General features: G+C 65.0%; 53 protein-coding genes, 1 tRNA gene and 1 other RNA gene (1 of these 55 only partly in view). 35 read left to right on the forward strand and 20 right to left on the reverse strand.

Going from position 1 to position 57,671, the window contains the following annotated elements; genetic code table 11:
• Positions 1–60: 60 nt before the first annotated feature.
• Entirely contained in the window at positions 61–246 is a 186-nt protein-coding gene (locus tag J4G32_RS17355; protein WP_246505203.1) for a DUF3606 domain-containing protein, read from the forward strand.
• 28 nt (positions 247–274) lie between these two features.
• On the opposite strand, the gene J4G32_RS17360 is transcribed toward J4G32_RS17355, so the two are convergent.
• From J4G32_RS17360 to tkt, 9 genes are all read right to left on the reverse strand, one after another.
• Positions 275–1,303, reverse strand: a complete 1,029-nt coding sequence (locus J4G32_RS17360) for a peptidoglycan -binding protein (RefSeq protein ID WP_210496772.1) — start codon at positions 1,301–1,303, stop codon at positions 275–277.
• The gene (locus tag J4G32_RS17365) at positions 1,303–2,268 is read right to left on the reverse strand and encodes a flagellar motor protein MotA (protein ID WP_210496773.1); all 966 of its coding nucleotides are present in this window, start codon (positions 2,266–2,268) and stop codon (positions 1,303–1,305) included. Before J4G32_RS17365 ends, J4G32_RS17360 begins: the two co-directional genes overlap by 1 nt.
• Positions 2,269–2,381: 113 nt before the next feature.
• Positions 2,382–3,176: an inositol monophosphatase family protein gene (locus J4G32_RS17370; RefSeq protein WP_210496774.1), complete on the reverse strand. Its 795-nt coding sequence runs from the start codon at positions 3,174–3,176 to the stop codon at positions 2,382–2,384.
• Between the two features lie 108 nt (positions 3,177–3,284).
• Positions 3,285–4,187: a tetratricopeptide repeat protein gene (locus tag J4G32_RS17375; protein WP_210496775.1), complete on the reverse strand. Its 903-nt coding sequence runs from the start codon at positions 4,185–4,187 to the stop codon at positions 3,285–3,287.
• Positions 4,187–4,837 carry a thiamine phosphate synthase gene (locus J4G32_RS17380; protein WP_210496776.1) on the reverse strand — a complete coding sequence of 217 codons (651 nt, stop codon included), beginning with the start codon at positions 4,835–4,837 and terminating at the stop codon, positions 4,187–4,189. Before J4G32_RS17380 ends, J4G32_RS17375 begins: the two co-directional genes overlap by 1 nt.
• Before the next feature lie 117 nt (positions 4,838–4,954).
• Positions 4,955–6,028 carry a class II fructose-bisphosphate aldolase gene (gene fba, locus J4G32_RS17385; protein ID WP_210496777.1) on the reverse strand — a complete coding sequence of 358 codons (1,074 nt, stop codon included), beginning with the start codon at positions 6,026–6,028 and terminating at the stop codon, positions 4,955–4,957.
• A 49-nt stretch (positions 6,029–6,077) separates the two neighbouring features.
• Entirely contained in the window at positions 6,078–7,268 is a 1,191-nt protein-coding gene (locus J4G32_RS17390) for a phosphoglycerate kinase (RefSeq protein WP_210496778.1), read from the reverse strand.
• 11 nt (positions 7,269–7,279) lie between these two features.
• The gene (gene gap / locus J4G32_RS17395) at positions 7,280–8,287 is read right to left on the reverse strand and encodes a type I glyceraldehyde-3-phosphate dehydrogenase (RefSeq protein ID WP_210496779.1); all 1,008 of its coding nucleotides are present in this window, start codon (positions 8,285–8,287) and stop codon (positions 7,280–7,282) included.
• Between the two features lie 45 nt (positions 8,288–8,332).
• Positions 8,333–10,267 carry a transketolase gene (gene tkt, locus J4G32_RS17400; protein WP_246505250.1) on the reverse strand — a complete coding sequence of 645 codons (1,935 nt, stop codon included), beginning with the start codon at positions 10,265–10,267 and terminating at the stop codon, positions 8,333–8,335.
• Between the two features lie 312 nt (positions 10,268–10,579).
• On the opposite strand from tkt, the gene J4G32_RS17405 reads away from it, so the two are divergent.
• The 11 genes from J4G32_RS17405 (at position 10,580) to ybgC (ending at position 17,407) form a co-directional block, all read left to right on the forward strand.
• Positions 10,580–10,873, forward strand: a complete 294-nt coding sequence (locus J4G32_RS17405; protein WP_210496781.1) for a DUF4164 domain-containing protein — start codon at positions 10,580–10,582, stop codon at positions 10,871–10,873.
• A 1-nt stretch (position 10,874) separates the two neighbouring features.
• Positions 10,875–11,243, forward strand: coding sequence for a cell division protein ZapA (locus J4G32_RS17410; protein WP_210496782.1), 369 nt, complete (start codon positions 10,875–10,877; stop codon positions 11,241–11,243).
• 80 nt (positions 11,244–11,323) lie between these two features.
• A non-coding RNA gene (gene ssrS, locus J4G32_RS17415) (6S RNA) lies at positions 11,324–11,479 on the forward strand.
• A 4-nt stretch (positions 11,480–11,483) separates the two neighbouring features.
• Entirely contained in the window at positions 11,484–12,068 is a 585-nt protein-coding gene (locus tag J4G32_RS17420; RefSeq protein ID WP_210496783.1) for a 5-formyltetrahydrofolate cyclo-ligase, read from the forward strand.
• A gap of 23 nt (positions 12,069–12,091) precedes the next feature.
• Entirely contained in the window at positions 12,092–12,919 is an 828-nt protein-coding gene (locus tag J4G32_RS17425) for a TIGR00282 family metallophosphoesterase (protein ID WP_210496784.1), read from the forward strand.
• Between the two features lie 90 nt (positions 12,920–13,009).
• Entirely contained in the window at positions 13,010–13,678 is a 669-nt protein-coding gene (locus tag J4G32_RS17430) for an exopolysaccharide biosynthesis protein (protein WP_210496785.1), read from the forward strand.
• Between the two features lie 112 nt (positions 13,679–13,790).
• Positions 13,791–14,537, forward strand: a complete 747-nt coding sequence (locus J4G32_RS17435) for a YebC/PmpR family DNA-binding transcriptional regulator (protein ID WP_210496786.1) — start codon at positions 13,791–13,793, stop codon at positions 14,535–14,537.
• 16 nt (positions 14,538–14,553) lie between these two features.
• Positions 14,554–15,057: a crossover junction endodeoxyribonuclease RuvC gene (ruvC, locus tag J4G32_RS17440; RefSeq protein ID WP_210496787.1), complete on the forward strand. Its 504-nt coding sequence runs from the start codon at positions 14,554–14,556 to the stop codon at positions 15,055–15,057.
• Positions 15,058–15,212: 155 nt separating this feature from the next.
• Positions 15,213–15,830, forward strand: a complete 618-nt coding sequence (ruvA, locus tag J4G32_RS17445; protein ID WP_210496788.1) for a Holliday junction branch migration protein RuvA — start codon at positions 15,213–15,215, stop codon at positions 15,828–15,830.
• Between the two features lie 43 nt (positions 15,831–15,873).
• On the forward strand, positions 15,874–16,914 hold the full coding sequence (ruvB, locus tag J4G32_RS17450; RefSeq protein WP_210496789.1) for a Holliday junction branch migration DNA helicase RuvB: 1,041 nt from the start codon (positions 15,874–15,876) through the stop codon (positions 16,912–16,914).
• Positions 16,907–17,407: a tol-pal system-associated acyl-CoA thioesterase gene (gene ybgC / locus J4G32_RS17455; RefSeq protein ID WP_210496790.1), complete on the forward strand. Its 501-nt coding sequence runs from the start codon at positions 16,907–16,909 to the stop codon at positions 17,405–17,407. The genes ruvB and ybgC overlap by 8 nt, the downstream gene beginning before the upstream one ends.
• On the opposite strand, the gene J4G32_RS17460 is transcribed toward ybgC, so the two are convergent.
• Complete coding sequence (locus J4G32_RS17460; protein WP_210496791.1) at positions 17,404–17,649, reverse strand: YjiS-like domain-containing protein; 246 nt, start codon at positions 17,647–17,649, stop codon at positions 17,404–17,406. The two genes, ybgC and J4G32_RS17460, sit on opposite strands and share 4 nt — an antisense overlap.
• A gap of 107 nt (positions 17,650–17,756) precedes the next feature.
• On the opposite strand from J4G32_RS17460, the gene gcvA reads away from it, so the two are divergent.
• The 5 genes from gcvA (at position 17,757) to tolB (ending at position 22,597) form a co-directional block, all read left to right on the forward strand.
• A complete protein-coding gene (gene gcvA / locus J4G32_RS17465) occupies positions 17,757–18,677 on the forward strand; it encodes a transcriptional regulator GcvA (protein ID WP_210496792.1) in 921 nt (306 codons plus the stop codon).
• 243 nt (positions 18,678–18,920) lie between these two features.
• Positions 18,921–19,640, forward strand: coding sequence for a protein TolQ (gene tolQ / locus J4G32_RS17470; protein ID WP_210496793.1), 720 nt, complete (start codon positions 18,921–18,923; stop codon positions 19,638–19,640).
• Between the two features lie 12 nt (positions 19,641–19,652).
• Positions 19,653–20,096: an ExbD/TolR family protein gene (locus J4G32_RS17475; protein ID WP_210496794.1), complete on the forward strand. Its 444-nt coding sequence runs from the start codon at positions 19,653–19,655 to the stop codon at positions 20,094–20,096.
• Between the two features lie 23 nt (positions 20,097–20,119).
• Positions 20,120–21,241, forward strand: a complete 1,122-nt coding sequence (gene tolA / locus J4G32_RS17480; RefSeq protein WP_425515529.1) for a cell envelope integrity protein TolA — start codon at positions 20,120–20,122, stop codon at positions 21,239–21,241.
• A gap of 27 nt (positions 21,242–21,268) precedes the next feature.
• Entirely contained in the window at positions 21,269–22,597 is a 1,329-nt protein-coding gene (gene tolB, locus J4G32_RS17485) for a Tol-Pal system beta propeller repeat protein TolB (RefSeq protein WP_210496795.1), read from the forward strand.
• A gap of 112 nt (positions 22,598–22,709) precedes the next feature.
• Here tolB and J4G32_RS17490 read toward each other — a convergent pair whose 3' ends face one another.
• The gene (locus J4G32_RS17490) at positions 22,710–23,273 is read right to left on the reverse strand and encodes an HdeD family acid-resistance protein (RefSeq protein WP_343232672.1); all 564 of its coding nucleotides are present in this window, start codon (positions 23,271–23,273) and stop codon (positions 22,710–22,712) included.
• Between the two features lie 146 nt (positions 23,274–23,419).
• Positions 23,420–24,892: a phospholipase D-like domain-containing protein gene (locus tag J4G32_RS17495; protein ID WP_343232673.1), complete on the reverse strand. Its 1,473-nt coding sequence runs from the start codon at positions 24,890–24,892 to the stop codon at positions 23,420–23,422.
• Between the two features lie 312 nt (positions 24,893–25,204).
• On the opposite strand from J4G32_RS17495, the gene pal reads away from it, so the two are divergent.
• From pal to J4G32_RS17525, 6 genes are all read left to right on the forward strand, one after another.
• On the forward strand, positions 25,205–25,705 hold the full coding sequence (gene pal / locus J4G32_RS17500) for a peptidoglycan-associated lipoprotein Pal (protein ID WP_210496798.1): 501 nt from the start codon (positions 25,205–25,207) through the stop codon (positions 25,703–25,705).
• Between the two features lie 152 nt (positions 25,706–25,857).
• The gene (gene ybgF, locus J4G32_RS17505; protein ID WP_210496799.1) at positions 25,858–26,829 is read left to right on the forward strand and encodes a tol-pal system protein YbgF; all 972 of its coding nucleotides are present in this window, start codon (positions 25,858–25,860) and stop codon (positions 26,827–26,829) included.
• Entirely contained in the window at positions 26,801–27,874 is a 1,074-nt protein-coding gene (gene tilS, locus J4G32_RS17510) for a tRNA lysidine(34) synthetase TilS (protein ID WP_343232674.1), read from the forward strand. Before ybgF ends, tilS begins: the two co-directional genes overlap by 29 nt.
• Positions 27,875–28,034: 160 nt before the next feature.
• Positions 28,035–29,954, forward strand: coding sequence for an ATP-dependent zinc metalloprotease FtsH (gene ftsH, locus J4G32_RS17515; RefSeq protein ID WP_210496800.1), 1,920 nt, complete (start codon positions 28,035–28,037; stop codon positions 29,952–29,954).
• Between the two features lie 271 nt (positions 29,955–30,225).
• Entirely contained in the window at positions 30,226–31,602 is a 1,377-nt protein-coding gene (gene glmM / locus J4G32_RS17520) for a phosphoglucosamine mutase (protein ID WP_210496801.1), read from the forward strand.
• Positions 31,603–31,752: 150 nt separating this feature from the next.
• A complete protein-coding gene (locus J4G32_RS17525; RefSeq protein WP_210496802.1) occupies positions 31,753–32,457 on the forward strand; it encodes an outer membrane protein in 705 nt (234 codons plus the stop codon).
• 12 nt (positions 32,458–32,469) lie between these two features.
• Here the strand turns inward: J4G32_RS17525 and J4G32_RS17530 are convergent, their stop codons facing one another.
• Together J4G32_RS17530 and J4G32_RS17535 are read right to left on the reverse strand one after the other, a co-directional pair.
• Entirely contained in the window at positions 32,470–35,607 is a 3,138-nt protein-coding gene (locus J4G32_RS17530; RefSeq protein WP_210496803.1) for an efflux RND transporter permease subunit, read from the reverse strand.
• Positions 35,608–35,683: 76 nt separating this feature from the next.
• Positions 35,684–36,952 carry an efflux RND transporter periplasmic adaptor subunit gene (locus J4G32_RS17535; protein ID WP_210496804.1) on the reverse strand — a complete coding sequence of 423 codons (1,269 nt, stop codon included), beginning with the start codon at positions 36,950–36,952 and terminating at the stop codon, positions 35,684–35,686.
• A gap of 224 nt (positions 36,953–37,176) precedes the next feature.
• Between J4G32_RS17535 and J4G32_RS17540 the strand changes: the two genes are divergently transcribed.
• From J4G32_RS17540 to J4G32_RS17560, 5 genes are all read left to right on the forward strand, one after another.
• Complete coding sequence (locus J4G32_RS17540; RefSeq protein ID WP_210496805.1) at positions 37,177–38,349, forward strand: phosphoserine transaminase; 1,173 nt, start codon at positions 37,177–37,179, stop codon at positions 38,347–38,349.
• Between the two features lie 172 nt (positions 38,350–38,521).
• Positions 38,522–40,114: a phosphoglycerate dehydrogenase gene (serA, locus tag J4G32_RS17545; RefSeq protein WP_210496806.1), complete on the forward strand. Its 1,593-nt coding sequence runs from the start codon at positions 38,522–38,524 to the stop codon at positions 40,112–40,114.
• A gap of 93 nt (positions 40,115–40,207) precedes the next feature.
• A complete protein-coding gene (locus tag J4G32_RS17550) occupies positions 40,208–41,071 on the forward strand; it encodes a type 1 glutamine amidotransferase (RefSeq protein WP_210496807.1) in 864 nt (287 codons plus the stop codon).
• Between the two features lie 141 nt (positions 41,072–41,212).
• Entirely contained in the window at positions 41,213–42,505 is a 1,293-nt protein-coding gene (locus J4G32_RS17555) for an adenylosuccinate synthase (RefSeq protein ID WP_210496808.1), read from the forward strand.
• A 32-nt stretch (positions 42,506–42,537) separates the two neighbouring features.
• Positions 42,538–43,674 (forward strand): histidine kinase, encoded by a 1,137-nt coding sequence (locus J4G32_RS17560; protein WP_210496809.1) that lies wholly within the window; start codon positions 42,538–42,540, stop codon positions 43,672–43,674.
• Between the two features lie 75 nt (positions 43,675–43,749).
• On the opposite strand, the gene rpoH is transcribed toward J4G32_RS17560, so the two are convergent.
• On the reverse strand, positions 43,750–44,640 hold the full coding sequence (gene rpoH, locus J4G32_RS17565; protein WP_210496810.1) for an RNA polymerase sigma factor RpoH: 891 nt from the start codon (positions 44,638–44,640) through the stop codon (positions 43,750–43,752).
• Between the two features lie 195 nt (positions 44,641–44,835).
• Entirely contained in the window at positions 44,836–45,828 is a 993-nt protein-coding gene (locus tag J4G32_RS17570) for an RluA family pseudouridine synthase (protein ID WP_210496811.1), read from the reverse strand.
• A gap of 114 nt (positions 45,829–45,942) precedes the next feature.
• On the opposite strand from J4G32_RS17570, the gene J4G32_RS17575 reads away from it, so the two are divergent.
• Positions 45,943–46,018: transfer RNA gene (locus J4G32_RS17575), tRNA-Glu, on the forward strand.
• 259 nt (positions 46,019–46,277) lie between these two features.
• Here the strand turns inward: J4G32_RS17575 and J4G32_RS17580 are convergent.
• Positions 46,278–47,231 carry an alpha/beta fold hydrolase gene (locus tag J4G32_RS17580; protein ID WP_210496812.1) on the reverse strand — a complete coding sequence of 318 codons (954 nt, stop codon included), beginning with the start codon at positions 47,229–47,231 and terminating at the stop codon, positions 46,278–46,280.
• A 76-nt stretch (positions 47,232–47,307) separates the two neighbouring features.
• On the opposite strand from J4G32_RS17580, the gene J4G32_RS17585 reads away from it, so the two are divergent.
• The 4 genes from J4G32_RS17585 to J4G32_RS17600 all read left to right on the forward strand — a co-directional run bounded on the left by J4G32_RS17585 (position 47,308) and on the right by J4G32_RS17600 (position 51,806).
• The gene (locus tag J4G32_RS17585; protein ID WP_210496813.1) at positions 47,308–47,925 is read left to right on the forward strand and encodes a TetR/AcrR family transcriptional regulator C-terminal domain-containing protein; all 618 of its coding nucleotides are present in this window, start codon (positions 47,308–47,310) and stop codon (positions 47,923–47,925) included.
• A 628-nt stretch (positions 47,926–48,553) separates the two neighbouring features.
• A complete protein-coding gene (locus tag J4G32_RS17590) occupies positions 48,554–49,063 on the forward strand; it encodes an aminotransferase class I/II-fold pyridoxal phosphate-dependent enzyme (protein WP_246505208.1) in 510 nt (169 codons plus the stop codon).
• A gap of 672 nt (positions 49,064–49,735) precedes the next feature.
• Positions 49,736–51,196 (forward strand): amidohydrolase family protein, encoded by a 1,461-nt coding sequence (locus J4G32_RS17595; protein WP_210496814.1) that lies wholly within the window; start codon positions 49,736–49,738, stop codon positions 51,194–51,196.
• Between the two features lie 58 nt (positions 51,197–51,254).
• Complete coding sequence (locus J4G32_RS17600; RefSeq protein ID WP_210496815.1) at positions 51,255–51,806, forward strand: sugar O-acetyltransferase; 552 nt, start codon at positions 51,255–51,257, stop codon at positions 51,804–51,806.
• A gap of 31 nt (positions 51,807–51,837) precedes the next feature.
• Here the strand turns inward: J4G32_RS17600 and J4G32_RS17605 are convergent, their stop codons facing one another.
• The 3 genes from J4G32_RS17605 to ggt form a co-directional block, all read right to left on the reverse strand.
• Positions 51,838–53,034, reverse strand: coding sequence for an O-succinylhomoserine sulfhydrylase (locus J4G32_RS17605; RefSeq protein ID WP_210496816.1), 1,197 nt, complete (start codon positions 53,032–53,034; stop codon positions 51,838–51,840).
• Between the two features lie 149 nt (positions 53,035–53,183).
• Positions 53,184–54,077, reverse strand: coding sequence for a dTDP-4-dehydrorhamnose reductase (gene rfbD, locus J4G32_RS17610; RefSeq protein WP_210496817.1), 894 nt, complete (start codon positions 54,075–54,077; stop codon positions 53,184–53,186).
• Positions 54,078–54,122: 45 nt separating this feature from the next.
• A complete protein-coding gene (gene ggt / locus J4G32_RS17615) occupies positions 54,123–55,877 on the reverse strand; it encodes a gamma-glutamyltransferase (RefSeq protein WP_210496818.1) in 1,755 nt (584 codons plus the stop codon).
• 174 nt (positions 55,878–56,051) lie between these two features.
• Between ggt and J4G32_RS17620 the strand changes: the two genes are divergently transcribed.
• The gene (locus tag J4G32_RS17620; RefSeq protein ID WP_210496819.1) at positions 56,052–56,297 is read left to right on the forward strand and encodes a hypothetical protein; all 246 of its coding nucleotides are present in this window, start codon (positions 56,052–56,054) and stop codon (positions 56,295–56,297) included.
• Between the two features lie 149 nt (positions 56,298–56,446).
• On the forward strand, positions 56,447–57,671 hold the 5' portion of the coding sequence (locus tag J4G32_RS17625) for an MFS transporter (RefSeq protein ID WP_210496820.1). Its footprint extends 86 nt past the window's final position; the window shows 1,225 of its 1,311 coding nt (coding positions 1–1,225); the start codon lies at positions 56,447–56,449; its stop codon lies beyond the right edge, outside the window.

A 57,671-nucleotide genomic window follows, 5' to 3' on the forward strand; every position in this document is an offset into this window, starting at 1 on the left:
ATTGTCGGTCTGGCAGTTATGTGAGGGCCGGCACAGGTCGGCGCGTCGTTCGGGAGAGTGATGATGATCGGCATCGGCAGCAGGCGGCATCCGCTGGATTCCCCGCGTATCAACCTCCACGAGGATTGGGAACTCCGCTATTGGGCCGGCCGGTTCTCGGTGTCCCACGCCCAGTTGATGGCAACCGTCAAGCGGGTCGGCGTTCAGGTTTCGGATGTCGCCCGCGCGCTCGGACGACCCGCCTGAACGTGCGGCAGCGCACGAAGCCTACCACCTATCGCTCGGTGAGTTTCAGCTCGATGCGGCGGTTGCGGGAGAACGCCTCGTCGGTATTGCCCAGATCGATCGGCTGATATTCGCCGAAGCCTGCAGCCAGCAGATGCTGCGGGGCCACCCCGCGCGCCGCGAAAGCCTGGACCACCGCGATGGCGCGCGCTGCCGATAGCGCCCAGTTCGACGGGAACTGCGCCGTCGCGATGGGGCGCGAATCCGTGTGCCCGTCGACCCGGATCACCCAGGGGATATCGGGCGGGATCTGCTTTTCGAGCTCCACCAGCGCGCTGGCGATGCGGTCCAGCTCTCCCGAGGCCTCGGGCCGCAGGGTTGCCTGGCCGGCCGGGAACAGAACCTCGGATTGGAAGACGAAACGGTCGCCGACGATCCGCACATCCTGCCGGTTGCCGAGGATCTGCCGCAGGCGGCCGAAGAAATCGGAGCGGAAGCGGGCGAGTTCCTGCACCCGCTGGGCGAGCGCGACATTCAACCGGCTGCCGAGATCGGCGATCCGCGCCTGGCTATCCTTGTCGCGGGATTCCGAGGCGTTGAGGGCCTCCTCCAGCGCTGCCAGCTGGCGGCGCATGGCGGCGATCTGCTGGTTGAGGATCTCCACCTGGCTCATAGCCCGGCCGGTCGCCTGGCGCTCGCCTTCCAGAGCGGTGGTGAGCTCGCTCGCGCGGCCCTGCGCCTCGCCGCCGCTCTCCACCAGGTTCTGGAGCCGTGCACGGTCGGCTTGCGCAGATTGCAGGGTGCTTTGCAGGGAATTGAGGTTGTCCTCAAGCGCGCGGCGGCTCGAACGCTCGAGGGACAGAAGGTCGGTGAGCTCCGAGATCTGCCGGTTGAGGCGGTCGAGCACGGTGTCGCGGCTCGAAAGCTCCCGGGACAGGAAGAATTGGCCCACCATGAAAACCGAGATCAGGAAGACGATGGCGAGCAGAAGCGTCGACAGGGCGTCGACAAATGCCGGCCAGTAATTCAGCTCCGCCCGCGGGCCGCGTCGACGCCTGCCCGAACTTCCAACCGGCATCAGGGCAGTCTTTCTTGCGACAGGCGATCGAGCACCTGCTTGAGGTCCTTCTCGCGGGCGGCCTGTGCCTCGACCCAGTCGCGGATCATCTGCTGCTCGGCGCGCATATGCTGGACGAGCCCCTGCACGCCCTCGGCGAGGTTGGCCATCGCCTGGGTCGACGCCCGCCCGCCGGCGCCGTCATTGACCGCAGCCGTCAGCCGGTTCAGCGCGACCGAGAGATCGTTCGACAGGCCCGGACGGCCGGAAGGGTCGGCGCCGGTCGTATCCATGGTGGAGACCGCCAGCCAATCCTCCAGCTCGGTATAGAACCGGTTCTGGGCCTGGCCGGCCTGGAGATCGAGGAAGCTGAGGACCAGGGAGCCCGCAAGGCCGAACAGCGAGGCCGAGAACGACAGGCCCATGCCCTGCAGCGGCCCGGCAAGGGAATTCTTCAACTCGTCGAACAGAACCGCCGAATCCTGTCCCGTGCGCAGGGACGAGATGATCCGACCGACGGAGCCGACGGTGTCGATCAGGCCCCAGAAGGTTCCCAGGAGACCGAGGAATACGAGCAGGCCCGCTAGATACCGGACGATTTCGCGGCTCTCGTCGAGGCGCGCGCCAACGGAATCCAGAAGCGAGCGCGTCGCCGCGACCGAGAGGGTGGACTGCGCCTGGCGACCGCTGATGAAGGACGCCATGGGAGCGAGCAGAACGGGCTGCTCCGGCACCAGCCCGCCCTCCTGCGATTGCCGGAAGGTATTGACCCAGCGGATCTCGGGAAACAGCCGCCAGACCTGGCGGATCGCCAGGACGATGCCGATGAGGGTCACGCCGACGATCAGCCCGTTAAGGCCCGGATTGGCCATGAAGGCGTCGATGATCTGCTTGTAGAGGATGAACGCGACGAACCCGGCCAAAATCAGGAAGACCGCCATGCGGATCAGGTAGATCCGCGGTGGGGTAAGGGGTTGTTCGTCCATCGTTATCCTGCTCTCTGGTGCCGCGACGCCATTTCAATGTGACCGGGCGGCCCGGCCGGATCAAGCGTAGCAGCGGCGCGTGAAGGCTGGACGAACAGAAATCTCGGTTCGGGTCAGCGTTTGGCGGTCTTCAGCAATTTCAGCAATTCCCGGTGCATGACCTCGTTGCCGCACACCACGGAGCCGGTCACGAGCGGGTCGGGTCCCCCATCTGCGTCCGACAGGTAGCCGCCGGCCTCGCGGATCATGAGAAGGCCCGCCGCCACGTCCCAGCTGTTGAGACCTCGCTCCCAATAGGCGTCGAGGCGGCCGCAGGCCACATAGGCGAGATCGAGCGCTGCCGCGCCGAACCGGCGCATGCCCCCCACATTGCCCATGACGGCCGACAATTCCTTGATGAAGACCCCGTGGTCGCCCTTGGCGATATGGGGCAATCCACAGGCCACGACAGCATCCGCCATCTCGATGCGGGCCGCCACCCGGATGCGGCGGTTGTTGAGATAGGCGCCCTTGCCCTTCTCGGCGATGAACAATTCGTCCTTGATCGGGTCGTAAATGACGCCGGCGACAACCTGACCGTCCCGTTCGAGCCCGACGGAAATCGCGAATTGCGGCAGGCCGTGCAGGAAGTTCGTGGTGCCGTCGAGGGGGTCGATATGCCAGCGATGGTTGGGATCGGTGCCCTTCACCTCACCCTCTTCCTCCATCACGAGCCCGTAGCCGGGACGGGCCTTCATGAGGGCGTCGCGCAGGATCTGCTCGGCCTTGCGGTCCGCCGCCGACACGAAATCGCCCGGCCCCTTGCGGGATACCTGAAGGTTCTCGACCTCGCCGAAATCGCGTTTCAGGGAGCGCGAGGCCTTCATCACGGCATCGGTCATGACGGTCATGAGGGGCGAGCGGATCATCGTCTGGCAGTCCTGACAGAAGGGGCGGGGTAGGGGATGGGGCCGGGTGGACCACGGCGGGCAGCGAAGGTCAAGCGATCCGGGCCCGATTGCGGTCCGCCTGCCTCGTTATCGCACGCCAAGTCGTTCGCCCGCGAGCTTGCCGGCCTTGTTTTTCTCCTCGGGCGTCAGATCCTTCAGCGCATCGTCGAGCCACGGATCGTTGAGGCCCTGGGCGACCGACAGAATATGCCAGGCTGCCGCATCGATCTTGTTGACCGGCACGCCGCGTCCCGCCGCCAGCAGCCGCGCGAGCCGGTTCTGGGCAATGGCGTTGCCCTTGGCGGCGGCGCGACGGAAAAACTGCGCCGCCTTGCTCTCGTTCTTGGTGATGCCCTCGCCGTTGAACAGAAGGATGGCGTATTCGACATCGCCGACCGAACTGCCGTTGAGGGCCGCCCGCTCGAAGAGCTTCGCGGCCTCGGCCGGATTGCGCGTCATGCCCCGGCCCTTGAGATAGAGCACGCCCAGCGCGTGCTGGGCATCGGGCAGTTCCGCATTCGCCGCCACCCGCAGCAACGCGATGGTGCGGCGGACATCGTCCTCCGCGTTGCTCGGCAGGAGAATGAGCGCGAGGTTGTAGCTGGCGACCGGATTGCCCTTGGCGGCAGCCTCTTCCAGCCAGGCGCGACCCTGTGCCGGGTTCTTGGGCATGCCACGGCCCTCGAGGGCCATCAGGCCGAGGGAAGCCAGCGCCTGCGGATCGCCGCGCTGGGCCGCCAGCCGATACCAGTCGGCCGCCTTGGCCGGGCTCACCGGAACGCCGAGGCCCTGGTTGTACAATTCCCCCAGGAGGGTCATGGCGGCGAAATCGCCCTTGTCCTTCTCGATCCGGCCCGTCGCCTCGCGAAAGGCCTCATTGTAGAGACCCCGCTGGTAGGCCCCGAAAGCGAGATCGGTGGCGGCCCGGGCTGGCGCGAACGACAGGCCGAAGGCGACAGCCGCGATGGCGATGAGGCGGGTCTTGCGCATCAATCGGCCTCGCGGTCGCCGATGAGGGCGATGGCGGCTGACACCGCCTTTGCGGGCCCTTCCGGGTGGTGCCAGACCGCATCGCCCAGCGCGATGAACTCGGCCCGGGTTGCCACCAGGGCGGGAATCGCCTCAAAGCTCGGCGCGAAGACCACGCAGGGCGTCTCGAAGATCTCGGCCCACCAGGTGGCGCGATCGACAACCCCCTCGAGGGCCGGGATGCTGCCGTCCTGGCGCGGCTCGCCGAACAGCAGATAATCGACACCGGCCTCGCCCGCCGTCATGGCGTCGTCCTTGGACCGGATCGCGCCGACCCCGAGGGTTCGGTCGGCTTTGACCCGGTCGCGTTGGTCTTTCAGGTCAAGGCCGCCTGCCGGCACGTGAATGCCGTCGGCTGCCGCGCGGCTGGCGACCAGCGCAAGATCCGCCGCGCCGTCGGACGCAATGATCAGCGCCGTGCCGTGTTCCTGGACGGCGGCGGATAAAGCCTTGATCTGGTTGACCAGGGTGCGCTCGTCGGCTTTGGGCAGGCGCAGGAGGACGGCCGCGACCTCGCCGCCGGCGCAGGCTTCCGCGAGGGCGGGCGCGAAGGCGGCCGCGTCCTCGACGAGCGGGGTGATGAGATAGAGGCGGGCGGCAGGTTCAACCATGGTCACGGATCACGAGAAATTTGCGGGTCGCTACGCCATAACGAAAACGGGGCCATCTTGCGAGGCCCCGCTTGTGTTTCACGATTGCGGCGAAACGCCGATGACAAGCGCCCGGACCTAGTGGCCCGCGGCGAATTTCGGATTCAATTCGCCCGAGGCATAGCGCTTGGCCATGGCGGCGGTCGTCAGGACCTTGATTTTCGGGGCCTGGCCTGCCGTCCTGAATTCCTCGAAACGCTGCCTGCAGAGCTTCGTCATGGCGTCCATGGCGGGCTTGAGATACTTGCGGGGATCGAACTCGCCCGCGTTCTCGGACAGGATCTTGCGGATCTGGCCGGTCATCGCCATGCGGTTGTCGGTGTCGATGTTGATCTTGCGGACGCCGTGCTTGATGCCGCGCTGGATCTCTTCCACGGGAACGCCCCATGTCTGAGGCATCTTGCCGCCATACTGGTTGATGATGTCCTGCAGGTCCTGCGGGACCGAGGACGAGCCGTGCATCACCAGGTGGGTGTCGGGGATGCGGCGGTGGATTTCCTCGATGACGTTCATGGCGAGGATCGCGCCATCCGGCTTGCGGGTGAACTTGTAGGCGCCGTGCGAGGTGCCCATGGCGATGGCGAGGGCATCGACCTTGGTTTCGGCCACGAATTTCACCGCCTCGTCGGGATCGGTCAGCAACTGGTCATGGCTGAGCTTGCCCTCGGCCCCGTGCCCGTCTTCCTTGTCGCCCATGCCGGTCTCGAGCGAGCCCAGCACCCCCAGTTCGCCCTCCACCGAAATGCCGCCCAGATGGGCCATCTCGGTAACCGTGCGGGTGACGCCCACATTGTAATCCCAGTCGCCCGGGGTCTTGCCGTCGGCCTTGAGGGACCCGTCCATCATCACCGAGGTGAATCCAGCCTGGATCGCCGTCATGCAGGTGGCGGGCTCGTTGCCGTGGTCGAGATGCACGCAGACCGGGATATGCGGATAGATTTCGGTCACGGCGTCCATCATGTGCTTGAGCATGATGTCGTTGGCGTAGGAGCGGGCGCCCCGGCTCGCCTGGATGATCACCGGCGCGTCGCAGGCATCGGCTGCCGCCATGATGGCCAGCGCCTGTTCCATGTTGTTGATGTTGAACGCAGGCACGCCATAGCCCTGCTCGGCAGCGTGGTCGAGAAGCTGTCTTAAGGTAATGCGCGCCATAAGGTCCTCCGAGTTGATTTGATATGGAATGCCGAGTCGGTTGTTTCGCTCAGGCTTTGAGAGCGTCGACGCCGGGCAGGGGCTTGCCCTCGAGCCATTCGAGGAACGCGCCTCCGGCCGTCGACACATAGGTGAACTCGTCGGCGACGCCCGCGTGATTGAGCGCCGAGACCGTATCGCCGCCGCCGGCAACCGAGACCAGCTTGCCGGCCTTCGTGCGCGCCGCCGCATGGCGGGCTGCCGCAACCGTGCCCTGGTCGAAAGGCGCGATCTCGAAAGCGCCCAGCGGGCCGTTCCAGACGAGTGTTGCCGCGTCGTTGATGGCGGCGTTGATGCGCTCGACCGATTGCGGTCCCACATCCAAAATCATCTGGTCATCGGGAATCGCATCCATGCCATAGGCGTGGTTGGCGGCCCCGGCCTTGAATTCGTAGGCGCAAATGCCGTCCACCGGCAGAATGATGGCGCAATTGCTTTCGCGCGCCTGCGCGAGAATCCGCAACGCCGTCGGGGCGAGGTCCTTCTCGGCCAGGGACTTGCCGATGCCCATGCCCATGGCATGCAGGAAGGTGTTGGCCATCCCGCCGCCGATCACCAGCGCATCGACCTTCTTCACCAGGTTTTCCAACAGGTCGATCTTGCTCGACACCTTGGCGCCCCCGACGATGGCGACGAGCGGGCGGGTCGGGGCTTCGAGGCCCTTGGTCAGGGCATCGAGCTCGGCCTCCATCGTGCGCCCGGCAAAAGCCGGCAGGAGGTGCGCGAGGCCCTCGGTCGATGCGTGGGCGCGATGGGCGGTCGAGAACGCGTCGTTGACGTAGAGATCGCCGAGCTTGGCGAGCTCCTTGACGAAGGCCGGGTCGTTCTTTTCCTCGCCGGCATGAAAGCGGGTGTTCTCGAGAACGAGAATATCGCCGTCCTTCAGCGCCGCAACGGCAGCCTCGGCCACGGGCCCGATGGTCTCGTCGGCGAAGGCCACAGGCTTCTTGAGGTGCTGACCCAGCGCTTCGGCGACCGGCCGGAGCGTGTCCTTGAGGTCACGCCCCTTGGGCCGGCCGAAATGGGCCAGGATGACGAGCTTTCCGCCCTTGTCAGACAGCTCCCGCAGGGTTGGCAGGATGCGCTCGATGCGCGTCGCATCGGTGATCCGGCCGTTTTCCATGGGAACGTTGAGGTCGACGCGCACGAGGACGCGTTTGCCCTTCACATCGGCCTGATCGAGGGTGCGGAAAGCTTTCATCGTGGGTCCCGTCAGATCAGCTTCGCCATGGCGACGGCGGTGTCCGCCATGCGGTTGGAGAAGCCCCATTCGTTATCGTACCAGGCGAGCACGCGCACGAGGTTGCCGTCGAGCACTTTCGTCTGGTCGAGGTGAAGGGTGGAGGAGGCCGGATCGTGGTTGAAGTCGATCGACACCTTCGGCTCGTTCGTATAGGCGAGCACGCCCTTCAGCCAGCCGTCGGCTGCCGTGGTCACGGCCGTGTTGACCTCCTCGACGGTGGTCGGGCGCTTTGCAATGAACTTGAAGTCCACCACGGACACGTTGGGGGTGGGCACGCGGATCGAGGTGCCGTCGAGCTTGCCGTTCAGTTCCGGCAGCACGAGGCCGACGGCCTTGGCGGCGCCGGTCGAGGTCGGGATCATCGAGAGGGCCGCCGCGCGAGCGCGGTAGAGGTCCTTGTGCATCTGGTCCAGCGAGGGCTGGTCGTTGGTGTAGGAATGGATCGTCGTCATGAAGCCCTTTTCGATTCCCACCGCATCGTTCAACACCTTCGCGACGGGCGCGAGGCAGTTGGTGGTGCAGGAGGCGTTCGAAATGACCACGTGGTCCTTGGTCAGCTTGTCGTGGTTGACGCCATAGACGACCGTGAGATCGGCGCCGTCAGCCGGTGCCGAGACGATGACGCGCTTGGCGCCCGCGGTCAGGTGGGCCGATGCCTTGTCTTTTGACGTAAAGAAGCCGGTGCATTCCAGCGCGATGTCGACGCCCAGTTCCTTGTGGGGCAGGGCCGCCGGGTCCTTGATGGCCGTGACCTTGATACGCTGGCCGTTGACGACGATGAAGTCGCCGTCAACCTTCACCTCGGCGGGAAACCGGCCATGCACCGAATCGTAGCGCAGAAGGTGAGCGTTGGTCTCGACAGGACCGAGGTCGTTGATGGCGACCACCTGAATGTCCGTGCGACCGCTTTCAACGATAGCCCGGAGGATGTTGCGTCCGATACGACCGAAGCCGTTGATCGCGACCTTCACCGTCATAGTCTTAGCTCCCTTGTGCGACGAGGCTCATCGCTTTTGTAAGCCTCACAGATTATGGGTCCTCAGAACCTTCTCGGCCACCGCCTCGGCGGTGATGCCGAAATGTTGGTAGAGATCCTTGTAGGGCGCGCTCGCCCCGAACCCGGTCATGCCGATAAAAATGCCATCAGGGCCGATCACCGCATCCCAGCCGAAGCGAACCGCCGCCTCGACCGCGACCTTGACCGGCGCATCGCCGATGATCCGCGCCCTGACCTTGTCCGGCTGGGCCAGGAACAGATCGAGGGACGGCACGGAGACAACGCGAACCGCGAAGCTTTGTTCAGCCAGGAGGGCCTGGGCCGCCAGCGCGATCTCGACCTCGCTGCCGGATGCGAAGATGGTGGCGCGCGCCTTGCCGTCGGCGGGCGACAGCTCGTAGGCGCCCTGCGCTGAGACGTTGGTTGTCCCGGCTTCCTTGCGCACCTGCGGCAGGTTCTGGCGGGTCAGCGCCAGGAGGCTCGGCCCGTCCGTGCGTTCGACCGCAAGCTGCCAGCACTCGGCGGTCTCGATGGCGTCTGCCGGGCGGTAGACCCGCATCTTCGGCATCGAGCGGAGCGCCGCCAGGTGCTCGACCGGCTGGTGGGTCGGTCCGTCTTCGCCCAGGCCAATGGAGTCGTGCGTCATCACGTAGACGACGGGGATACCGGCGAGCGCCGCGATCCGCATGGCGGGGCGGGCGTAATCGGCAAAGACCAGGAAGGTCGCGCCAGCAGGCAGGATGCCGCCATGCAGCGACATGCCGTTCATGGCCGCCGCCATGCCGTGCTCACGGATGCCGTAATGGATGTAGCGGCCGGCGAAAAGGCCGGGCGAAATAGCCGACAGGTTCTTGGTCTTGGTGTTGTTGGACGGCGTCAGGTCGGCCGAACCCAGCACCAGTTCGGGCACCGCCTCGGTGATGACCTCGAGGGCAATCTCGCTCGCCTTGCGGGTCGCGACCGTCTGCGGGTCGGCGATCAGGCGGGTCTTCAGGGCGTCGATGGCAGCCGACAGGCCCGCTGGACGGATGCCCATCAGGCGCCGCTCGAATTCCGAGCGTGTCGCGGCGGGCGTCGCCTTCAGGCGATCGGTCCAGGCCTTGCGGCTGCGACGACCCTTGCGGCCCGCCTTTGCCCACGCGTCGCGGATCGGCGCGGGAATGTCGAACGGGGCGGATGTCCAGCCAAACGACGCCTTGGCGCCGGCCAGTTCCTCGGCCCCGAGCGGCTCGCCATGGGCCTTGGAGGTGCCGGCCTTCTTGGGCGCGCCGTACCCGATGGTGGTCTTGCAGGCAATCAGGGTCGGGCGGTCCGATTTCTGGGCACGCGACAGGGCCCGGGTGAGGGCTGCCGGATCATGGCCGTCCGCCCGCACCGCACGCCAGCCGGCGGCCTCGAAGCGCTTCACCTGATCGCCCGATTCGGAGAGCGACAGGGGGCCGTCGATGGAGATGCCGTTGTCGTCGAACAGCACGATCAGGCGGCTGAGCTTGAGATGGCCCGCCAGCGAAATCGCCTCGTGGCTGATGCCTTCCATGAGATCGCCGTCGGAGGCGATCACGTAGGTGCGATGGTCAACGAGCTCGTCGCCGTATTCGGCGTTGAGCATCCGCTCGGCAATCGCCATGCCGACGGCGGTTGCCAGACCCTGACCAAGCGGTCCGGTCGTGGTCTCCACGCCCGGCGTCATGAAGTTTTCCGGGTGGCCCGGCGTCTTCGAATCGAGCTTGCGGAAGTTCTTGAGCTCGTCGATCGTCATGCCCTTCACGCCGGTGAGGTGAAGCAGCGCGTAGAGCAGCATGGAGCCGTGGCCGGCCGAGAGGACGAAGCGATCGCGGTCGGCCCAGGTGGGCTCGGACGCATCGTATTTGAGAAACTTGGTGAAGAGCACGGTCGCCATGTCGGCGGCGCCCATGGGGAGGCCCGGATGGCCGGACTTGGCCTGTTCGACGGCATCCATGGCCAGGACGCGAACGGCGTTCGCCAGATCGGAATGGGTGACGCGATCGGCTTGTTCGGTATCTGGCACGGCTGGTGATCCACACGGCTGGGGCAGGAATTCTCGCCAGCGGAGGCCTCGGCGAGGGAACCTGTCGAAAGGGCGTGGGCTCCTTAACACGGGGTGGGAGCGAGTCAAAGACTTCGAAGGCGCAACCCCGTGTGCACGAAAGCTCTTGTGAGGATCCGCGTGCTTTGCGCGGGGTCGCGGCCAAGCCCCGTTGCCCCTCGGGAACGACGCGCCTAGAGTCAGGCTTCGATTCCCGGAGTTGCAATGACCCCCATCCTCGATGACGCGCTCAAACGGCTCGACGTCGCCCTGGGCCTCCTGGAGGCCTCGGTGTCGCGACGGCTGGAGGCCGAAAAGCGGCGCGGCGATCTCGAAACGGAGCTGCAGCTCATGCAGGACGATCGCGCCAGGCTGGCCGGCGAACTCGACGGCGCGCTGACGCGCCTGCAGCGCTACGAGGCGGCGACCGACGACGTCACCCAGCGTGTGCGCATCGCCATCGGAACGATCCAGAACGTCCTCCACCAAGCCGGTGAACTTCAACCCGAGGAGGGCTGAGATGTCCCAGGTTTCCGTGGTCATTGCCGGCAAGACCTACCGCATCGCGTGCGCAGATGGCGAGGAAGAGCACCTGGAAGGCCTCGCCGCCGCCTTCGATTCCCGCATCGAGGATATGCGCGCGGCCGTGGGCGAGATCGGCGACATGCGCCTCCACGTGATGGCCGCGATCACCATCGCGGACGAGTTGCAGGACACCAAGAAGCGTCTCGCCGCCCTCGATGCGGAGATGGCCGAGCTGCGCAAGTTCGCCTCCACCGGCGACGAGCGCACGCAGATGATCGAAGCGCGGCTCGCCGATGGCATCCAGAAGGCGGCCGACCGGATCGAGCGCCTGGCCCGGGGTTTGAACGCGCCCGCGCAGGGCTAGCAGCATTTGAGTTGCTCTTGCGCAGCGATCGGGCCGACTTTCCCCTTTCCCCCGAGGCCTATCATGCCTACATACGGGGGGCGGGGCTGTGGGGCACGTTTGGAGATCATTTCCCCGGGGCCTTAACGATCCCAAGGGAGCTGTCCCTGACCCGGTCCCTGGACCGGGATACACGGCGCCCACCTACATAAGTAGGTTCCCGGGATCGCTTCTCTGACGACTTTCGCGGCTCCGCACTTCATGACCTCCTCTCCGTCTCTTGCCGACCTCAAGGAAACGCTCCGCCAGCAGGCGCTTGCCCGCCGCGATGGGATTGGCCGGGATGTGCGAGCCAACGCGTCCCATCTCATCTGCGAGCGCACCCTGTCTCTGCCCGAATTGGCCCGTTCCGGGCCGGTCGGCTGCTACTGGCCGATTCGCAGCGAGGTCGATCCGCGCGCCCTGATCGAGGGCCTCGTCGCCCGCGGGCAGGACGTGGCCCTGTCCCGGATTATCCACCCCCATCTCAGTTTCCGTCTCTGGCGGCCCGGCGATCCGCTGGTCAAGAGCGGATTCGGCGTGCGTGAGCCCGGACCCGACGCGCCGGAGGTGTTCCCTAAGGCCCTTCTCGTGCCGTTGGCGGCCTTTGACCGCGCCGGCGGACGGATCGGCTACGGGAAGGGCCATTTCGACCGCGCCATCGCGACGCTGGAAAAACACCATCCCGTCTTGACGATCGGCCTGGCCTATGCGGATCAGGAGATCGAGCGGGTGCCGGTCGAATCCCACGACCGGCGGCTCGATCTCATCGTCACCGAAACCGAACTGATCAGGGCGAACCCCTAAGGGCCGCCGCCAAAGGAATTGCCATGCGTCTTCTCTTCCTCGGCGATGTGGTCGGACGCGCGGGCCGCAATGCGGTGGTCGATCGCCTGCCGGGGCTGCGGGACCGCTGGAACCTCGATTGCGTGGTCATCAACGGCGAAAACGCCGCCGGCGGCTTCGGCATTACCGAGGCGATCTGCGACGACCTTTTGAATGCCGGCGCCGATGCGGTGACGCTGGGCAATCACAGCTGGGACCAGCGCGAGGTCCTCGTCTTCATCGAACGCCAGACCCGGCTGCTGCGTCCGGCGAATTTTCCACCAGGCACACCGGGACGCGGCGGTACGCTCATCGATACCCGCTCGGGCCACCGGGTGCTGGTCGTCAACGTCATGGGCCGGGTCTACATGGACGCCCTCGACGATCCTTTCACGGCTGCCGACCGCGAACTGGATGCCTGTCCGCTGGCCCAAGTGGCCGACGCGGTGATCGTGGACATGCACGCCGAGGCCTCCAGCGAGAAGGAGGCCATGGGCTACCACCTCGATGGCCGCGCCTCCCTGGTGGTGGGCACCCATACCCACGTGCCGACCGCCGATCATCGCATCCTGCCCGGCGGAACCGCCTATCTGTCGGATGCGGGAATGTGCGGCGATTACGATTCGATCCTTGGCATGCAGAAGGAGGAATCGATCCGCCGCTTCCTGCAGAAGACACCGGGCCCGCGCATGGAGCCGGCGCTCGGCGAAGGCACCCTGTCGGGCATCGCGGTCGAAACCGACGACCGCACGGGCCTCGCCCTGCGGGTCGCAGCCCTGCGACTCGGTCCGCACCTGGAAGAAACCTGGCCGCGATTCTGGGACCTGGCCTGACCATCGGCGCGCTAACGAAAACGCGGGCTTTCGCATTGTCTCCCTTGGCTCGCCACAATGGATGCCCATCTGTTGCGGACGGAGGCCCCAGTGGACGCGAAAATCGACGAGACTCTTCCGGTAAGGAAGCAAAACCCCTTTCAGGCGGATGCCGGTGACCATCGGAGCGCATCCGCCGTCCTGCGCTCGGTGATCGACGACGCCGAGGGGGAGTCGATCTCGATCGGGGCCATCATCGACGCCTTCGGCGAGCGCGCCTTCGGTTTCGTGCTGATCCTGTTCAGCCTGCCCAATTGCGTGCCGGCCCCGCCGGGGATCGCCGGCATCGTCGGGACCCCGGTGCTGATCTTCGGGATTCAGATGCTGCTCGGCCACAAGCACCCGTGGCTGCCGGGCTTCATCAAGCGGCGGACGGTGTCCCTGTCCAAATTCAAACGGCTGATCGATCTCGCCGAACCGAAGCTCCAGAAGCTCGAGAGCTGGTGCAAGCCACGGCTTCCTGCCTTGTTCGGGCCATTTGGCGACCGGATGGTCGGTCTCTTTGCCGTCCTGGTGGCCCTGTGCGTGCTGATTCCCTTCCCGGGGACCAATTTCCCGCCCTCGATCGCCCTGGTCATCGCCTCGATCGCGGTCATGGAGGAGGATGGCTACCTGCTGCTCGGGGGCTATCTCATCGGTCTGGCGGGCATTGCCTATACAATCACGGTGCTGGGCGCCTCCTACCACCTGATTCACGCGGCGATCACCAGCTGGTTCTGACAGGGGCTTTGCGTCGGGCGCAACGGCGTTTTATAAGCCCGAGATCGTCAACAGCCACGGCCTGACGGGTTTCCGCACAACGGGAGCCCTCGGCCGTTTCTCCGGAGGCCCCATGGCCGGACATTCCCAGTTCAAGAACATCATGCACCGCAAGGGGCGCGTGGATGCCGTGCGCTCGAAGGTGTTTTCCAAACTCGCTCGCGAGGTCACCGTCGCGGCCAAGATGGGAATGCCCGACCCGGCCATGAACCCGCGCCTGCGCTCCGCGATTCTGGCCGCGCGGGCCGAGAACATGCCCAAGGACAACATCCAGCGCGCCATCAACAAGGCGGTGGGCGGCGAGGGCGATAACTACGACGAGATTCGCTACGAGGGCTATGGCCCCGGGGGCGTGGCGCTGATCATCGAGGCGATGACCGACAACCGCAACCGGACGGCCTCCGACATCCGCTCCTACTTCACCAAGAGCGGCGGCAATCTGGCCGAGACGGGCGCGGTGTCGTTCATGTTCGACCATGTCGGCCTCGTGGAATTCGGCCCGGACGTCGCCGACGCCGATACGATGTTGGAGGCCGCCATCGATGCGGGCGCCGACGATGTGGTGTCGTCCGAGGACGGGCATGAGATCTACTGCGCCAACGACGCGCTGAACGAGGTCAGCAAGGCGCTTGAGGAAAAATTCGGCGACCCGAAGGCCTCCAAGCTGGTCTGGAAGCCCCAGACACCCCTTCTCGTGGACGACGAGGCGGGCGAGAAGCTGATGCGGCTGATGGAGACCCTCGAGGAGCACGACGACGTCCAGAACGTCTACGGCAATTTCGAACTTTCCGACGCGCTGATGAAGAAGATGTCCGAGTGACCAAAGGGCATGCCGCGTGAGCGGCCCCGTCCGGATCCTCGGTCTCGATCCCGGCCTGCGCAACACCGGCTGGGGCATCATCACCATCGAGGGATCGCGGCTGTCCTTCGTGGCCTGCGGGGTCGTCACCTCGGACGCGGAACTCGACCTCGCCCTGCGGCTCAAGCAGCTCTACGACCGGCTCACCACCGTGGTGGCCACCTGGACGCCCGATGAGGTCGCGGTCGAGGAAACCTTCGTCAACAAGGACGCGCAGGCGACCCTCAAACTCGGCCAGGCCCGCGCCATGTCGCTGCTCGTTCCCGCCCTCCACAGCCTGCCGGTCGCCGAATACGGCGCCAATCAGGTGAAAAAGACGGTGGTGGGGGTGGGCCATGCGGACAAGAACCAGGTCCTGGCGATGGTCAAGATCCTGCTCCCCAAGGCCGACCCCAAGAAGGCCGACGCGGCCGATGCGCTGGCCATCGCCATCTGCCACGCCCACCAGCGCAAGGCCCGGGCCTTGGCCGCCAGCTACTAGCGTGTCTTTGAGCCAAGGGGATGCCGGGTGCGCGTGAAGACAGGACGGCCCCACAAGAGAAAGCCGGCGTCTTGATTTCATCGGACCGTGATCGGCTTTAGTGTTACAGGGGCATTTGCGCTGGGGAATCACGGGCGCGGGCGGCGGAGAAGCAGGTGATCGGCAAACTCAAGGGCATCATCGATGCCTATGGCGACGACTTCGTGATCCTCGACGTCCAGGGCGTCGGCTACGTGGTCCATTGCTCATCGCGCACCTTGCAGAACCTGCCTCCGGTGGGAGAGGCCGCCTCGCTCTCCATCGAAACCCATGTGCGCGAGGACATGATCCGGTTGTTCGGCTTCCGCTCCGACGCGGAGCGGGAATGGTTCAAGCTGCTGCAAAGCGTGCAGGGGGTCGGCGCGAAGGTCGCGCTGGGCATCCTGTCCGTTCTCGATATCGGCACGCTCGGCACCGCCATCGCCACCGGCGACAAGGCCTCGGTGGCGCGGGGGCCCGGCGTCGGACCCAAGCTTGCGCAGCGCATCGTGCTGGAGCTGAAGGACAAGGCGCCGGCCTTCTCGAGCGTGGATCCCGCGCTGATCCGCCTGTCGGGCTCCCTCGACGACAAGACCGCGCCGTTGCCGGTCGCCGACGCCATCTCGGCGCTCGTCAATCTCGGCTATCCCCAGGCGCAGGCCTCCGCTGCGATCGCCGCCGCCTTGAAGACCGCAGGCGACGAACCGGAGGCCAAGACGTTGATCCGGCTGGGTCTGCGGGAGTTGGCGCGCTAGCACCGCTTCGTCTATACGAAGCCTTTGAGAGGGCAGAGTTCCGTTGACCGATTCCCGCCTGCTGACCCCCGAGAAGCGCGAGGACGACACCGACCTGTCGCTGCGTCCGCTGACGCTTGTCGACTTCACGGGCCAGAAGGCCGCAAGGGCCAATCTGCAGGTCTTCATCAATGCTGCCAAATCCAGGGGGGAAGCGCTCGACCATGTGCTTTTCGTTGGCCCCCCGGGCCTCGGCAAGACCACCCTGGCGCAGATCGTGGCGCGGGAACTCGGTGTGAATTTCCGCTCGACCTCGGGGCCGGTCATCGCGAAGGCCGGCGATCTGGCGGCGCAGCTGACCAATCTCGAAGAGCGTGACGTGCTCTTCATCGACGAGATCCATCGTCTCAATCCGGCTGTCGAGGAAATCCTCTATCCGGCCATGGAGGATTACCAGCTCGACCTGATCATCGGCGAGGGGCCGGCCGCCCGCTCGGTCAAGATCGAGCTGCCGAAATTCACCCTGGTGGGGGCAACGACCCGCGCCGGCCTGCTCACCACGCCGCTCCGCGACCGCTTCGGCATCCCGATCCGGCTCGAATTCTACACCGTCGACGAGCTGGAGCTGATCGTCCGGCGCGGTGCGCGGGTGATGGGCATGGGCATGAGCGCCGACGGCGCCAACGAGATCGCGCGGCGCGCCCGCGGCACGCCCCGCATTGCTGGGCGGCTGCTGCGCCGAGTCCGGGATTTTGCGATCGTGGACGGGGTCGAGACGATCACGCGCGAACTGGCCGACGGCGCGTTGCGCCTGCTCGACGTGGACCCGATCGGCCTCGACCAGATGGACCGGAAATACCTGACGATGATCGCCCAATCCTTCGGCGGCGGTCCGGTGGGCATCGAGACCATCGCGGCCGCGCTCTCCGAGCCGCGCGACGCCATCGAGGACATCATCGAACCCTATTTGATCCAGAAGGGCTTCGTGCAGCGCACGCCGCGCGGCCGCATGCTGACGCCCCACGCCTTCCGCCATCTCGGCCTTGCCGAGCCGAGCCGCGAGGCGGCGCAGTTCGGGCTGTTTGCCGGAGATGACGATGCGTGAGGGAGGCCCGGAGGCCAGCAAGACGCAGGATCGGTCCGTCCCACAGGAAGAGAGCTTCGCCCATCTGTCCGGCCGTCTCGTCGGCGACACCCACGTCCTGCCGATCCGGGTCTATTATGAGGACACCGATTTTTCGGCCCGGGTCTACCACGCGAGCTACTTACGGTTCCTCGAGCGGGGGCGGACGGAGTTGCTGCGGGCCGTGGAGGTGGCGCAATCCGAGCTGCATGCGGAGATGGGCGGCCTTGCCTTCGTGGTGCGGCGCATGGCGATTGAGTTCATCGGCGCGGCTGTGATGGATGACATCCTCACCATTGTCACCCGGCCGAAGGAGATGCGCGGCGCGTCCATGACCCTGTCGCAGGAGGTGCGCCGCGGCTACGAGGTGCTGCTGACCGCCGACGTCACGGTCGCGGCGGTGAGGGGCGGACGGGCCGTCCGTATTCCGGACCGGCTGAGGGCCGCCCTCTCGTCAGGCTTGCCAAGTCTTTAGCGGCGGCGCGTCTGACCGATCAGGTGATCCTGCCAGCCCTCACGCCGATCGGCGCCGATCACGTCCGCCGAGGTCAGGCCGATATCGTGCAGTCCGCGCTCGTCCATCGTGTAGAGGGCATTGCGCCCGGCGCGTCGGTCGAGCCACGACTCGATGCGCAGGAGGAGCGTCAGGTGCCAAGGCTGTGCCCGGCGGGTAATGGCTGACGTGCGAAGATTTACTGTGGCAGTGGCGGTGACCATGGCGGGCCTCTTCCGATTGCGTCTCTATGGGAGTACAGTGCTGCCGCACAGACCTAGAAGCAAACGCGAAGACCTCCGCTTCCGCCCAAGGAAAACTTGGCCACTCCATGTCCCGCCGCCGCCTTCCGCCGCTCAAATCCATCCGGGCTTTCGAAGCCGCCTCCCGTCATCTCAGCTTCGAGAAGGCGGGCGATGAGCTGGCCGTCACCGCCAGCGCCGTCGGCCAGCAGATCAGGTCGCTGGAGGCGTGGCTGGGGCTGTCGCTGTTCGTGCGGCTTCCCAGCAAGGGCGTGACGCTGACCCCGGTGGGCGAGCGTTACGCTGCGTCCCTGTCGGACGTGCTCGACCAGCTCGACGAGGCGACAGCGCGGGCGCTGAAGCCTGAGACCCCACGGACACTGACGGTGGCCACCGTGCCGAGCTTTGCCTCGGGCTGGCTGATTCCGCGGCTCGGCCGCCTGCGCGAGCGGTGCCCCGACCTCGATGTGCGGGTTTCCGTGGCGCCCGGGCGGACGGATTTCGCCCGCGAGGACGTGGATGTGGCTATCCGGTTCGGGCGCGGGACTTATCCGGGCATGCGCACCGATCTCCTGATGGAGGAGACTTTCTTTGCGGTCTGCAGCGCAGCGCTGCTCAACGATCCGCAGCGGCCCCTGCGGGAGCCCGCGGACCTGCGGCATCACACCCTGCTGCACGAGATCGTAGATGCGGTGCCGGACTACACCACCTGGGAGAAATGGCTGGCGGCCATCGGCGTCGAGGGAATCGACACGTCGCGCGGACCGGCCTTCCCGCATACCTTCCTGAGCCTGCAGGGGGCGGCGGCAGGCCAGGGGGTGGCGCTCGCCACCACGGTGCTCATCGGCGACTACCTGGAGGCGGGCCGGCTGGTGCGCCCGTTCCCCCACGAGGTGAAAGGCGCCTATCAGTATTACGTGGTGTGTCCGGAGGCGACGGCCGAGAGGCCCTCCATTGCAGCGTTCCGGGACTGGGTACTCGACGAGGCGCGGGCGTCCGGGCAGGCCTGAAAGGTGGCCCGCGATGCTCACATCCGGGTGATCACCCCCCCCAGGCGAAGCGCTTAAACCAAGCCTTAACCTTACTCTGTGCTTAACAGGTGACGGAGAGGGTGAGTTTCGTCGTCCGGCCCGCGCGCTCATACTTTTGACAGATTGTAGCGCGAACGAGCGGGATACGCCAAAAAACAAACTCTTCTACGAACGCGGCGGATCCCGGTCCTCGGGACCCCTTGTCAACGCGAGGTCTTGACGATGAATCCGGTTGATGTGGCCCAGGCTGCCCCTGTGGTGCACGACTTGTCCCTGTTCGGCCTGTTCTGGCAGGCCCACTTCACTGTCAAGCTGGTGATCGTGGGATTGCTCGGCGCGTCGGTCTGGTCGTGGGCGGTCATCGTCGACAAGACGCTGCTCTACACCCGCACGAAGCGCGCCATGGACAGGTTCGAGGAAGTGTTCTGGTCGGGACAATCCCTCGAGGAATTGTTCCGCTCCCTGCAGAACCGTCCCGCCACCGGCCTTTCGGCGGTGTTCGTCGCCGCCATGCGCGAGTGGAAGCGCTCGTTCGAGGGATCGAGCCGGACGTTCCAGAGCCTCGGCCAGCGCATCGATAAAGTTCTGGACGTCACCATCCAGCGCGAGGTCGAACGGCTCGATTCGAAGCTGATGATCCTGGCCTCCATCGGTTCGGCCGGTCCCTATATCGGTCTGTTCGGCACCGTGGTGGGCATCATGAACTCGTTCACGTCGATTGCGGCCTCCAGCAATACCAGCCTGGCGGTCGTGGCGCCCGGCATCGCCGAGGCTTTGTTTGCCACGGCCATCGGCCTGTTCGCGGCGATTCCGGCGGTCATCGCCTACAACAAATTGCAATCCGAGGTCGGCAAGCTGCAATCGCGTCTCGAAGGCTTCGCCGACGAGTTCTCGGCCATCCTCTCGCGCCAGATCGACGAGCGCATCGCGCACGCGGCGTAAGGGAGACCGACAATGGCCATGGCAGCAGGTTCAGCCGGAAGCGGACGACGCCGCAGACGTGCGCGGCGCGGCGGCGCGATCAACGAAATCAACATGACGCCGTTCATCGACGTGATGCTGGTGCTGCTCATCATTTTCATGGTGGCGGCTCCCATGATGAGTGTCGGTGTGCCCCTCGATCTGCCGCAGACCAAGGCCGCGCCCCTGAACATGGATTCCAAGCCCGTGACCCTGTCGATCCGCTCGACCGGACAGGTTTTCCTGGCCGAGGCCGAACTCAAGGACGAGGCCATCGTCGGCAAGCTGGCCGAGGCCGCCAAGCAGGGTTTTGACGAGCGCATCTTCGTGCGCGGCGACAAGAAGGTCGATTACGGCCGGGTCGCGCAGATCATGTCGATCGTCACCGCCGCCGGTTACAAGCGCGTCGCGCTCGTGACCGAGCCCGATCAGCGCTGAGCAGACAGGGGCGGGATCAGAGCGTGGCGTTGAAGCTCAAATTCAACACGTCGGAGCCGGGATTCTGGATCTCGGGGGCAGCCCATGTGGCGATCCTCGGCGCAGCTTTGTTTACGATCTCCAGCGTCGCCAAGTTCCCCGACGCGCAGGAAGGCATCGCGGTCGAAGTCCTGACCGACAATCAGTTCTCACAGATCACCAAGGGCGAGAAGACCGCGAAGGAAGTTCTGGCGGCGCCCAAGCCCCGCGCGGAACGCGTCGCCGACAAGACCGAGCTGCGCGATCCCGGCGAAGACAAGCGCGATGCGCCTGCCCCTCCGAAGCGACCGGAGGAGATGAAGGTCGCCGAGAAGGAAGAGCCCATCGCCAGTGCGCCGCCCCCGCCTCCGCCGCCGGCAAAGCCCGCCGAGGCGAAGGTCGACGCGCAGGCCGAAGAGCAGAAGAAGCTGATCGAAAAGGCCGAGGCCGAAGCCGTGGCCCAGAGGATTGCCGAGACGCGGGCGAAAGCGGAGGCTGACGCAAAGGCCAAGGCAGAGGCCGACGCGAAAGCCAAAGCCAGAGCGGAAGCCGACGCGAAGGCCAAGGCCGATGCCGAGGCCAAGAAGATCGCCGAGGCCAAGGCCGAGGCCGATGCGAAGAAGGTCGCAGACGCGAAGGCGAAGGCTGACGCGGAGGCCAAGGCCCGCAAGGAGGCTGAGGTCGCCAAGAAGCTTGATTTCGGTGACATCAAGACGCTGCTGCAGAACAAAGAGAAGAACCAGTCAACCGGCGCCACCGGGGCCGAGGTGCAGAGGACCGCATCCCTCGGCACGCAGACCGGCAACGCGCCAAAGCTCAACCCGAGCCAGCGCGATGCGCTGATGGGAATCCTGCAGGAGCAGTTCAAACGCTGCTTCACGCCGCCGATTAGTGCCTCGGCCGGTAATGTGGTCGCACCGCTGCTTGATATCCGCCTCAATCAGGACGGCACACTCTCGCAGGAGCCGCTTGTCCTGAAGAGCGGTCCCAGTTCAACTGATCGCGCCATCGCGGATGCCGCCCTCCGGGCGGTGCGCCGCTGCGCTCCCTACCGCGTTCCTGCCCAATTTGCACCGCAATACGCCGATTGGAAACTCTTGAAGGTCGAGTTCGACCCGACCATCTGAAGCCCCAATGCTTGAGAACCCAGTCCCATGATCAAACGCCTGTTTCGCCTTGCCCTCGCGCTCACTCTCGTCGCCCCGATGGTTGTCATCGCTCCCGCGGCGAGGGCCGAGCTGAGCTTCAGGGTCAGCCCGGGCGGGCAATTCCAGCCGATGCCGATCGCCATCGCGGATTTCGCCGGCGAGGGCGATCTCGGCCAGCAGGTCTCCGGCATCATCACCAAGAACCTCCAGCGGTCGGGCTATTTCGCGCCGCTCGACAAGGCCCGCTTCCCTGAGCGTCCGGCCTTCGACGCGGCACCCCGCTTCGAGGCCTGGAAACTGGCTGGCGCGCAGGCGCTGGTCACCGGCCGCGTGACCCGTGATCCGTCGGGCCGGTTGAAGGCCGAGTTCCGCCTCTGGGACGTGGAGACCGGCCAGCAGCTGACCGGCCAGCAATATGCGACGGACCCGAATTTCTGGCGTCGCATCGGGCACATCATCTCGGATTCGGTCTACACCAAGATCACCGGGTTCGGCGGCTTCTTCGATAGCCGCATGGTGTTCGTGGACGAGTCGGGCCCCAAGGAAAACCGCCGCAAGCGTCTTGCCATCATGGACCAGGACGGCGCGAATGTGCGTTTCCTGACCCAGGGCGACAACCTCGTGGTGACGCCGCGCTACTCGCCGGCCACCCAGGACATCACCTACATGTCCCAGGCCGATGGTCAGCAGCCGCGCGTCCAGGTCATCAACCTGGACACGGGCGCCCGTCAGGTGGTCGGAAACTTCCCCGACATGACCTCGTCGCCGCGCTTCTCGCCTGACGGCCGCCGGATCGTCATGAGCCTGCAGCAGGGCGGCAACGCCAACATCTTCATGATGGATCTGAATTCCCGCGCCACCACGCGGCTCACCTCCACGGCCGCCATCGACACGTCGCCGTCCTTCTCCCCCGACGGACGGGAGATCGTCTTCGAAAGCGACCGGGGCGGGCAGCAGCAAGTCTACGCCATGGCGGCGGACGGCTCCAATCAGCGCCGCATCTCCTTCGGAGACGGCTCCTATTCCCAGCCGGCCTGGTCGCCGCGGGGCGATTACATCGCCTTCACAAAAAGGCGTGCGGGCGGGTTTTCGATCGGGATCATGAAGCCGGACGGTTCCGGCGAGCGCATTCTGACCGAGGGCTTTCACAATGAGAGCCCGACCTGGGCGCCCAACGGACAATACGTCTTGTTCTTCCGCGATCCGGGCGGGCAGTCAGGCGGCAAGCTCTACATGGTCGACATCACCGGCCGGGTCGAGCAGCCGATCCAGACGCCATCCTTCGCGTCCGATCCCAGCTGGTCGCCGCTGTTGAGCGAAAATCGCGGCGGATAAGGCAAGAATCACGCAAGATTCGCGCAAGCCTCACGGCCGCCGCCTGTCGCCGATGCCCATGAGCGGGTTTGGAGAGCCTCCAAACCCGCTTTACTTTGTCGGAAGGCGGGCCTCAGGCTGCCGAAGCCGCCGGCGCGATCACGTCGTCCTTATGGCTGCGGAGCTTGAAGGCGAGCACGATGAGCGTGACTCCGAAGACCAGCGCATAAGCGCCGAGCCACCACGTCAGCACGACAGCGCCGACCAGCGGGCCCACAAGCAGCGCGATCCCGAAGATCACGGAGACAGCACCGCTGAAGATCAGCCAGCCGCGCCCATAGGTGGGGTGCAGCTTGAACGCTGAGATGATCATCAAAACGCCGGTGATCAGCGACCAGAATGCCACCAGAGAGATGAAGAACAGGACGGTCAGGCCCGGCCATACAAAAGCGATGACGCCGACGGCGATATCGACAAGGCCGCCAAGAACCAGAAGGCCCCAGCGTTGATGGTTGGAGGCGGCCTTCATGGCGGCGATGATGCCGAACACGCCATCGACCAGCATGTAAGCCGAGAAGAAGAGCACCAGCGAGAGCATGGTGGCGCCCGGAAGAAAGAGGGCGATCAACCCGAAGATGATGGCGAAAACGCCCCGTAGTGCAGTAGCCCACCAGTTTTGGGCGAGAAGGACGCTCATCGAGCGCGCCTTGTCGAGTGTTGGAAAAGGATTTGAAGTTCCGGCTGCCATCGTAAAGTCTCCTGTCAGGGCCCCCCGCGAACTGTTCGCACCCGCCCTTGGGAATAAGTATACATCCTCGGCAAGAGCTTGGCAGTCAATTTCCGTTACTCCGCTGCGGAAGACATGCCCGTCTTGTCACCTGACCCTTGGGCCTTGATGCGATTTCGGCGCAGTCGGAGCTTCCGATGCCGTAACTGGACTCTGCGTCTCAGGCGCGCGGACCGGATCAGCAGGGCCAATCCCAGCCAGACCAAACCGATGACGATCGGCGAGACGATGATCACCGGAAACAGGGTGATGAGGGTGGCAAGGCCCAGCAGGACCGCGCCGATGATGGCAATGCTGCTCGCCTCGGTGGCGGTCAGCGATCGCGAATTGATCGCGCCTCCGACCGTGTTGCTGAGCGCGAGAGCGCCGGCCGCGAGCCGACGCACGCCCCCCCGTTTCCGGCGGTTACCCAGACGCCGGGATCGCATGTTCTTGGCCTGCCGACGCCGGGTGCCGGACCCTGGGACGATCTCGGTGGCGTGGGAGAGGTCCTCGAGATACATCGCCTCCATGGCCTCGGCGATGCCCGCATCCTCGACCGCGACATCCAGTTCCCAATTGGTGGCCCAGCTCGCCATGTTGAGGTTCGTGGAGCCGACGCGGGCCCAGCGTCCGTCCGCAACGGCCGTCTTGGCGTGCATCATCGAGCCGTTCCATTCGAAGACGCGGATACCGGCCTCGACCAGCGACCGGTAGCCGGCGCGTACGACCGGCTGGAGGGCAAGGACGTCGCTCGACCCAGGAACCAGCAGGCGCACGTCAACGCCGTCGCGCGCCGCCTCGCCGAGCGCCTGCACATAAGAGGTCGTGGCGACGAAATAGGCGTCTGCGATCCACAGATTGCGCTGCGCCATGGAGGCGATGAACTGGTCGAACCGGTAGGTGCGGAACATGCCGGGCTGGCCGCAGATGACCCGGGCCGCCACATCGCCGGATGCGGGAATCTGGTTGGCCTCCCGCAGATCGCCTGGGGCGATGGTGCCGCCCGCGCGCGCCCAGCTATCGGCGAAGGCGGCATCGAGATCGGCGACGACCGGTCCTTCCAGCGCCAGACCGGTATCTCGCCAGGGCTCGACGATGTCGGTTCCCTCCCAACTGTTGGACACGCACAGGCCCGCAACGAAAGCCCGGTGACCGTCCACTGTGATGAGCTTGCGGTGGTTGCGGCGGATCCAGAACGGGTTGGTGAGGCGGGGCGGGTTGAACACCCGGACCTCGACGCCCGCCTTGCGCAGCCGGTTCCAGAACGGCGGGAGCGCCCGCCACGAACTGCCGAGCCAGTCGTACAGCACACGGACCGTCACGCCGGCCTCGGCCCGTTCGATCAGGGCGGCGCTGAACACGCGACCGGTCTCGTCGTCGGCGATGATGAAATTCTCGAAATGGACGACCTCCCGGGCCGCCGCGATAGCGGACAGCCAGGCGGGGTAGTTTTCCCGGGCGTCCTTGAGGATTCGCACGGCGTTGCCGCGACGCAGGTCGCTGTCGGCGATGCGGGCGAAGGCCCGCTCCAGGCGCGATTCGCCCACCAGAGGACCAACGCGCCTTTCGGCAGGAAATGGTGAAACGGACGTGTTCATCTGCTCACAACGCACGAAGCCGGGATTGGCTTCTCTCATATGGTCGCTTGACGGCGGAAACATCGAAACCCCACCGCCGACGCCTCCTCTTTGCCGCATTCACGCTCGATTAACCTTAAAGCCGAACATTCCTAGCCTCCGGGCGATTCACCTTGTTCGGCAACCTTCCATCAAGGTTGACGGAACCCTCCCTTAACTATCCACCGCTATACACGACACAACGTTCGGCAGACGTATGTGTATGTGTGAAGGAGTATTGCCATGATGACGTTGCGCGCCGTCAAGTTCGCCGCTGCTATCGTCCTCGCCCTCGGGGCGGCGGCGTGTTCGTCCAATAAAGATGGAATGGCCGGCGCAGGCGCCGGAGGCTTTGGAGCCGGGGCCGCCACGCCTGGCAGCGCCCAGGATTTCGTCGTCAATGTCGGCGACCGGGTGTTCTTCGAGACCGACCAGACCGACCTGACCCCGACCGCGGTCGCGACCCTCGACAAGCAGGCGCAGTGGCTGTCTCGCTACCCGACCTACACCTTCCTGATCGAAGGTCATGCCGACGAGCGCGGCACCCGCGAATACAACTTCTCGCTCAGCGCCCGCCGGGCTCAGAACGTGCGGGACTATTTCGTGTCGCGGGGCATCCAGTCGTCTCGCTTCCGCGTCGTGTCCTACGGCAAGGAACGTCCTGTCGCGGTGTGTAACGACATCTCGTGCTGGTCGCAGAATCGCCGCGCCGTCACCGTCCTCGACGCCGGCGCAGGCTCTTAACGACATCAATTGGCAAGGCCGGGCCCGCGGGCGCCGGCCTTGCCACGGCTTTCTCCCTGTCGGATGAAAGCAGAGCGTCCTCCGCCACAATGTCGCCGCGGCGGCGCTTATGTGTTATCGGCACGGTCTCTCGGACCCATACGGTATCCAACATGCTTCGTCGCCTGATTGCCCTTTCTCTTCTTCTGACCGCCTTCGCGGCGCCTGCGCTCGCGCAGGACGCGGCCGACGCCATCGTGCGTCTCAACCGCCTCGAGGGCCAGTTTCGACAGATGTCGGGGCAGGTCGAGCAGCTTCAATACGAAAATCGCCAGCTCAAGGAGCAGGTGCGGAAATTCCAGGAGGACGTGGAGTTCCGGTTCCAGGAATCCCGCGGCGGCGGCAAGGCTGCCCCGTCCACGACCACTCCGTCCCGTCCTGCGCCGGCAGCCACCCCAGCCCAGCCCGGACGCCGCAGCGATCTATTCGATCCGTCCGTCGCGCCGGACGCGCCCGGCGCTCCCCGTCCCCTGGGATCGACCCAGGCCTCTCAGCCGCTTTCCGTCCAGCCTGAAGCCGGTCGTACCGTCGCGGGCAGCGATCCCACGGGCATCGGCGGGCTGATCGAGGAAGACGAGGCCGAACTCGGTGCGCCGCTCGATCTCAATCCGGCAGGCCGCAATGCGGCGTCGGTTGCGTCCGCTCCTCGCCCATCCTCCGTGCCCCGGCCAGGTTCCAGTGTGGCGGCGACCAGCGCCGGCGATCCGCGTGCCGAGTACGAGATAGCCTATTCCTACCTGACGCAGCGCCAGTACGAGCAGGCGGAAATGGGCTTCCGGCGATTTCTGCAATCCAATCCGCGCGATCGTCTCGTGCCCGAGGCCTCCTATTGGCTGGGCGAGACCTATCTTCAGCGCAGCCGCTTCCGCGAGGCGGCCGAGCAGTTTCTGACCATTTCCACCGATCATCCGAGCGCCGCCAAGGCGCCCGACGCGCTTCTCAAGCTCGGCGTCGCCCTCAACGGTCTGGGCGCGCGCGACCGGGCCTGCGCGGTGTTTGCCGAACTCGACCGGAAGTATCCGCAGGCAGCCCCCGGCATCCGACAGGGGTCCGAGCGTGAGCAGAAGCGCGCGCGCTGCGCGTGACGAGACGGCGGGTCTGATGGCCTGCCCCCCTGCAGACAGCGTGATCGATGCCTCTGTTGCCGGACTCGACCGGCTTTTTTCCCCCTTGAAGACCGCGTCCGGTATCGTTGCGGCTGTCTCGGGCGGCCCCGATTCCGTTGCCCTGATGCATCTGCTGGCCCGCTGGAATCAGCGTTTCCCCCCTGTCCCGATCCTCGTGGCGACCGTCGACCATGGCCTGCGCTCGGAATCCGCCCGCGAGGCCGCCTGGGTCGGGCTGCAGGCAGAGGCACTGGGTCTTCCCCATGTCCAACTCGCCTGGGAGGGCGCAAAGCCGAGCACTGGCCTTCAAGACAAGGCCCGCGCTGCCCGTTACGCCCTTCTCGTGGACTGCGCCCGGGCCCGGGGCGCCTCGCATCTCGTGACGGCCCACACGCTCGACGATCAGGCCGAAACCCTTCTCATGCGCATGGCAGCGGGGTCGGGGCTGACCGGACTTGCAGGCATGCGGCCTGAGCGCGATCGCGACGGCATCCGCCATGCGCGGCCTTTGCTGGGCTGCGAGAAGCGGGCTCTGGTGGCGCTCTGCCAGGAACAGGGCTGGGCCTTCGTGACCGATCCGTCAAATGCAGACGAGCGCTTCGCCCGGGTCCGATGGCGCAGGGTCGCGCCGGTTCTGGCCGAGGAAGGCCTGACTGCCCGGCGCCTTGCATCGCTGGCGTTTCGTCTCGCGCGGGCAGAAGACGCTCTCGATGCCAAGGCGGCCGAGGCTTATGGCCGCGCCGGGCCTGACCATGGTCCTCAGGGCCTGTCCCTCGACGGGTCGGTCCTTGTGGCGGAGCCTTTCGACATCGCCGTCCGGGTGCTGGCCAAGGCGCTGGCGGCAGTGGGCATGGACCTGCATACGGGGCGTCTCCAGCGGCTGGAAACCTGCACGACCCATCTGCGCACCGCCAGACACGCCGAACAGGCCCTGAAAACCAGTCTTTGGGGCGCGGTCCTGGTTCTCAACCGGGACGGGAGATTGACCGTCCTGCCCGAAGAAACGCGGCGGCGCGGGCGTTAGCCATCTCTCTTAGCCGTGTCTCGGAAGATCACGCCGCATGCACGCCTCATTCCCTTGGCAAGGGATGCCGTCGTGCCTACATTGAGTTTCAATACGCTGAGCCGTGCCGGGACCGTTATCCCGAGCGCATTATCTCCCTCTGGGGCAGAACCTGATCAAAATGAATTCAAATTTTCGCAACTTCGCCTTGTGGGTTGTCATCTTCCTGCTGGTGTTGGCGCTTGTGACCCTGTTCCAGAGTCCCGGCCAACGCGGCGGCGGCAGCGATATTGCGTATAGCCAGCTCCTGAGCGAGGCCGATGCCGGGCGCATCACCAATGTGGTGATCGCCGGTCCGGAGATCAGCGGCACCTATTCGGATGGGCGCACCTTCACGTCCTATGCTCCCAGCGACCCGTCGCTCGTGAGCAAGCTGCAGCAGAAGGGCGTGCAGATCACGGCGCGTCCGCAATCGGACAGCACCCCGTGGTTCATTGCCTTTCTCATGAACATCCTGCCGATCGCGCTGTTTATCGGCGCCTGGGTCTTCATGTCCCGTCAGATGCAGAACGGTGCTGGCCGCGCCATGGGCTTTGGAAAGTCCAAGGCGAAGCTTTTGACCGAGGCGCATGGTCGCGTCACGTTTGACGACGTCGCCGGCGTGGACGAGGCCAAGGAAGATCTCCAGGAAATCGTGGAGTTCCTGCGCGACCCGCAGAAGTTCCAGCGCCTCGGCGGACGCATTCCGCGCGGTGTGTTGCTCGTCGGTCCTCCCGGAACGGGCAAGACCTTGACGGCGCGCGCCGTTGCGGGCGAGGCGAATGTGCCGTTCTTCACCATCGCGGGTTCTGACTTCGTCGAGATGTTCGTCGGCGTCGGCGCGAGCCGCGTGCGTGACATGTTCGACCAGGCCAAGAAAAACGCGCCCTGCATCATCTTCATCGACGAAATCGACGCGGTCGGCCGCCATCGCGGCGCCGGTCTCGGCGGCGGCAACGATGAGCGCGAGCAGACCCTCAACCAGCTGCTCGTCGAAATGGACGGCTTCGAGGCCAATGAGGGCGTGATCATTATCGCTGCCACCAACCGCCCTGACGTCCTCGACCCCGCGCTCATGCGTCCGGGCCGGTTCGACCGTCAGATCGTGGTCCCCAATCCGGATGTGGTCGGTCGCGAGAAGATCCTGCGCGTCCACGTCCGCAAGGTGCCGCTGGCACCGGACGTCGACCTCAAGGTCATCGCCCGCGGAACGCCCGGCTTCTCGGGCGCCGACCTGATGAACCTCGTGAACGAGGGCGCGCTGCTCGCCGCCCGCCGCGGCAAGCGGATCGTCACCATGAGCGAGTTCGAAGACGCCAAGGACAAGGTCATGATGGGTGCGGAGCGCCGGACCCTCGTCATGACCGACGATGAGAAGCGCCTGACCGCCTACCACGAGGCCGGCCACGCGATCGTGGCGCTGAATGTCCCGGCGACGGATCCGGTTCACAAGGCGACGATCATTCCTCGCGGCCGGGCCCTCGGCATGGTCATGCAGCTGCCCGAGCGGGACAAGCTGTCCATGAGCTACGAGCAGATGACCTCGCGTCTGGCCATCATGATGGGCGGCCGCATCGCCGAGGAGATGATCTTCGGCAAGGACAAGGTCACGTCCGGCGCGCAGTCGGATATCGAGCAGGCCACCCGGCTTGCCCGCATGATGGTGACGCGCTGGGGCTTTTCGCCCGAACTCGGCACGGTCGCCTATGGAGAGAACCAGGAAGAGGTCTTCCTCGGGATGTCCATGGGACGCCAGCAGAACATCTCGGAATCGACGGCCCAGAAGATCGATTCGGAAGTGCGTCGCCTCGTGGAAGACGGCCTGATCGATGCCCGCCGGATTCTCACCGAGAAGCAGAAGGATCTCGAGGCGCTGGCCAGGGGCCTGCTCGAATACGAGACCCTGAGCGGAGACGAGATCAAGAACCTGATCGACGGCCAGCCGCCGATCCGGGATACCGGCGACAGCGTCTCGTCGCCCCGCGGATCGGCCGTCCCGACCGCCGGCCGCGGCAAGCCCCGGGAAACCGGCGGCGGCATGGAACCGCAGCCGCAGGCCTAATCGGCACGTATCCTTTTGCCTTCATCATCAAAACGCCCGCCCAAAAGGCGGGCGTTTTCCTGTGCCGGGCCGGCGCGGCACCCCCCAATGGAAGACCTCGTAATCTCCATGGAAGTGGCTGAAGCCCCGGTGTAACAATCGATTATGACTTGTGATGGCCAAATGCCATCAAACCGGCTCCTCGATCCGTTCACACCTTGACCCGGTTCTTTGAGGTTGCTTTGACAAGCCAATGGCGCCGGCTGGCGCAACGAAATGGGGAGCACGCCACGTGCGGAGATACTTCGGGACGGATGGAATCCGCGGTCGGGCCAACGGCGTCATCACGCCGGACCTGGCCCTGCGAGTCGGCCAGGCGGCTGGCCTCATGTTCCAGCGCGGCGATTACCGGCATCGGGTCATCATCGGCAAGGACACGCGGCTCTCGGGCTACATGATCGAGAACGCCCTGGTGGCGGGGTTCACGTCGGTAGGGATGGATGTGCTCCTGCTCGGCCCCATGCCGACGCCCGCGGTCGCGATGCTGACCCGTTCGATGCGCTGCGATCTGGGCGTGATGATCTCCGCCTCGCACAACGCCTATGAGGATAACGGCATCAAGCTGTTCGGTCCCGATGGTTTCAAGCTCAACGACGAGGTTGAGATGGAAATAGAGGCGCTGATGGATTCCGACATGGCCCAAAGGCTGTCCGGCTCCGCGTCGCTTGGCCGGGCCAAGCGGATCGAAAGCGCCGATGCGCGCTACATCGAATTCGCCAAGCGCACCCTGCCGCGCCAGCTCGATCTGGAAGGCATGCGGGTCGTGGTCGATTGCGCCAACGGCGCCGGCTACAAGGTCGCGCCGGCAGCCCTTTGGGAGCTCGGTGCCGAAGTGGTCTCTGTGGGCGTCGAGCCGAACGGCTTCAACATCAATCACGAGGTCGGCTCCACCGCGCCCGATACGCTGATCGCGAGAGTCCGGGAGCTGCGCGCCGACATCGGTATCGCGCTGGACGGCGATGCCGACCGCGTGCTGATCGTCGACGAGAAGGGCCAGAAGGTCGATGGCGACCAGCTCATGGGCGTCGTTGCGCGCTCGTGGCAGGAGGATGGCCGCCTGACGCAGCCGGGGATCGTGGCGACAGTGATGTCGAATCTCGGCCTTGAGCGCTTCCTCGGCGGCCTCGGCCTCGATCTCATCCGCACCGCCGTCGGCGATCGCTATGTGCTGGAACACATGCGCACCCACGGGTTCAACCTGGGCGGCGAACAATCGGGCCACATCATCATGTCCGATTACACGACCACGGGCGACGGGCTGATTGCGGCCCTCCAGTTGCTCGCCGTGGTCAAGCGGCTCGACAAGCCGGTCTCCGAGGTCTGCCACTGCTTCGAGCCGCTGCCGCAGATCCTCAAGAACGTCCGCTACAAGGCCGGCAAGCCGCTTCTCGACGGGGGCGTCATCAAGGCGATCGAGGCCGGTCGGGAGCGGCTGGGGCTCAACGGGCGTCTGGTGATCCGCCCGTCCGGAACCGAGCCGGTGATCCGCGTGATGGCGGAGGGCGATAACGGCGACGTCGTCAACAGTGTGGTGGATGACGTGGTGGACGCGGTCACCCGTGCCGCAAGCCAGATCTCATCGGAGGCGTCGCTGAAGGGCGCGGCCTGAGGCAGGCGCGCTTAACGGTCTGCAAACCATGCCGGATCGGCCGTGGAATTTACAGTTAAGAGGCACTTAACCCGGCGCCTCTACGGTGGTGGTGACGGCGCTCGGGCATCCCCGCGGCGCTGATTCGCCAGCCACCGGGAGCTGTCCGCCTTGCGCCTGCCGATCCTCGCCCTTGCGGCCCTTACGCTTGGCCTTGCCGTCTCCCCGGCAGCGGCCGCCGACCTGCCGCCGGCGCCGATCCTCGACGATGAGGACGAGGCGCTGGGGTCGGGCTGGTACCTGCGCGGCGATGTGGGCGCGGTCTCGGCCATTGCCTCGCGCCGGTCGCGCGATCCCGGTGATGGTCTGTTTTCGTCTTTGGTGAACGGCAAACTCGGCGACAGCGCGATGCTGGGCGTCGGCGTCGGCTATCAGGTCTCGCCCTGGTTTCGCACCGATGTGACGGTGGATCACCGTTTTGAAGCCGCCTTCAAGGGGACGCGCCTGTCCGCGCTCGGGACCGTCGCTCATGACCGGTACGAAGCGGATTCCACGACCCTTCTGCTCAATGGCTATATCGATCTGCCGCTTTGGAGCGGCATCACCCCCTATCTGGGGGCGGGTATCGGGATCAGCCGCATCTCGTTCTCCACGAGCGAGCGCTTCATCGGCGGGCGCGGCTCACAGGCCGACACGGTTCTGGCCTGGGCCCTGATGGGCGGTGTCGCCTTCGACATCACGACCCAGCTCAAGATCGATCTCGGCTACCGTTACACGCGCGCCACCACGACCGAGTTTGCAGCGACCATGCCGGTCCAGCCGCGCCAGTCCGGCGCGCACGAGTTCCGCATCGGTGCGCGCTACCTCTTTGATTGAAGCGGGCGCGCCTTATTCCGCTGGGTGCACCTTGGGCGGTGCCTCACCATGTGGGCGCAGGCCCGTCTGGTTGCGCAGGTTGTCGAGCAACTCGCTGACATAGGTGGCAGGCTTGGTGAACCCGCCGAGCAGCAGGTAGATCGACGGAACCACCAGCACCGTCAGCAGGGTGGAGAGCGTCACGCCACCCACGATGACCGTGCCGATGGCGTTTCGCGCTTCCGCGCCGGCACCCGTCGACCAGGCGAGCGGGATCGCGCCGCCGATCATGGCGATCGACGTCATCAGGATCGGCCGCAGGCGCATCACCGAGGCCTCGATGACCGCATCGCGCACGGAATATCCGCGCTCTCGCAGCTGATTGGAAAACTCGACGATGAGGATGCCGTTTTTCGTCATCAGGCCGATGAGCAGGATCATGCCGATCTGGCTGTAGATGTTGAGCGTCTGTCCGGTCAGCGCCAGCGCCGCAAGGCCGCCTGTGACGGCGAGCGGCACGGTCAGCATGATGATGAACGGGTTGATCCAGCTTTCGAACTGGGCCGCCAGAACGAGGAAGACGACGAGGAGCGCCATGCCGAACGTCGCGTAGATCGCGTTCGAGGATTCGCGGAAATCCTTCGACACGCCGGTGTAGCCGATGCGGGCTTCGGCCGGCAGGTTGAGCTCCACAATCTGTTCCAGCGCCGCCAGTCCTTCGCCGATGGACACGCCCGGCCGCAACGACGACTGGATGGTGATCGAGCGGAGACGGTCAAACCGGTTCAAGGTCTGTGGTGCTGCCGATTCCGTCAGCTTCACGAAGGCCGACAGGGGAACCAGATCGCCGGCGCCGGACCGGATGAAGGTGTTGGTGAGATCGTTCGGCGAGGCGCGGTCTTCCGGTCGGCCGCGAATGATCACCGGATATTCCTCGCCACGGCTGACGAAGGTGGAAATCTCCGTTTCGCCGAACATCAATTCGAGCGTGCGGCCGATTTCCTCGATGCTCACATTGAGATCGGCGGCGCGCTGACGATCGATCTGCACGCGGATGTCGGGCTGGGATTCCTTGTAGTTCGAATCCATGTTGAGGAAGAGGCCGGTCTCCTGCGCCTTCTGCATCACCAGATCGCGCCAGTCGCGCAACGTGTTGTAGTCGGGGCCGCCGAGCACGAACTGGATCGGCTGCGAATTGCCGCGTTGGCCGAGCGAGCCGGGATTGACCGGGAAGGCGCGCGCGCCGGGGAAGTTCGAGACCCTGCCGTAGAGCTCCTGCGTGAGCGTCTGCTGCTTCATGGTGCGCTGGTCCCAGGGCACGAGGCGCACGATGATCATGCCGGCATTGACGGGAGAAGGCCGGGCGAAGCCGGGCGCGACCTGGCTCGTGACCGACGCGATGATGCCGCGCTCCTGGTAGGGAACCAGCTCGCGCTCGACCTCCTTCACGCGCTCGCGGGTATAGTCGAGGCTGGCGCCTTCGGGGGCGTCGATGCGGATGATGATCGCGCCACGGTCTTCCGTGGGCGAGAATTCTTTCGGAATGATCTGGAACAGACCGAAGGCCGAGAGCGACACCATGAAACCGATGGCGAGGATGACGAGCGGCGCCTTCAGAACCGTCGAGAGAATACGGCGGTAGACATTGTTCATGCCGGTGAAGAACGGCTCCGTCATGAGCTGGATGCGGCCATGGGCCGGGACCATGAGCTTGGAGCACATCATCGGTGTGAGCGTGCGGGCGACGACGCCGGAGAAGAAGATGGCGGCCGCGAGCGTGATGGCGAACTCGCGAAACAGCTTGCCGGTATTGCCCGTCATGAAGGCGAGCGGCACGAACACCGCCATCAGGGTCGCGGTCGTCGCGATGACCGCAAAGCCGATCTCGCGCGCGCCATCGAAGGAGGCGAGCAACGGCGGTTCGCCGTCCTCGATGCGCCGGTGAACGTTTTCGATTTCCACGATCGCGTCGTCGACCACGATGCCGATCGCCAGCACGATGGCGAGCAGCGTGAGCACGTTGATGGAGGCGCCGAAATAGCTCATCACCATGAAGGCGGCGGTGATCGAGACCGGAATCGCCACCATGGCGACGATCGTCGAGCGCCAGTCGCGCAGGAAGATCAGGATCACGAGAATGACCAGGATCAGCCCTTCCACCAAGGTCCGCAGCACGCCGTTGATCGATGCGCTGATAAACTGGCTCTCATCGTAGGACACATCCGCGCGGGTTCCCGCGGGGAGAGATCCCTTGAGATTTTCAAGCTCGGCCCTGACGCCGTCAGCCACCGACAGGGTGTTGGCGGTCGATTGCCGGACAATGCCAAGGCCAATGGCGGTGCGGCCCGAATCGTAGAACTCGAAGCGCGTATCCTCCGCGCCGACTTCCACCTTCGCCACTTCGCCGAGGCGGACCAGATAGCCGTTCTTGTTGGAGACGATCACCTGCTGGAAGTCGCTCGGGGTCGCCAGACGCGAATCCGTCTTGACGGTGAATTCGCGCTGCTCGGATTCGATGCGGCCACCGGGAAGCTCGACATTCTGGCGCTTGATAGCGCTCTCGAGATCCTGAACGGTCAGCCCGCGCGCCGCGAGCGCCGAGCGATCGACCCAGATGCGCATGGCGTAGCGGCGCTCGCCGCCGAGATACACGTTTGCAACGCCATCGACCGTGGAGAGCCTGTCCACATAGACGCGCTTGAGAAAGTCGCTGAGCTCGAGCGCGTCATAGGTCGTCGAGGTGACTGTCACCCACATGATGGCGGAGGCGTTGTCGTCGACCTTGCGGATCACCGGCTGGTCGACGCCGGCCGGCAGGCGGCCGACCACGCGAAAGACCGCATCACGGACATCCGAGGTGGCCGCTTCCGGATTGCGCGCCACATCGAACTCGATGGAGACCGACGAGCGGTCGTTCTGGCTCTGCGAGCTGATCTGGCTGATGCCCTCGATGCCTGCCACAGCGCTCTCGATCACCTCGGTGACGCGGCTCTCGATGACTTCGTTCGAGGCGCCCCGATAGATGGTCGAGACCGAGACGACGGGCTTGTCGACGCTCGGATATTCGCGCACCGGGAGATTGATCAGCGCCGCCAGCCCGCCCACGATCAGCAACAGGCTGACGACGACGGCGAAAACCGGACGGCGGATGAAGATGTCGGAAACCTGCATGGCTCGATTCGATCCGGTTCAAGGCGACGCGCAAAGACAAGGCGAATAGGCGTTAGCTCCCGTCCCAGACGGGACGTTACTTGCGTTCGGCCGCAACCGCGCTGCCGATGGCCTGCGGCACGTTGAGCGAGCTGCGCGACGGCTGTTCCCGGTTGGCGGCCGGAAGCGGCTGCACCGGCGGCGCGGAACCGACCGGCCGGGTGATCACCTCCGCGCCGGCGCGCACGCGCTGCACGCCGAGCACGACAATGGACTCGCCGGGCTTCAGGCCTTCGAGCACCTCGACCTTGCCGGCCTGGCGCTGGCCGATGCGGATGACCCGGCGCCCGACCTTGTTGTCCTTGACCGGGTAGACGAGCTGCCGAAGCCCCTCGCTGACGATGGCTTCCTCCGGGATCAGGACGGCATCTTCCTTCGTCGTCACCTCGAGGCCGACAGACAGGAACATCCCGGGCTTGAGGGCCTCGTCGCTGTTGGTGAACTCGGCCGTGAGCTTCATGGTGCGCGTCGTCTGGTCGACGCGGGTGTCGAGGGTCGACACCACGCCCTTGAAGACCCGGCCCTGATAGGCTGCCGAAGTGGCGTTGACGGTCTGGCCCGCTTTCAGGCTGCCGAGCAGGTTTTCCGGCACCGAGAAGTCGAGGCGCACTTTGGACAGATCGTCGAGCGAGGTGATGCGGGTGCCGGGCGAGATGTAGGCGCCGAGCGACACCGATCGGGTACCCACCCGGCCGGCGAAGGGCGCGCGGATCGTGAGTTCCTCCAGCCGCGCCTCAGCGGCCTTGCGCTGGGCCTGGGCCGAAGCGAGCGAACTGTCGAGGGATTTTACCTGCGCGGTCAGGTCATCGACCTGGGCGCCCGTGCCCGCGCCGGTCTTGTTCAGCGCCATGGCCCGGTCAAGCTTGATGGCGACTTCGTTCTTCAACGCCATGGCGCGGTTGGCTTCCGCGATCGCCTGTTCGATGGCGGCGCGGCGCTCGTCGGCGTCCAGCTGCACGAGAACGTCGCCGGCTTTGACCAGCTGACCTTCGTCAAACCGGATTTCGTTGATGATGCCTGCTATTTTGGCAGTCACCGTGATGGATTCGAAGGCACGGACGGTGCCCACGGACTCGCGGATCTCGACCACCCGACCTGTTTTGACGGTGTCGACCTCAACGGTTGCAGGACCCGTGGGACCCCCACGGCCGCCGCGTCCGGCGGTCGCCGCCTGCGGTGCGGATTTTGCCAGATAGGTGCCCACGACTGGCACATTGGCCAGGTACCCGCCCTGGTAGGCGTACCAGCCGCCAAAGCCTGCTGCCCCCAGCGCGACAATGACAGCGAGCTGTCCGGACACACGCATGCTCGCTCCTTGAAGTCGAAATCTCGTAAGGGTCCTAGCACAAGATGTGCCAGGGAGCGCGACCATACCGCAGTGCACACGAGATTTTGTATTACGATTTCGTAATCTGACGGCGCGGCCTGCCCTCGGAGGGATTCACCTTGACGCCCGGGGTCCCATTCGGCATACCGGTCGGCGGGAAACCCCTCCCCACCGAGGGGCAACCATCTGGAAGGATGGATGCAATGATTGATCTGCCCGCAGCGCGTCCGCGCTCGCCTTACTTTTCCTCCGGCCCCTGCGCCAAGCGCCCCGGATGGTCCCTCGACACTCTCAAGACCGACAGTCTCGGCCGCTCGCATCGCGCGAAGATCGGCAAGGCGAGGCTTAAGCGCGCCATCGACCTGACGCGTGAAGTTCTGGCCGTGCCGGCCGATTATCGTATCGGCATCGTGCCCGCATCCGATACCGGCGCTGTCGAGATGGCCATGTGGTCGATGCTCGGTGCCCGTCCGGTTGAAATGCTCGCCTGGGAAAGCTTCGGCGAAGGCTGGGTCACGGATGTGGCAAAGCAGCTCAAGCTCGACGATGCGCGTATCACGACAGCCGATTACGGCCTCCTGCCCGATCTTGCGAAGGTCGACACCAAGACCCGCGACGTGGTCTTCACCTGGAACGGGACGACATCCGGCGTTCGCGTCGAGAATGCCGACTGGATCGCCGCCGACCGCGAAGGCCTGACGATCTGCGACGCGACCTCTGCGGCTTTCGCGCAACGCCTCGATTTCGAAAAGCTCGATGTGGTGACCTTCTCGTGGCAGAAAGTGCTGGGCGGCGAGGCAGCGCACGGCATGCTCATTCTCTCGCCGCGCGCGGTGGAACGGCTTGAGACCTACAAGCCGTCCTGGCCGCTGCCGAAGATCTTCCGCATGACCAAGGGCGGCAAGCTCATCGAGGGTATCTTCGAGGGCGAAACCATCAACACCCCCTCCATGCTGTGCGTCGAGGATTACATCGATGCGCTGGAATGGGCGCAAGGGATTGGCGGCCTGAACGGCCTGACCGCCAAGGCGGACGCCAACGCCAAGGTCATCCACGACTGGGTCGCCCGTACCCCGTGGATCGCCAATCTGGCGAAAGTGCCCGCAACGGCGTCCAACACCAGCGTGTGCCTGGTGATCGCCGATCCGGAAGTGGTCGCAAAGGGACCCGATGCGGTCGCCCAGGTTGCAAAGGGCATTACGGCAGCGCTCGACAAGGAAGGTGTTGCCTTCGACATCGGCGCCTATCGCGATGCGCCGTCCGGCCTGCGCATCTGGTGCGGCGCGACCGTCGAGGCGTTCGATCTTGCGGCTCTGACGCCCTGGCTCGATTGGGCGTTCGCGCAGGAAAAGGCGAAGCTCGCGAAAGCCGCCTAGCCGATCTGATCGACGCCCGTCAGGGCGACCGGGTGGATGCACAGTGTCGCCCCGGCTGCCCAGACGTTTTGATCGTTCTTTCAAACCATGCGCCGCTCACAGGACGCCGGATCGTCGATCCGGCAGTCCTGCCATTGATGAGCAGAGCGCCTCAAGGCACAGGATCAAGTCCATGACCAAACCACGCGTTCTCATTTCCGACGCCCTCTCGCCCGCCGCCGTGCAGATCTTCAAGGATCGCGGCATCGACGTCGATTTCCAGCCCGACCTCGGCAAGGACAAGGACAAGCTGGCGGCCGTTATCGGCGAGTATGACGGCCTGGCGATCCGCTCCGCCACCAAGGTGACGGCCAAGATCCTCGAGCAGGCCAAGCGGCTGAAGGTGATCGGCCGCGCCGGCATAGGCGTCGACAATGTGGAGATCCCCGCCGCTACCGCGAAGGGCGTGATCGTCATGAACACGCCGTTCGGCAATTCCATCACCACGGCCGAGCATGCCATCGCGCTGATGTTCGCGCTCGCCCGCCAGATCCCGCAGGCCGATGCCTCCACGCAGGCCGGCAAGTGGGAGAAGAACCGCTTTATGGGCGTGGAGCTTACCGCCAAGACCTTGGGCGTCATCGGCTGCGGCAATATCGGCTCGATCGTCGCCGAACGCGGCATCGGCCTGCGCATGAAGGTCATCGCCTACGATCCGTTCCTGTCGCCGGAGCGGGCGATTGAGATCGGTGTCGAGAAGGTGGAACTCGACGACCTGCTGCGCCGCGCTGACGTGATCACCCTGCACGTGCCGATGACCGAGAAGACGAAGAACATTCTCTCGGCCGAGAACATCGCCAAGACCAAGAAGGGCGTGCGCATCATCAACTGCGCCCGCGGCGGATTGGTGGACGAGAAAGCGCTGCGCGAGGCACTCGATTCCGGCCATGTGGCGGGCGCGGCGTTCGACGTGTTCGTGGAGGAGCCCGCGACGAGCAATCCGCTCTTCGGCCATCCCAACGTGGTGTGCACCCCGCATCTGGGGGCAGCCACCACGGAAGCGCAGGAAAACGTGGCGCTGCAGGTCGCCGAGCAGATGTCCGATTACCTGCTGCAGGGCGCGATCCAAAACGCCGTGAACTTCCCGTCGATCTCCGCCGAAGAGGCGCCGCGCCTGAAGCCGTTCGTGGCGCTTGCTGAAAAGCTCGGCTCGTTCCTCGGCCAATTGACCGAAGCGCCGATCAAGGGCATCCGCATCGAATACGAGGGCGCGGTCGCCAACATGAACACGCGCGCGCTCACGTCGGCTGCCGTGACAGGCGTGCTGCGGCCGTTCCTGCAGGACATCAACATGGTGTCGGCCCCGATCGTGGCGCGCGAGCGCGGCATCACCATCGAGGAGGTCAAGCGCGAGAGCGCGGTGCGGGATTACGAAAGCTTCATCCGCATCATCGTCCAGGCCGACGACATGTCGCGGCATGCGGGCGGCACTGTGTTCCAGGACGGAAAGCCGCGTGTCATCGAAATCCGCGACATCGCCGTTGACGCGGAATTCGCCCCGCACATGATCTACGTGCGCAACGACGACAAGCCCGGCTTCATCGGGCGGTTCGGAACGCTCCTCGGCGAATCCGGCGTGAACGTCGCGACCTTTGCGCTCGGCCGCGACCATGCAGGCGGCGACGCCATCTGCTTCGTGTCGGTCGATCAGCCGGTCTCCGACGAATTGCTGCGCAAGATCGAGGAGATCCCGCAGGTCAAGCGTGCCCGCTCGGTGCGCTTCTAGGGCCGTCGCTCGCGCTGATGTCGGCCCGCCGTGACAAGGCGGGCCGATTTGGCGAGAATGGCGCGTTCTTGAACGATTGAGACGAGAGGCGTCATGGGGCTGAGACTTCTGGTGATCGAGGGAAACACCCGCGGCGCGCGCGACATCCACAAGGCGGCGTTCGGCCAGATGCCGTCGGAATCCTACGCCGCGGTTCTGAGCAGGATCGATCCCGACACCGTCTGCGATCTGGCATTTCCGGCGGATCCCGGCGCCAATTTGCCGGATAAAGCGGGGCTTGAATCCTATGATGGGATTGTCCTGACGGGCTCGCATCTGAGCATCTACGATCGCACGCCCGACATCCTGTCGCAGATCGATCTCATGCGCGCCGTCTATGCTTCGCGCACACCTGCCTTCGGCTCCTGCTGGGGATTGCAGATTGCAGCCGTTGCGGCCGCAGGCGACGTGCAGAAAAACCCGCTCGGCCGCGAGGTCGGCTTCGCCCGCCGCCTGGTGCCGACCGAGGCGGGCAGGGCGCATCCGATGCTTGCTGGCAGGCCCGACGCGTACGATGCGCCCGCCATCCATCTCGACATGGTGAGCGTCCCTCCGCCCGATTGCACAGTGCTCGCCTCCAACCGCGTGTCGGCCGTGCAGGCGGCCGAGATCCGCCATGCGGGCGGCACGTTCTGGGGCGTTCAGTATCATCCGGAATTCAGCCTCGGCGAACTGGCCGTCATCCTCGACCGTCGCAAGGCAATCCTGGTTGCGGAAGGGTTTTGCCGCACGGAAAGTGATGCGGCCGCGTTTGTGGCTGACCTTGCGACATTGCAGGAAGACCGGCAGCGCGCGGATCTCGCCTGGCGCCACGGAATCGACGCCGAGGTGCTCGATTCGTCCCGTCGCACACGGGAGATCGCCAATTTCATCCACCATCGGGTAAAGCCGGGAAAAAGCGCGCGGGGACGGGCTTGAGACCTCTCGCCACAGCGTTCGGTGAGCCTGCGGGTCATTCCGGCTTGACCTCACCCGCCTGATCCACCAAGAGAGTTTGCAAGGTTTTTCCACCCCAACCCTGGCCTTGCGCCGGGGTTTTTTTATGCGAGGCTTGAGGCGATGGCGAATGTGGTTGTCGTGGGCGCCCAGTGGGGCGACGAGGGCAAGGGCAAGATCGTCGACTGGCTGTCCGAGCAGGCGGATGTGGTCGTACGGTTCCAGGGCGGGCACAATGCCGGCCACACGCTGGTCATCGGCGACATGGTCTACAAGCTGTCGCTGCTGCCGTCGGGCGTCGTGCGTCCCAACAAGCTGTCGGTCATCGGCAACGGTGTGGTGCTCGATCCGCATGCGCTCGCGTCCGAAGTCGACCAACTCGCCTCGCAGGGTGTCGCCATCAGCCGCGACAATCTGCGCGTGGCCGAGAACGCGACCCTGATCCTGTCGATCCACCGGGAACTCGACGCCCTGCGCGAGAGCGGCAGTGCCGGCACGAAGATCGGCACCACCAAGCGGGGCATCGGTCCGGCCTACGAGGACAAGGCGGGCCGTCGCGCCATCCGGCTGATGGATCTGGCCGACCTGCCGTCGCTGCCCGAGAAAATCGAGCGCCTGCTGACCCACCACAACGCGCTGCGCCGCGGCTTCGGCCTGCCGGAATTCGATCCGCAGACGATCTACGACGAACTCTCTTCCGTCGCCCCGAAGGTGCTGCCGTATATGGACGCCGTGTGGCGGCTGCTCGATGGCGAGCGGCGGGCCGGCAAGCGCATCCTGTTCGAAGGCGCGCAGGGCGCGCTTCTCGACGTGGATCACGGCACCTATCCGTTCGTCACTTCCTCCAACACCGTCGCGGGCCAGGCGGCCACCGGCTCCGGCCTCGGCCCGGGCGCCGTCGGCTACGTGCTGGGCATTGCCAAAGCCTATACGACCCGCGTCGGCGAGGGACCGTTCCCGACCGAGCTGTTTGACGCTGTCGGCGAACTCCTCGGCCAGAAGGGCAAGGAGTTCGGTGTTGTCACCGGGCGCAAGCGCCGCTGTGGCTGGTTCGACGCCACGCTCGTGCGGCAGACGGTGAGCACCTCCGGTATCGACGGAATCGCGCTCACCAAGCTCGATATCCTGGATGGCTTCGAGACGATCAAGATCGGCGTCGGCTATATGCTCGACGGCGAGAAGATCGACTATTTCCCGGCGAGCCAGGGCGCTCAGGCCCGCGTCGAACCGATCTACGAGGAAATGGAAGGCTGGACCGGCTCGACCGCCGGCGCGCGGTCCTGGGCCGACCTTCCGGCGCAGGCCATCAAGTACGTTCGCCGGATCGAGGAACTGATCGGGGCCCCGGTTGCCGTCCTGTCGACCTCGCCACAGCGGGACGATACAATTCTCATGAAGAACCCCTTTGAGGGTTGACGGCAGCATCATCGCGGGCCATCCGAGGTCAAATGGCTGATTACTATCCCCTCATCGCCCGGGCCGTCGAAGGTCTGTCCGACACCTCACCCGAAACGCGCCGCGCAGTTTATGAGCGCGCGCGCACGGCCCTGCTGGGGCAGTTGCGGGCGATGGAACCACCCCTCTCCGAGCGCGATATCGAGATCGAGCGGGTTTCCCTCAACGAAGCAATCGAGCGCGTCGAGTCCGATTTTGCCGCGCCGCTTTCCGCGACCGCGAACCTTCCGGTCGCCTCACCCGCCGTCCCGCGCCCTGCGCCCGTTCCCTATGAGAGCGCCGTCGCGGCGGCATCCCGGCCGCCCGAGCCGGACGTCGTCGAGCGGCCCCGTGTGGAGAGCAGGCCTCATCCCGGCATGAACCAGGATCGGCGCGGGCGCACCGTTTTGCTCGGCGGCGTGCTGGCCCTCGTGATTGCCGCGATTGCGGGTCTGGCGTTCTGGCAACGCGACAAGCCTGAGAATCTCACCCCCGAGACCACTGTCGCGCAGACGCCGCAGGCTGCCCCCGATGCGGCCAAGACGACCGAACGGGTCGGCGGCCCGGCCGCGCCTGCGCCTTCCGCTCCGGCACCCCGACAGGAGGTCGGCGTGGCCCAGCGGGCGGTGTTCTATGAGGAGGATCCGGCGACCCCTTCGACGCCCAAGGCGCAGACCGGCCGGGTTGTCTGGCGTCTCGAGGATGTCAGTGCCGGACAGGGCCAGCCCCTCGATACCGCAGTCAGCGCCAGCGTGGATATTCCCGATGCGGGCCTGACCATGAAGATGCTGCTGCGCCGCAACCTCGATACGACGCTGCCGGCCTCTCACACGGTGGAACTGTCGTTCACCACGCGCGCCGGGGACAGCGGTCGCGTGATCCGGGACGCGGGATTGCTGCAGTTCAAGGATGAGGAAGCAGCGCGCGGAACGCCGGTGGCCGGCCTTCCAGTCCCTGTCCGCGAGAACCTGTTCCTGATTGGCCTGTCAAATCTCTCCGGTGATGTCGAACGCAACACCGAACTCCTCGTGCGCCGCAACTGGATCGATCTGCCCGTGCGCATGGCGTCCGGACAGCGCGCCATTCTCAGTTTCGAGAAGGGTGCGTCCGGCGAGCAGGTCCTGACCCGCGCCTTCGGCCAATGGCGGTGACGGCAAACGAAAGCCGCGCCTGACGCGCGGCTTTTTGTGAGGCTTTCAGACTGGCGCCGCAGCGCGATCGGGCTGTCAGTGAGCCTCCTGCTCGACCGGCTGCTCGATCTGAGCGAGGTTCTTCTTCACCGCTTCCTGAATCTTCTCGAAGGCGCGCACTTCGATCTGCCGAACGCGCTCCCGCGAGACGCCGAATTCGGTCGACAGATCCTCGAGCGTAATGGGGTCATCCGACAACCTCCTAGCCTCGAAGATGCGGCGCTCGCGCGGATTGAGGACCGACAAGGCATTGCGCAGGGCGGAGAGACGGTTCTGCCCTTCCTCCTCCTTCACGAGGAGCTGCTCCTGGCTTTCGCTGCCATCGACCAGCCAATCCTGCCACTCCCCTTCGCCCTCCTCGCGCAAGGGCGAGTTGAGCGAGGAATCGCCGCTCAGGCGGCGGTTCATGTCCACCACGTCCTGCTCGTTCACCCCCAATTGCTTGGCGATGGTCTTGACGTGGTCGGGGTGCAGATCACCCTCTTCGAGCGCCGAGATGCGGCCCTTCGCCTTGCGGAGATTGAAGAACAGCTTCTTCTGATTGGCGGTGGTGCCCATTTTCACAAGGGACCAGGAGCGCAGGATGTATTCCTGGATCGCTGCCTTGATCCACCACATGGCATAGGTGGCCAAGCGGAAGCCCTTGTCGGGCTCGAAGCGCTTGACGGCCTGCATCAGGCCGACATTCCCTTCAGACACGACTTCGCCGATCGGCAACCCATAGCCGCGATAGCCCATGGCGATCTTGGCCACGAGACGCAGATGGGAGGTGACCAGCTTGTGGGCAGCGTCGCGGTCGCCCTGCTCGCGCCAGCGTTTGGCGAGCATGAATTCTTGGCTCGGTTCGAGCATCGGGAACTTCCGGATCTCGTCGAGATACCGTGAAAGCCCCCCTTCGGTAGCAAGCACCGGAAGTGCTGCGGCCATCGTTACATCCTCCTGTGGCTCCCTCGTCCCATGAGGCAAGCCCGAAACGTCCTCCTGTCGCGGCAGGACGCGCCCTTTTCTTATACTCCGCGAGACCGTGTCCGAATAGAGGCGAGCCTCCAAAGGACAGAGAGAACGCGAGCCGAGGCCGCAGGTGCGGGCTCCTCGCGGTTTCGTGACACCTGCGATGAGGCCCTAGAGTCGCAAGCTTTCCAACAGCCTCGCCATGTCGTCCGGCAGCGGACTCTCAAACCGCAGGAACGCACCCGTCACAGGGTGTTCGAAGCCCAGGACGGTTGCGTGAAGCGCCTGGCGCCGCAGGGCCGTCAGGGCGCTCTGTTGCGTGTCAGACAGGCGGTTCGCTTTGGTCTTGAAGCCCGAGCCATAGAGTTGATCGCCTAGGAGCGGATGGCCGATATGCGCCATATGCACGCGGATCTGGTGCGTGCGGCCGGTCTCGAGCTCGCAGCGCACGAGGGCTGCCACCGGATCCACCGGCGGCAATGATTCGACGACGCTGTAATGCGTCAGCGCAAAGCGCCCGCTCTCGCCGGTGACGACGACAATCTTCTCGCGGTTGTGGGCTCCGCGCGCCAGGGCTGCATCGACAATGCCCTTGCCGCGTTCCGGAACGCCCCAGACGATGGCAAGATAGGCCCGCTCCAGGGGGCCGGTGCGGCCGTGATCGGCGAACTGATCCGCCAGCCCCTTGTGCGCACGGTCGTTCTTGGCCACCACGAGCAGACCGGAGGTGTCCTTGTCGAGCCGGTGGACGATACCCGGTCGCTTGACACCGCCAATGCCAGACAGGCTCTCGCCGCAATGGGCGATGAGCGCGTTGACGAGGGTGCCCGAGGCATGTCCCGCTGCGGGATGAACGACGAGCCCTGCGGGCTTGTCGATGACGATGAGATCGTCGTCCTCGTAGACGATCGTCAGGGCGATCGCCTCCGCCTGCGGCTCCGGAGCAACCGCCTCCGGTACGATCAGGTCGAGACGGGTGCCGGCCCCGACCTTGAGGTTGGGATCGTGCGCCACCACCCCGTCGACCGACACGCGGCCTTCCCGGATCAGAACCTGCAGGCGGGAGCGCGAAAGATCGGCCCAGACCCGCGCCGCAACCCGGTCCAGCCGCTCGAGTGGTTCCTCGGGCGCGATCGTCCAGTCCCTGTGCGTTTCGCCGCTCACCGTGTCCTCATTCCTGTCGGCCCCCACTGACCGCCGCCTGCGGTGGCCTTTTTTAAGCGCTAGGGCTTGTGGGGGTTCACAAGGCTGGTTATACGAGCGGCCTCAACCTTGCTAGCTCCCTTCGTCTAGCGGTCTAGGACGTCGCCCTCTCACGGCGAAAACAGGGGTTCGATTCCCCTAGGGAGCGCCAAAGGTTTTTGTATTCAAGCCCTTCTGTGGCGGTTAGCCAATTGAGTTAGCCAGCGGTTTTTTCAGGATTAGTGCGCGAGTTTAGATCGCCAGTACCAGTATCTCAGCTGGATAGAGCGCTGTACTCCGAAGGCAAAGGTCGCACGTTCGAATCGTGTCGGGTGCGCCCTTCTCCCCAGATCTTCCGGAACTAAGCTGGGCACCGAGGCGGGGTTGCGGCCTGGGTTCAACCGGCCCGCGGGCGGCAGGAGGTGGGCGTGTCAGGTCCGCCGTCGCCAGAAGTCGGTCATTGCCGTGATGATCTCGTCGAAGAACGCCCGGTCGAGCGCGTGGCCCATACGATCGATGACCACCAGTTCAGAGTTGGGAATCTGCTTGGCCGCCCAGTCCGCGTGCGGCATCGGAAAGACCGGATCCTGGGCGCCGTGGATCAGTTGAACCGGAAGCTTTAGGTTGCGAAGGTCCGCCGGCGTCAGCGCGGGTGTCGCCATCTGGGCCTTGCTGTGATTGCTATGGTTAGCAAGCCTTGCCTGAAGCCGATCCTCACGAAGCGTCGGTAGCGCTGCCATCGCTCGGCCCATCTGGAACCAGTCATCCTCGTTGAACGGCGAAAGCGCGCCCTTTGCCAGACGGAAATTCTCGACGAAGTTATGTGCCACTTCTTTGTCGGACGCCGATGCAACGGAATTCAGCGCGATGACGGCGTCCACATAGGAACGCGCCGGCCGGGGGAGTTCCCCTTCGCGCACGGGCGCGCCAGTAAAGGCGTCGTTCTTGGGCCTGAGGTCGGCCGACGACATCATCACAGTCAGCGCCGATGACCGTTCAGGTGCGCGCATCGCCATCCGGTAGGCGACCACTCCGCCCTGCGACAGTCCTACCAAATTCGCCCTTCGGATGCCCAGCGCATCAAGAAGCGCGACTGCGTCGTCAACGAGGTGGTCGAGCGTATAGGGCGAAGCTGCGAAGTCGACATAGCTCGAGAGCCCCGTATCGCGCTGATCGAACCTCACCACAAATCGATTGCGTTCCGACAAGCTGCGGCAAAACCCATCTGGCCATACGAGACCAGGGGCGCTGTTGCCCATAATCAGGAGGACGGCAGGGCATTCTGGTCGACCAAAGGTCTCGGCGCGCAGGCGCTGTCCATTCGCCTCTACCCAGTGTTGCCGGTATCCGGCGGTCTCTGACAGCGGGCGCATCTTGGGGTCCAAATTCTATCGTTGATAGATTGTCTATCATCGATAGAATGCTTTTGCAAAGAGTCTCTCGGAGAAGCATGCGGAAGCAATGAAAATCGAGCGGAACCTGATCGTCGCCGAAGCGCTGAAACTGCTTGATGAAGCCGGGCTCGACCAGTTGACCACGCGGCGGCTGGCCGAGCGCCTCGGCGTGCAGCAGCCTACGCTCTACTACCACTTCAAGACCAAGCAGCTGCTGGTGGACGCGATGAACGCGAAGATGCTGGAGGCGGAACATACCGATCGACTGCCCGCCGCGGACGACGATTGGCGCAGCTACCTGACGGCAAATGTCAGAAGCTTCCGTCGCGCCCTTCTTTCACACCGCGACGGGGCGCGTGTGCATGCTGGATCGCTAGCCGCGGAACCGGATATGCCGATGGCGGAAGTGCAATTAAAGTGCCTCGTCGATGCCGGGTTCCCGAGCTTACTCGCATTAAGGATTCTGGTGACGCTTTCGCGCTTCACTGTTGGTTCGGTGCTGGAACAGCAGGCGGAACAGGCCAATCCGCCAAGGGAGACGGGCACGGATGCGTCGTTCGCAGACTATCCCAATCTCAGCGCGGCTCACGCGCAATACTGGATCGGCAGCTACGATGACGATTTTGATGCTGGCTTGGCCCTCATCCTCAACGGTGCCGAGACTGAGCTTCGCACGCGATCGTAGAGCCGCGGTCGCTGGTCGGCAGGCGAGGTGATGGGCAGACTCAAGGGCCGAGCTCTTGCAGTCAAGGACCGCTCGTGCCGCCAGGCGGACGACCCTCACACCGGTTAGAAATCAATAGCTGGCGCCAAACTCCACCGTCGCGGTCTTGCCGCGTACGGCCGCGCGAGCCAGGCTCTCTCTGACCCCCTCGGATGTCGACATGCCTCCGCGGATCGCCCGCGCTAGCGAGCTTGCCAAAGCAACCGCTTTCCAGATGTGAGCAGCGTCTCCATGACGCTACTGTGGAAATTGCCATGCTCGTTCAAATGACATTTTGAAGGGCCGCGATGTCGGATTGATTTACTCGTACGCAGGCCGAAGCGCCGGCGAATCGGCTGTGCTTTGGCGGTGACCGAGTTCGCCGCCACGAAGTCGTGGAAACAGGCTGGATCGCCGCTCAGCGTCCCGTACCTGTCACGATCGAGCTGACATCGACGACATAAAGCCGGCGCCGCGCCTCGTGGATCGAGTCGATGCAGACCTGCGTTCCGTCCGGGCTCCACCGCGGGTGCAGATCGCACCGGTTTTCCTTTCCCAGGTCGGGGCTGGTATAGAAGCCGCCGAGAGATGACCGGCGGCCCTCACGATCATGGGGCCGTCGAAGACCGAGTCCCTAAGCGGTTACCGCCTTGGCGTCGCATTCGGAGCGCCGGCCATCATCGACAGGATGGAGAAGCTCCAAGCGATCGTGTCGCCGCGGGCGGCCGGTTACAATCAGGCCGTTCTCCGGTCCTGGTTCGGAGAGCCCGCTGGCTGGATGCAGCGAAGGGTGGCGGAACACCAGAGAATTCGCGACGAAATTCTGGCGATCTTTCTGGCAGCGGGCCTCTCGGCGCGGCGCCCGCAGGCCGGAAGCTATCTCTTTCCGACACTCCCGCCTCTCGCCGTGTCTCCGTTCGATTTCATCCGGTTGCTCCGTCATCAGGCGAACGTGATCGTGACTCCAGGTATGGAGTTCGGTCCGCACGAGAGCAGCATCCGCCTGAACTCTCGCAGGATCGCGGAAGCGCCGTGGAGGCAGCACGTCGGATTGTCGAGATGGTCGATCTGTACAAGCATCAGAACGCTTAGCAAACCAGTCTGCTACCATGTGTCGTGAGTCTGGGGTTTAAGAGCTGGCTCGGTTGAGGTGATCTGTTTCGGGGCTATCACAACGTCGACCTCGGCGCTGTTTATGCCGTGACCGCGATTGCCTGCAGGGCGGTGAAGTCAGGCTGCGCGGGCGTCTGCCCTCCAAGACTTTGGTCAGGTCTCGTGCCTCTGCAGAAGAGCCAGGTATCGACCGCGCGATGAGCGGACCTGGGATACGCCGGCGACGGTGCGCAGGTGGGACTCCCCGTACGTGGCCGATTTCGAGATGCGTTAATGCCCCGTGCTCGCATGCTGCGTTTCACGACGATCGCCGGCGTGGCTGTCGCGGCCTTCGCCTCCGGAACGAAATGCTGGCGGCCCCTTCCAGAAGCAGGCTGCGTCATTGCGTGATCGTGCTGCGCAGGATCCTCATGAGGTGATGCGTGCGATGCGCATTTGCTCCCGCGCGGCTTTGATGCCACCCTAGAGGAATATTTACGCACATCGCGTCACGCCAGAAGAATCCAAGGAGATCATAACGATGCAGGTCCGGAGTTCGATTGAGTGTCTCGAATCGATTGCCACAGGTTTTGAGTGTTCATGCAAAGCGTGTGGCGATCCGACCAGAGCTTATGAGGGCTCTCGGCTGACGAGACGACAGGCCTTTGGTCACATGATGGCGGGCGTTGCAGGAGCTGGAATGATCGGCGCCTCGGGTCAGGCGATCGCGCAGGCGCCATCGGCAAGATGGCCGTCACGCACGAACCAGCCGCCGCACCGTGATTGCATCATCGAGGCCGGATCGGCGCTGATCTGGGAGAACGATGCGCCGGTCATCAAGCGTAACGTGTCGGTCAGGGTGCGCGACGATCGGATCGTCGAGATCAGCACCGATCCGATCCGCGGCGATACGCGCCGCATCGACGCGCGCGGACATCTTCTGCTACCGGGCTTCATCTCCGGACACACGCACGTTTCCATCGGGTCCTACACCCGCGCCGTGATCGATGGCGGGGGCGGCACTGCGGCGCCGCACGCGGTCGTAGAGGCTTTCGACGATGAGACGATGGACGATCTCATGGCGTTCAATCTGCTCGAATTGCTGCGTTCTGGCGTGACCACGATCGTCAACCAGGATCACAACGTCCGCCGCGCCTACTCCTACGTGCGCGTCGCCTCCCGCTGGGCCGCGCGCGGCTATCCCAGTGGCATGATCCCGGGTGTGGAGCGCCTGTTTCCAGTCTGGGGGCGAAAGGACGACAAGGCGCTCTACGATTCCGTTCCGGATACGCTGGTGGAAATCGAGGCCAACAGGCAATTCGGGCTGCGTTACAACGGCTCGGAAGACGGGCGGATACGGCCCAACATGGCGCCGCATGCCACGGACACGCACACGCCCGAGACGATGGGAAAGATCCTGGAGGCCGCCAAGGAACTCGGCAACGGCATTCACCTTCACCTCTCGCAATCCGACACCGAGACACAGCGGGTGAAGAAATTGTGGGGCGTCACGCCCGCAGCGTGGCTGAAGCAGCTCGGGTTCTATGACGTGCCGGTTTTCGCCGCGCATATGAGCGGACTCGATCTTGAGAACGACCTCAAGATCCTCGCAGAGAACAACGTCTTCTTCGCCACGTGCCCATCCGGCGGTGGCCCCGGCGGCACGCCGCAGCCGTGGCCCGAGGCGCTCGCCGCGGGCGTCAAGAGCGGGCCCGCGATCGACTCGCATTCGAACGACATGGTCGAGAACGTGAAGATGGCCGTCATCCATGGACAGGCGCGCCATGGGCTGATCGGGAAGACCAGCAAGGTGCCCCTCACGCGGCCCACGATCGAACAGGCCGTCAATGGCGCGACGGCGATTCCGGCAGGTGTTCTCGGCCGGCCCGACCTCGGACGAATTGCCGTCGGGGCCAAGGCCGATCTCATCACCATCGATGTGACCAGCCCGCTTGTCGGCGGCGGCGCGATGTCCCCGCGGCCGCTGTGGAACTTGCTCTATGCGTCGGGTGCCAACGTGAGAAACGTCATGACGGACGGCTACTTCCAGGTCCACGACAACGTCTTCGTGGTGGATGACGAAGCACGCATCGTCGAGCGTGGGGGAAAGGCCGTCGAGCGCATGTATGTTGAACTCTTGAAGATGGGCTACTTCAAATAACAAGGGCCTCTTGCCACGCTCACCAACGCGAGCGTGGCGAAGGCGGGGGAGCCTTGGCGTGACACGAAGCGAGAAAGACAAGATGCTCGCGGGTGATCTGTACCACGCGGGCGCGGCAGAGATTCAAGATGCACTGCTGGAGACGAGCGTGTGGTTGCGGCGTTTTCATGCCGCGACTGGAGAAGCGCCAGAGGTTCTGCGCGGGATCCTGGCGGAGCGGCTCTGCTCGGTTGGGGACGACGCTGTCATTCGGCCGCCGTTTCACTGTGATTACGGATTCAATATCGAGCTTGGAGCCGGGTCCTTCGTCAATTTCAACTGCGTGTTTCTCGATGTCGTGAGGATCACGATTGGCGCCGGGACGCAGATCGGTCCGGCCGTGCAGGTCTATACGGCAGATCATCCGCGCGACCCGCTGCAGCGGCGTGCGGGTCTGGAATTCGGACGTCCCGTCGTGATCGGCGCCCATGTGTGGATTGGCGGCGGCGCCATCATTCTGCCGGGCGTCACCATTGGCGATGACGCGATCATCGGCGCCGGCAGCGTGGTGACGCGGTCCGTGCCGGCGGGCGCGACCGTGGTGGGAAATCCGGCGCGGATTCGCGGCTGAAGCCTTGCGACGGAGGTCGGATGGCCGGGCGTCAGACCTCAGCCAGGGCGCGTTCGAGATCGGCCATCAGATCGTCTCGATGCTCGAGCCCGATGGACAAGCGCACAAGGCCGTCGCGGATGCCCATTTCGGCGCGCTGCTCCTCGGTGAATCGCTGGTGGGTGGTGGTGGCAGGATGCGTCACGAGGCTCTTCGCATCGCCGAGATTGTTCGAGATGCGGATCAACGCAAGGGCGTTCAAGAACCGGAAGGCACCGGCGCGACCGTTTTCGACTTCGAGCGCGAGCATCGTCGAACCACCCGTCATCTGGCGCGCGATGAGATCGGCCTGGGGATGATCGGCGCGGCCCGGATAGGTGAGGCGGGCGACCTTGTCGTGCCCTGCCAGGTAGTCCGCCAGAAAACCAGCGGTCGCCGTCTGGCGCTCGACGCGGATCGGAAGCGTCTCGAGGCCCTTCAGGAGCACCCAGGCGTTGAAGGGCGAAATCGATGGGCCGGTCATGCGCAGGAATTGCTGGACGTGCGTCTCGATAAAATCAACGGACGCGAGAATGATGCCGCCGAGACATCGGCCCTGACCGTCGATGTGCTTCGTGGCTGAATACACCACGCAATCCGCCCCGAGGGCGAGGGGCCGCTGAAAGAGGGGCGTGGCGAAGACGTTGTCGACGGTGAGTGTGGCGCCGGCCGCATGGGCGATCTCCGCCACCGCGGCGATGTCGATGATCTCCAGGCTGGGATTCGACGGCGTTTCGAGCAGGAAGGCCTTGGTGGCGGGCGTCACCGCCTGCCGCCATTCGTCCAGATTGGAACCATCCACGAGCGTGCACCCGACGCCGAACCGCGGCAACAGGTCCTCCACGACCCAGCGGCAGGAGCCGAACAGCGCGCGGGCGGCGACCACATGATCGCCTGCCTTCACCTGCCCCATCATGGCGGCAGTCACGGCGGCCATCCCGGTCGCGGTGGCGCGCCCGGTCTCGGCACCCTCGAGCGAGGCCATGCGCTCCTCGAACATGGTGGTGGTGGGGTTGGAATAGCGGGTGTAGCTGTAGCCAGGCTCCTCGTTGAGAAACCGGGCCTCTGCACTCTCCGCTGTGTCGTAGATAAACCCTTGCGTCAGGAACAGGGCCTCTGAGGTCTCGCCGAACGGACTCCGCAATTGGCCGTCATGGACGAGGCGGGTGTCGAGGTGCAACTTTTGGGCCAGGGGCGAACGATGTGTCATGCGCAATGTTAGGCACGTTCTTTAAAAAGAACAATCGTCTTTTTAGCAGGATGAACCGGCTTCCGTGTCTTTTGGCGAAAATCATCCCCTCGGCCGCCCGCTGAGGGGAGTGTCGTTCCACGGCGAGCCTGCGGCCGATCAGGAGCTGGTCACCCTTCCGCCCTTCCCACAAGACGCCGGATGACGGGCTCCAAGGATGCCTTCCAGGGCGGCAGTCTGACCCCATGAGCAGCCGCGATCTTGGTGCAGTCGAGGCGGGCATTGGCTGGTCGCCGTGCAGGCGTCGGATAATCAGCCGTCGTGATGGGTCGCACACGGGCGTGCGGCCCGCCCCATTTCTGGGAAAGCACAAAGGTCTCGGCCGCGAGGTCTGCCCAGCTTCCCGAGCCGGCGGCCGTCATGTGAAAGATCCCGCGCAGATCGGCCCGGCCCGGGCTGTCGATGAGGTTGCGACAGACGGCCAGGATCCCGTCCGCGATATCGAGCGCCGACGTGGGCGCGCCAACCTGATCGGCAACGACCGGGATCTCGTCCCTGTCGCCAGCAAGACGAAGCATCGTCTTGACGAAGTTCTTGCCGAAGGGGCTGTAGATCCAGGCTGTGCGCAGGATTGCATAGTCGTCCGTGGCCGACGCGACCGCCACTTCTCCGAGGAGTTTTGAGCGCCCATAGGCGCCGAGCGGGTGCGGCCGGTCCGTCTCCTGATAGGGCTGGGGAGACTGGCCGTCGAACACGTAGTCGGTCGAGATCTGCACCATCGGGATCCTCAGGGACGCCGCGGCTCCCGCCACCGCGCCCGCACCGATTCCGTTGATGGCTTCTGCCAGATCGCCCTCGGACTCAGCCTGATCGACTGCGGTATACGCCGCCGCGTTGACGATGATGTCGCCGCCGATCTCCGCGAGGACATCGCCGATGCCGGACGGATCCGCGAGGTCGATCTGCGGGCGACCGACGAGGGTGACGATCGCCCCATGAGAGGACGCGCGCTCGGAAAGCGACTGGGCAACCTGGCCGGTCTGGCCGATGACGACGACACGCACTGAAATTCAGGACCTTCTGAGAGAGGGAGAGATAATGGCGAGCGATCAGTTGCCGATCGCCACGCCTTCGCGACGGCTATCCGCACCGCCCACGAGCCCTGCGGGCGTCACAACGATCGCGTGGATGCCGGAATTCTGGTCGATCAGCTTGACCTCGTGACCTTTCGCCTCGAGCCCGGCCTTCCAGTCGGCGGCCTCGGTGCCGGCTTCCAGTTCCGTCGGGCCATTGCGACTGCCCACATTGGGAAGATCCGCTGCGACCTGCGGATCGAGTTTCCAATCCAGGAGCCCGACAAGTGCCTTCGCCACGTAGTTGATGATCAGGCTGCCGCCGGGAGAGCCGACGACCGCATAAAGCTTGTCGTTGCTATCGAAAACAATCGTGGGGGCCATCGAGCTGCGCGGACGCTTGCCAGGCTCGACCCGGTTCGCCACCGGCTTGCCATCCTCGACAGGCGAGAAGGAGAAGTCGGTGAGCTCGTTGTTCAGCAGGAACCCGCTCTTGGTCATGACCCGCGCGCCGAACCCGTCCTCGATGGTGGTGGTCATGGACACCGCGTTGCCATTGCGATCGACGATCGAGATATGGCTCGTGCCGAATTCGATTCCCTCCGACGCGCCCCAGAGAAATGCCTTCTGGAACGGCGGATCTCCCGGTTTGGCCTTGCCCATGGACCGATTGGGGTCGACCAGCGCAGCCCGACTCTTCAGGTAGCCGGGATCGGTCAGGCCCCGCACGGGGACGCTCACGAAGGCTGGGTCGGCGACGTAGAGACCCCGATCCGCAAAGGCGAGGCGACCAGCCTCGGAAACCCAGTGCACCGCATCAGGCCCGGGCTTGAGGGCCGCCATGTCGGTCTCCTGCAGCGTTGCCAAAATCTGCTGCACGGCGATCTGGCCGGAACTCGGGGGACCCATGCCGCAGACCTTGTAGGTCCGGTATTTGCCGCACAGGGCCGGCCGCTCTTCGACCTTGTAGGCCTTGAGATCCTCAAGGGTCATGTCGCCGGGATTGGTGGGGTGGCCGGTGACGGAGGCCACGATGTCGGCTGCGATGTCGCCGGAGTAGAAGGCATCCGCGCCCTTGTCCGCGAGTGTGCGCAGGGTCGTGGCAAAGGCCGGGTTCTTCAGGACCGTTCCGACGGCCTTGGGCTTGCCGTCCGCATCATAGAAATAGTCCCGCGCCCGGGGATCGGCCGCGAGATACTTTTCCTGCGTCAGCAGGCCGTTCAGGCGCGGCGAGATGGTAAAACCGGTATCCGCAAGGGTAGTCGCGGGCGCCAGCACCTGCGCCCAGGGGAGCTTGCCCCACTTCTTGTGCGCGGTCTCCAGGAGCCTGACGGTCCCGGGCACGCCGACCGAGCGGCCTCCGACGACCGCGTCGTAGAATTTCATCGGCTTGCCGTCGGCCCCGAGGAAGCGGTCGGGTTTCGCCGCAGCCGGCGCCGTCTCGCGGCCATCGAGGGTGGTCAGGACCGAACCATCCCAGAGCACCATGAAGGCCCCGCCGCCCATGCCCGAGCTTTGTGGCTCGACCAGGTTGAGCACGAGTTGAACCGCGACGGCGGCATCGACCGCGGAGCCCCCCGCGGCCAGAATCTGACGCCCGGCCTGGGCCGCCAAAGGGTTGGCGGCCGCCACCATGTCGCGGGTCGCCGCCGAGATCGTCTTGGCGGTTCGGCCCGTGGGCGCCTCCGGCGAGGGCGCCAGCGCCTGTCCCTGCGAGGGGCCGGACCAGACGAGAGCCGCCATCAAGCCTGCAACTCCGAGGCGGCAGGCACGCCATGCAAGGTGATCCATCGCACATCTCCTCAAGATCAGCGGGTTTTCCGGCTCCGGGAAGCTAACCGGAAATTGACCGGGAAGGCCACCCGGGTGATTCGCCTTTTCTCCCCGAGACGTTCATAGTCCCGACACGGTCTCTCGGCAGTGTGCGTTCTCAAGAGCGTGATTCGCAATTTGGGGAGGGTCGTCATGTGCGCCTATAACGTCTTTCGCAATACCGGCCCCGACGGATTGTCGTGCGCCGTGCCGGAAGAACGCTCGGTTCCGGCTTTTCTTGTTGCTCCGCACTGGAGGTTTGACGGCCGCATTGAAAATTCGGCCGGTGTTCCGCTGGGATTTGATGGTCGTGCCGCCGCCACCGGCGTCCGCTTCAACGGCTTTTATCTGTTTGCGACGTTCCAGAAATCGGCATCACACGCGGACTTGCATGTCTGAACACGGCCGGCCGGAATCGACGTTGATTTTGCAGCGCACCAACGACTGCCCGGGCAAGGTTTGCGTGCAATCGCCCTTGATCTCTGACATCGCGTGCGATCTTGTAGGCTGATGCGGCGCCCGCCGCGTCAATTCCATCTGATTTGGCCGTGACCTCCTCATTTTCTCTCATCTGGACCATCACGGCTGCGGCAACCTTGCTGCAGGCGGGAAATGGGCTTTTGCAGGCGCTGATGCCCCTGCGCATGCAGGCCGATGGTCTGCCGATTTCCGCGATCGGCATCGTGGCGGCAGCCTACGGGCTGGGGTTTTCATCGGGCTGTTTTCTCGCACCGCTCTTCATTCGTCATGTGGGCTACATTCGGGCTTTCGCGAGCCTCGCGGCCATTGTCGCCGTGCTCGTGCTTGCAATGACGCAGGCGCATTCGACTCTCGCGTGGGCGCTCCTTCGCGGCGCATCCGGCATGACGTTCGCGTGCATTTTCACCGTGACCGACGGATGGATCAGCGCGCGCGCGAACTCGTCGCAGCGCGGCCGGATTCTGTCGATCTACATGATGTGCACGAAGATCGCGCTCATGCTGTCCCCGCTGGGAATTGCATTCGGCAATATCCGCATGGACGGGCTCTTCATGGCGGTGAGCGCGGTGTTGTCGCTGTCGCTCGTGCCGATTGCCGCGACCTCGACGGCCGAGCCGCCGGCGCCGCGCACGGTGCGCATTCGCGTGCGCGCCCTGTTTTCCGTCGTGCCATCGGCGGTGATCGGTGCCTTCGCGGTCGGGCTGATCAACGGCCCGGTCATCGCCATCACGCCTGTCTTCGGCGTCAGCATCGGACTCAGTCAGGATAAGGCGGCCGCCTTGCTGTTCGCCCTGCAGGCCGGCAGTCTGCTGATGCAGTGGCCTTTGGGCTGGCTATCCGACCATTCGGATCGCCGGATCGTCATCGCCGGGCTCGCGGGCGCCACGTGCTTGGTGTCAATCGGCATCCTCCTCGCCAGCATGTACGAGGCGCAGACGCTCCTGCTGTTCGCGTTTGCGGCCTGGGGCGGAACGGCGCTCTGCATCTACTCGGTCTGCGTGGCGCATGCCTGCGATATTGTCGAACCGGATCAGATCGTCTCGACAGTCGGGACGCTCCTGTTTTCATGGGCCACCGGTGTCACCATCGGGCCGCTGCTCGGTGCGATGGCGATGGACATGATTGGTCCCGATGGGCTCTTCGTGTACTCCGCCATTGTCTCGATCATTCTGATGATCTTTGTTCTTTTGAGAATTCGCCGCCGGCGCCGCGATCCGGTCAAAGGCGGCTTTGCGGACATCGCGCCGTCGAGCTCAGCTGCCGTGTCGCTGACGCCGCGCGCAGAGGCTGCAC

It is taken from the genome of Microvirga antarctica (assembly GCF_017921815.1).
Lineage (GTDB): Bacteria > Pseudomonadota > Alphaproteobacteria > Rhizobiales > Beijerinckiaceae > Microvirga > Microvirga antarctica.

Coding starts and splice junctions, on each gene's coding strand:
- J4G32_RS17355 (WP_246505203.1), top strand. CDS start 61: ATGATGATCGGCATCGGCAGCAGGCGGCATCCGCTGGATTCCCCGCGT.
- J4G32_RS17360 (WP_210496772.1), bottom strand. CDS start 1,303: ATGCCGGTTGGAAGTTCGGGCAGGCGTCGACGCGGCCCGCGGGCGGAG.
- J4G32_RS17365 (WP_210496773.1), bottom strand. CDS start 2,268: ATGGACGAACAACCCCTTACCCCACCGCGGATCTACCTGATCCGCATG.
- J4G32_RS17370 (WP_210496774.1), bottom strand. CDS start 3,176: ATGATCCGCTCGCCCCTCATGACCGTCATGACCGATGCCGTGATGAAG.
- J4G32_RS17375 (WP_210496775.1), bottom strand. CDS start 4,187: ATGCGCAAGACCCGCCTCATCGCCATCGCGGCTGTCGCCTTCGGCCTG.
- J4G32_RS17380 (WP_210496776.1), bottom strand. CDS start 4,837: ATGGTTGAACCTGCCGCCCGCCTCTATCTCATCACCCCGCTCGTCGAG.
- fba (WP_210496777.1), bottom strand. CDS start 6,028: ATGGCGCGCATTACCTTAAGACAGCTTCTCGACCACGCTGCCGAGCAG.
- J4G32_RS17390 (WP_210496778.1), bottom strand. CDS start 7,268: ATGAAAGCTTTCCGCACCCTCGATCAGGCCGATGTGAAGGGCAAACGC.
- gap (WP_210496779.1), bottom strand. CDS start 8,287: ATGACGGTGAAGGTCGCGATCAACGGCTTCGGTCGTATCGGACGCAAC.
- tkt (WP_246505250.1), bottom strand. CDS start 10,267: ATGGATGCCGTCGAACAGGCCAAGTCCGGCCATCCGGGCCTCCCCATG.
- J4G32_RS17405 (WP_210496781.1), top strand. CDS start 10,580: ATGACCCCCATCCTCGATGACGCGCTCAAACGGCTCGACGTCGCCCTG.
- J4G32_RS17410 (WP_210496782.1), top strand. CDS start 10,875: ATGTCCCAGGTTTCCGTGGTCATTGCCGGCAAGACCTACCGCATCGCG.
- J4G32_RS17420 (WP_210496783.1), top strand. CDS start 11,484: ATGACCTCCTCTCCGTCTCTTGCCGACCTCAAGGAAACGCTCCGCCAG.
- J4G32_RS17425 (WP_210496784.1), top strand. CDS start 12,092: ATGCGTCTTCTCTTCCTCGGCGATGTGGTCGGACGCGCGGGCCGCAAT.
- J4G32_RS17435 (WP_210496786.1), top strand. CDS start 13,791: ATGGCCGGACATTCCCAGTTCAAGAACATCATGCACCGCAAGGGGCGC.
- ybgC (WP_210496790.1), top strand. CDS start 16,907: ATGCGTGAGGGAGGCCCGGAGGCCAGCAAGACGCAGGATCGGTCCGTC.
- J4G32_RS17460 (WP_210496791.1), bottom strand. CDS start 17,649: ATGGTCACCGCCACTGCCACAGTAAATCTTCGCACGTCAGCCATTACC.
- gcvA (WP_210496792.1), top strand. CDS start 17,757: ATGTCCCGCCGCCGCCTTCCGCCGCTCAAATCCATCCGGGCTTTCGAA.
- tolQ (WP_210496793.1), top strand. CDS start 18,921: ATGAATCCGGTTGATGTGGCCCAGGCTGCCCCTGTGGTGCACGACTTG.
- J4G32_RS17475 (WP_210496794.1), top strand. CDS start 19,653: ATGGCCATGGCAGCAGGTTCAGCCGGAAGCGGACGACGCCGCAGACGT.
- tolB (WP_210496795.1), top strand. CDS start 21,269: ATGATCAAACGCCTGTTTCGCCTTGCCCTCGCGCTCACTCTCGTCGCC.
- J4G32_RS17490 (WP_343232672.1), bottom strand. CDS start 23,273: ATGAGCGTCCTTCTCGCCCAAAACTGGTGGGCTACTGCACTACGGGGC.
- pal (WP_210496798.1), top strand. CDS start 25,205: ATGATGACGTTGCGCGCCGTCAAGTTCGCCGCTGCTATCGTCCTCGCC.
- ybgF (WP_210496799.1), top strand. CDS start 25,858: ATGCTTCGTCGCCTGATTGCCCTTTCTCTTCTTCTGACCGCCTTCGCG.
- ftsH (WP_210496800.1), top strand. CDS start 28,035: ATGAATTCAAATTTTCGCAACTTCGCCTTGTGGGTTGTCATCTTCCTG.
- J4G32_RS17530 (WP_210496803.1), bottom strand. CDS start 35,607: ATGCAGGTTTCCGACATCTTCATCCGCCGTCCGGTTTTCGCCGTCGTC.
- J4G32_RS17535 (WP_210496804.1), bottom strand. CDS start 36,952: ATGCGTGTGTCCGGACAGCTCGCTGTCATTGTCGCGCTGGGGGCAGCA.
- J4G32_RS17540 (WP_210496805.1), top strand. CDS start 37,177: ATGATTGATCTGCCCGCAGCGCGTCCGCGCTCGCCTTACTTTTCCTCC.
- serA (WP_210496806.1), top strand. CDS start 38,522: ATGACCAAACCACGCGTTCTCATTTCCGACGCCCTCTCGCCCGCCGCC.
- J4G32_RS17550 (WP_210496807.1), top strand. CDS start 40,208: ATGGGGCTGAGACTTCTGGTGATCGAGGGAAACACCCGCGGCGCGCGC.
- J4G32_RS17555 (WP_210496808.1), top strand. CDS start 41,213: ATGGCGAATGTGGTTGTCGTGGGCGCCCAGTGGGGCGACGAGGGCAAG.
- J4G32_RS17560 (WP_210496809.1), top strand. CDS start 42,538: ATGGCTGATTACTATCCCCTCATCGCCCGGGCCGTCGAAGGTCTGTCC.
- rpoH (WP_210496810.1), bottom strand. CDS start 44,640: ATGGCCGCAGCACTTCCGGTGCTTGCTACCGAAGGGGGGCTTTCACGG.
- J4G32_RS17585 (WP_210496813.1), top strand. CDS start 47,308: ATGAAAATCGAGCGGAACCTGATCGTCGCCGAAGCGCTGAAACTGCTT.
- J4G32_RS17590 (WP_246505208.1), top strand. CDS start 48,554: ATGGGGCCGTCGAAGACCGAGTCCCTAAGCGGTTACCGCCTTGGCGTC.
- J4G32_RS17595 (WP_210496814.1), top strand. CDS start 49,736: ATGATCGGCGCCTCGGGTCAGGCGATCGCGCAGGCGCCATCGGCAAGA.
- J4G32_RS17605 (WP_210496816.1), bottom strand. CDS start 53,034: ATGACACATCGTTCGCCCCTGGCCCAAAAGTTGCACCTCGACACCCGC.
- ggt (WP_210496818.1), bottom strand. CDS start 55,877: ATGGATCACCTTGCATGGCGTGCCTGCCGCCTCGGAGTTGCAGGCTTG.
- J4G32_RS17620 (WP_210496819.1), top strand. CDS start 56,052: ATGTGCGCCTATAACGTCTTTCGCAATACCGGCCCCGACGGATTGTCG.